The organism is Phocicoccus schoeneichii (genome assembly GCF_014635565.1).
Taxonomy (GTDB): domain Bacteria; phylum Bacillota; class Bacilli; order Staphylococcales; family Salinicoccaceae; genus Phocicoccus; species Phocicoccus schoeneichii.
The window spans coordinates 921,972-971,532 of record NZ_BMDB01000001.1 but is presented as its reverse complement, the minus strand read 5'-3'; the positions used below and the strand labels follow the sequence as shown (position 1 = coordinate 971,532).

The following is a 49,561-nucleotide window of genomic DNA, read 5'->3' as shown; positions in this document are numbered from 1 at the left end:
CATTCCATGTCTAGTGGCGATGGCGGAGAGGCCACACCTGTTCCCATGCCGAACACAGAAGTTAAGCTCTCCAGCGCCGATGGTAGTTGGGGTTTCCCTGCGAGAGTAGGACGCTGCTAGGCATATACTTATTATTCCACAGTAGCTCAGTGGTAGAGCTATCGGCTGTTAACCGATCGGTCGTAGGTTCGAATCCTACCTGTGGAGCTTTATATATAAGGCCCCTTGGTCAAGCGGTTAAGACACCGCCCTTTCACGGCGGTAACACGGGTTCGAATCCCGTAGGGGTCACCATTTTCAATTTAAAAAACTTAGTATAATGGAGAATTAGCTCAGCTGGGAGAGCATCTGCCTTACAAGCAGAGGGTCGGCGGTTCGATCCCGTCATTCTCCATTTTTTTGTACGGAAGGGTAGCGAAGTGGCTAAACGCGGCGGACTGTAAATCCGCTCCTTCGGGTTCGGCAGTTCGAATCTGCCCCCTTCCACCATTGTTGGCCTGTAGCCAAGCGGTAAGGCAATGGATTTTGGCTCCATCACGCGAAGGTTCGAATCCTTCCAGGCCAGCCACGAGCCATTAGCTCAGTCGGTAGAGCATCTGACTTTTAATCAGAGGGTCACAGGTTCGAATCCTGTATGGCTCATATTTAACACTAGTATAACTAGTGTTTTTTTTGTGTCTTTTTAATGTTTATTATGCATGAAAACGGTTTTATTTACATGTTGTTACTTGGTTGTTTGTCTTATAAAATTGTATATATAGACTTAAACAAAGGGTGACATATTAATGGCAAAGCAAATTGATTTAATCGGAGCAGCAACGAACTTTGGCCAGCCAAAACCTGGTGTAGTTCTTGGACCAGATGCATTACGTATTGCAGGAATTATACAAGCTCTAGAAGCTAGAGGGCATAATGTAAATGATCTGGGTAATGTTCATGGTAAATATCAAACACAGTTTGTTAAAGAGAATATTGAAGTTAAGAACGGTTTAAAGAATTATAATGAAGTTAAAGATTATAGTGAAGCACTTGCTAAAGTGACAGATGCTTCCGTTAAAAATGGTCGTTTCCCACTGACTATTGGTGGTGACCATTCATTAGCTCTTGGTAGTATCACAGGTATTGCAAAACACTATGAAAACCTAGGTGTGATTTGGTTTGATGCTCATGGTGATTTAAATACAAGTGAAACTTCTCCGTCTGGTAATATTCACGGTATGATTTTAGCTGAGCTTCTAGGTATTGGAGATAAAGGTCTCATCGATACTTATAATGAAGGGCCAAGTTTAAAAACAGAGAACATTGTATTAATCGGTCTCAGAGATTTAGACGATGGAGAGAAAGAACTTATTAAAGAACGTAACATCTTAGCATTTACAATGAGCGATGTACGTGCACTCGGTCTTATTGAAATTTTAGATCGTACACTTAAACATCTTGATGATTGTGATGGCCTACATCTTTCATTTGATGTTGATTCATTAGACCCAAGTGAAATGGTTGGAACAGGTACAAAAGTGCCTGGAGGAATGTTTATCGCAGAAGTAATCATGTTCATGGAACGTTTATCAGAAACAGATCTACTTACTTCTATGGATTTAGTAGAAGTAAACCCACTCATCGATATAAATAATCAAACTGCAGAGAACGCAGTACTCATCACAGAGTATATTTTTGGGAAACGAAAATTATAAATGAGTATTATTTTAAAGCTAGCTTATGCTAGCTTTTTTTGTTAACTTTTAATTGAAAATGTTGCACTTTGTTAAGTTTTTCTTCATAATATAGAAGATATAAGAACGAGGTGACACGTGTGATTGGTCAAAGAATAAAAGAGATTAGAAATCAAAATAATCTCACACAAGAAGCACTAAGTGAAGGTATTATTTCTCGTACATATTTAAGTCTGATAGAAAAGGGAAGTGTAGAACCATCAAATAACGTACTCATTCGACTAAGTGAAAGACTTGGCGTATCTGTATCTGATTTGATGGAGGAGTCATCTTCGTCGTTTCATGATCCATTAAATATTAGGCGTGAGATACTGTTTAACGAAAGTAAAATTAGTCGTGGAGATACGACTAATATCATGCGTTTTATTGATGATTCTGAACAATATGTTAATGATCTTGATTTCCTCGATTGTGGACGTACGTATCTCATTTATGCACGATATTTTTATCTTAAAAATGAGTATAAAGAGGCGCTTAAATATGTAGAGTTAAGTTATTCGAAGTTAAAAGAAGTGACCCTCAGCACATATTTTATTGATGCGAGCCTTTTATATGCACAATTACAGATCCGTGATAGTGCGTATGATGAAGCGCTAGATTTACTCGAACCGCTGCTATTTGATATTTACATGGACCGCACTTTTGTTGTTCAGACGAGAGAGGTGCTTGAAGAGATTCTGAACGTGTACTTTAGAATGGAAGAATATTTCACTGTATCACGTATGATGAAATTACTGAAAGAACATTCGAGTAAGTATAATCTCTTAATAGATGATAGTGTAGAGGAAAAAGCGCTTATTACACTGTATGAACTGCGTAATTTTGATACACTTAAGGTAGAATTAAAACGAGTGAGAATGGCAGTTGCACCTCTTTTAGAATCATATATTGATTTAGATGAAGGTGACGTGAAATCTGCGAATGAATTATTTAAATCACTTCATTCAGAAGACTATAAAGAAAGTCATCTTGAAAAAATCTACAAAGAATTAAAAGACAGACTCGGTTCACTATAAAATAGGAAAGGAAGATAATATGCTGTTAGGAAAACTTTTTCAAGATATGAATACACTTTATATCATAGCAAGTATAGTGGACCTATTAATTGTATGGTACGTGTTTTATAAGCTCATTACAATTATTAAAGGGACAAAAGCAGTCCAACTTATTAAAGGTATATTCTTTATTTTAATTGGACGCGCACTCAGTGATTTCTTTGATTTGACAACAACAACTCAGCTGTTTGATATGGTCTTACAGTGGGGTTTCCTAGCAATAATTGTAATCTTCCAACCTGAACTGAGACGTGCATTAGAACAACTTGGACGCGGTGGTTTTTTCAGAAAATCTACACACACAGTGCAGGAAGAATTTGAAAAAAACCGTGCTGATATGATTAAAGCAGTGCAATATATGGCGAAGCGTCGTATCGGCGCACTGATTGTTTTTGAACGTGAGACAGGTTTGAAAGATTATATTGAGACAGGTATTCCAATCAATGCTGAAATTTCTTCAGAACTGCTTATCAACATATTTATTCCGAACACACCTCTTCATGATGGGGCGATGATTATTCAAGGTGATCAAATTGCGACAGCAGCAAGTTATCTGCCTCTATCTGATAGTAATCGAATTGCGAAAGACCTTGGTACGAGACACAGAGCAGCAGTTGGTATTTCTGAAGTGACAGATGCATTTACGATTGTTGTTTCAGAAGAAACAGGAAATGTATCAGTAACTATTGATTCAAAATTAACTAAAGATATTTCATTAGAAGAATTAGACGAGTTATTACAACAAAACTGGATTTCAACAACGTCTCAAAAAGAAGGAGGCGGTATCTTTGCTAGAAAGTAAACCAGGGATATTAATAGTCTCGCTCATACTTGCGCTGTTCATGTTTTTATCAGCAAATAAGGTGTTTCAAAACACGAATTTATTTGAATCCAATAATAATTCAGATGAAGTGACGATTGAAAACGTGCCAGTGACAGCGAAGTATGATTCAGAAAGTTATTATGTGAATGGCGTACAAAATTATGTGCAAGTCCAACTGAATGGAACGCCTGCAGCTGTTAAACGTATTGAAACGACAAAGGATTTTGAAGTTGTCGTAGACTTAAGCACATATTCACCGGGTGAATATGAGGTCAGTTACACGGTTCGAGGTCTCCCAGATGGGGTAGAAGCATCTATATTGCCAGAAAAAGCAAATATAACGATACAAAACTTAGTTGAACGGACATTTGAAGTTCAAGCCGAGGTCAATGACAGTCGCGTTGGTTCAAACTATACGTTGGAAAGTATACAAGTAGAGCCAAGCACAGTCAAAGTACGCGGTGGAGAAATGGATATGGAACGCATCCAATTTGTAAGAGCAATGTTGACAGATTCATCTAAAATTACTGAAGAAACAACTGAAAATGTTCAGGTCAATGTCTTCGATGCACAGTATAATAAACTAGACGTTCAGGTGGAACCAGAGAACGTTTCAGTTAAAATAGAAGTGCAAGAATCGTCTAAAGAAGTACCTGTATCCTTACAGATGGTTGGAGAGTTGCCTAAGGGGTATCAAATTGATAGTATAAGTTTATCGAAAGACATCGTAAAGCTATATGGAGCTGAAGAAGTCTTAAATCAAATCTATCAAGTTGATGCTGAACTTGATTTAAGTGGCATCAAAGAATCAGGTGACAAAGACGTGCGCATTCAGGTGCCTGACTCAATAACGAGAACGGAACCTGCAGTCTTAATCGCAAAAGTAAAAGTATCTAAACAATAATTAAAAATAGGAGTTTAACATGGGAAAATATTTTGGAACAGATGGTGTACGTGGCGTAGCTAACGAAGGGTTAACACCAGAACTCGCTTATAAATTAGGACGTATGGGAGGATATGTATTACTTCACGCTGATGACAACGAACGCCCACGCGTACTTGTTGGTAGAGATACTAGAATTTCAGGAGAAATGCTAGAGTCTGCACTTGTAGCAGGACTACTTTCTATTGGAGCAGAAGTCATTCGTCTTGGGGTTATTTCAACTCCAGGTGTATCTTATTTAACAAAAGACATGGGAGCTGACGCGGGTGTCATGATTTCAGCGTCACACAACCCAGTTGAAGATAATGGAATTAAATTCTTTGGTCCAGACGGATTCAAGCTCAGTGACGAAACTGAGGATAAAATTGAATCACTTCTTGAAAGTGATGATGAACTACCACGTCCGACAGGCGTAGATGTTGGTTTCATCACAGAATACTTCGAAGGTGGTCAAAAGTATCTAAGCTACCTAAAATCAACAATTGATAATGATCTTGATGGTTTAGTGATTGCGTTAGATGGCGCTCATGGTGCGACTTATTCACTTGCTCCATATCTTTTTGGAGATTTAGAAGCGACTACTGTAACAATCGGTACTAATCCAGACGGAACAAACATTAATAAAGGCGTTGGTTCGACTCATCCAGAAGCACTTTCTAAGAAAGTAATCGACTCTGATGCGGACTTCGGACTTGCGTTCGATGGTGACGGAGATAGAATTATTGCTGTTGATGAAAAAGGGAACATTGTTGATGGAGATAAAATCATGTTCATCCTAGCGCAGTCAATGAAAGAAAAAGGCACGCTAAAAGATGATATGGTTGTTTCAACAGTAATGAGTAATTTAGGATTCTACAAAGCGCTTGAAGCGCATGGAATCAAGAGTGATAAAACTCAAGTTGGTGATCGCTATGTTGTAAAAGAAATGCGTGAGCATGGATATAACTTGGGTGGAGAACAAAGTGGACACATCGTACTTCTTGACCTAAACACAACAGGAGATGGTTTACTGACAGGTGTTCAACTGGCTTCAATTATCAAAGAGTCTGGTAAAAAATTATCAGAGCTTGCAGCTCAAATGGAAACTTTCCCACAAGAGCTTGTTAACGTACGTGTAACAGATAAACACAGCGTTACTGATAATCCAAAAGTAAAAGAAAAAATCAATGCAATAGAAGAAGAGATGGCAGGAAACGGACGCGTATTAGTACGTGCGTCTGGAACTGAACCTCTCGTTCGTGTAATGGTTGAAGCGGAAACTGAAGATCTTGCGAGACGTTATTCTGAAGAAATTGCGGAAGTTGTGAAGAGCGAGATGGGTCTTTAGGTTTTTATCTGATATATTACAACTCAATGACTAAACAAAGTGCATGAATTCAATGAATAAAGTATGTTTTCTGACTTGTACTGTAACTATATTACCCTTTGATGACAAAACTGTTATCAAAGGGTTATTTATTTTTACGATACGATAACAATGCCTAAAAACATGTTTAAACGTGTTATAGTATTGAATAGCTAGAGGAAAGAGTACTCAAAGCTCGTATTTATTACGAATTATTTGGAGGATTATTTTTCATGAAGAAAAGTTTAGTAACTTTAGGATCTGTAGCAATTTTATCAGGTGCCTATGCAACTCATACACAAGCAGCAGAACACACGGTGCAATCTGGAGACACGCTCTGGGCAATCGCATCAAAAGCAAATACAACAGTAGATCAACTTAAAAAAATAAATAATTTAGATTCAAACCTTATCTTCCCTGGTGACGTTTTAGAAACTGAAGGCGAAGTAAAAGCTACACCTGCTAAGAAAGTGAGCACTGATACATACACTGTACAATCAGGCGATACACTTTTCAAAATCGGTCAAAAATTTGGTGTTTCTTACCAAGACATTATGACTTGGAACAACTTAACATCTGACTTAATTTTCCCAGGACAAAAGTTCAAAGTAGACGGTCCTAAAGTGGAAGCTGCACAAGTTCAAAATAATCAAGCAGCACAACAAACAACTAAATCAGAAGATGTTTCATACAACGTAAACACTCAAAATCAATCACAAACTCAAACAGCACAACAATCACAGCCACAACAACAAGTTCAAACTCAACAAGCGGCTCAACCCCAACAACAAGTTCAAACTCAAAATGTTTCTTATGAAGAAAAAACACAAACACCTGCAGCAACTCCAGCTAACGGAAATGCATACAATATCGCTGTGAATTTAGCTGCTGGTAAATCTTACGTTTACGGTGGAAACTCTTCATATGCAGTAGACTGCTCAGCATTTGCACAGCAGTTCATGAAGGCTTATAAAGGTAAGAATATTGCACGTTCAACTTATGGACAAGCTTCACAAGGTACACCAGTCTCTCACCCACAACCAGGAGATCTTGTTTTCTTTAACAACTTCTCACACGTAGGTGTATACGTAGGTAATGGAATGATGGTAGATGCACTTAACCCATCTGAAGGTGTTGGACTAAGAGCAGTATCATACGTACATGGTCATGTGGACGGATACTACAGATACTAATAAAGAGTAATTTTATATATGTTAAGTAAAATGTAAGGGGTGTAACCCCTTACATTTTTATTTTTATCTAAAATTACTTCGGTTTTCGTCGCAATAAGTATTGTTTATTGTTTGCATATTGAGTACAATTAGGATTAACTATTAGTAATTTTCTGAAATTTGGAAGCGCTAATAGTTGAAAATAAGTTCAATCAAGCAAGGGAGGAATTGCACAATGAACAACACCTTAAAACGTGTGTTTATCATGCTAACAGTACTACTGGTTGTGATTGGCTCATTATCACCAATGGTTTCTGCATCAGAGTTTGATTCGTTAGATAGCAAATCTAAACTCGATCTAAAACATGAAGTGAAATTGAGCGAGAAAGATATCGAAAAACAACTGATAGTAGAAGATCAGCTTGAGGTTTTAAATGGCCCGGCGACTCTATCTGAAGAATTAGAAGATAGAACGGGTAAAGTGAACGTCATTGTTCATTATAGAGAACCATCAGTTGGTCTATCAAAAGGTATCTCAGAATCACAAGGTAAAAAATGGTCTAACCTAGACGCAGACAAAGTGCGTCAAAAGATTGAAAAGCAACAATTGCAAGCCGAAAAAAGTATGCGTTTAAAAAATATTAACGCAAATAAAATTCGTAAATTTAACTTAGTCATCAACGCAGAAGCGATGACAGTTGATGCAAAAGATTTACATAAGTTAATCGAACTTCCAGAGGTTGCTCTTGTAGAAGAAGATCAGCTTGTGACACTAGATCCTGAGATTACAGAAAATTTTGTAGGAGATATGAGTGATAGTGTTGCAGAAGAAGCAATCTCAAATCCATATATCCCTAGTATTTCTCACTTAGGTATTGATAAAGTTTGGGAAATCGGTAATAAAGGTGAAGGCATTAAAGTCGGAGTCCTCGATACAGGTATCGACTATAATCACCCTGATCTTAAAGACATTTACAAAGGTGGACGTAACTATGCAAATGGTGCGGACTATCTAAATGCTCGTGCAGCAGATGATCCATATGAAACTGCACCATCAGAGCGTCCGTCACACTTACCAGAAGTTAATGCGAATGGTAGTGAGTATTACACAACTCATGGTACACACGTAGCAGGTACAATCGCAGCTCAAAATAAAGGGAACTTCGGCGTAATAGGTATCTCCCCTAATGTAGAGCTTTATGCGTACAGAGTTCTGGGTGCGTACGGAAGCGGACGCACTAACTGGATCGTAGGCGGAATTGAAGATGCTGTGAAAGATGGCATGGATGTCATCAACCTTTCATTAGGCAACACATCACCTGACGAAGCACAAGCGAACTCATTCGCAGTAAACAACGCAATGTTACTTGGAACTGTAGCAGTTTCAGCTACAGGTAACTCTGGTCCAAATCGTTCAACAGTTGGTGGCCCAGCCTCTGGTGCGATTGGTATCAGTGTAGGTAACACAACATTACCTGAAGAACATTGGTACGGAGATGTCACACTTAAAGCAGGGGACTATGAGAAAGAATTAAATGATGTATTATTCATGACATTCACTCTTGGTGAAAAACCTGAAGATCAACTTAACGACACTGAAGATGTTGTCGTTGTTCCAGGCGTGGGTGATGTCAAAGATTTTGAAGGCGTGGATGTTAAAGAAAAAATTGCACTTATTCAACGTGGAGATATTGCATTCGTTGAAAAAGTTTGGAATGCAAGAGACGCAGGAGCAAAAGGTGCAATCATCTATAACTCTGAATCAGGTTCTGGTTCACCAGGTCCTTACGGTGCATTCTTAGGGCAAGCATTTGACTATCTACCGACTCTAGATTTAAGCTTCACTGACGGTAAAGCATTCAAAGAAGCAATCGAGAAAAATGATGGTACCGGTACGATAGATTACCGTGCATTCAACTCAGAAGTTGTTGCAGGTGACAATGTCAATGATTCATCATCAAGAGGTCCATCAAAACCTAACTTTGATATCAAACCTGACGTATCAGCTCCAGGAACAAACATTCTTTCAACCGTTCCTGTATTCGAAGAGTTTGATCCAGAAATGGATTACACTTACGCATATGCACAGTACACAGGAACATCAATGGCGACACCACACATCACTGCGATCAGTGCTTTAATCTTAGAATTAAACCCTGATTACGATGCATTCGATGTTAAATCAGCATTATCAAACACAGCAAAACTTTTAGATACGAGCAAATTTGATGTATTCGCGCAAGGTGCGGGTCTCGTAGATCCATACCGTGCAGCAACTACAGATACACTACTTAAAGTTGAGCATGAAACAACTATGGACGGCGTTTCTAATCTTCATACTCGTGGAACAATGTCATTTGGCGTAATTTCACTTGGCAAAGATACAACTAAAGAATTACTAATTGAAAACCGTTCAGGCGCTAGCACAACTTATAACTTTGAGGTGATGCCACTTGTTGGGGCTGATGGCGTGACGATTACACCAAGCGTGAGCAGTGTAACAACTGACGGCACAGCAACAGTAGACTTTACGATTTCTGTTCCTGAAGGTATTACACCAGGAACTGAAGTTCAAGGTTACATCAATGTGACAAGTGACCAAGGCAATTACCAAATTCCTTATGCAGCATTACTTGGCAAAGAAGTGGTAAAAGGAATTGAGTCTATCGGACTTAATGACTACCATATCTCACCGAACGGTGATGGTGTACTCGATCAAACATTACTTACAACAGTATTCGGCGGCAAACAAGATATGACAATCTTCGATTACTACGATCTATTAAATCCTGACGCTGGGTCTAATGGTGACGGATATGTAGGTACAATCGCATTTGAAATGGGACTTGAAGGTAATCACGAACTTAAAGTAGATGGCACAATGTACAACATCGAAGATGGGGTGCGTGTACCAGGCGAAGTTGCTGACGGTGTTTATACAGTAGATGCATTCAGCGTATACTCTGGTTCAGAGAACAGCAGTGACTACGATGGCCCAATCTTTATTAAACGTGAAGCAACTAAGATTGAAGACATCAGCGTAACTGACACGACTGTAAACCTTACTATCGATGACCTATACTTCAACGTTCGCGAGCAACTAGCAACGATGTACAACTTAGATTACGATCCGAATATCTTCGTTAAAGGTAAGTACACATTATCAGATGAAGAAACACTGTCTGAAGGATTCGTGAGTATCGCGAATGATGGTTCAACTAATGTGGACTTCAAAGACGTAACTGGCGTTAAACACTTCGTGCTTGAATTCCAAGATGCAGCTGGAAACGGCGCAACTTATGAATACACAGTTAACTTCGATGAAGGTACGATTGTAGAAGGTCTTGAAGAATTACCAGAAGATCCTGAAGAGCCGGAAGAACCAGAAGAACCGGAAGAACCAGAAGAACCGGTTTCTGACGCTTACGAACTTAAACTTGCAGACTTACATGCGGCAATCGCAGGAAAAGATAAAACAGTCGTTGCAAAAGTTCCAGCTGAAGCGGTAGTTGACGGATCAGTAGATGTAAAAGCAAACAAAGATGTGATTGATGCACTTGCAGGCATGAAACACAACAAATCATTTGTACTTGATGTTGATGGGTACAGCGTGATTTTATCTCCAAACCACTTTAAAGAATTGCAGGGATTAGACTCTGTAACATTCAACCTTACGCACGTGGCTGACGAGTACGTATCTGATGTATTCACAGTTATAGCAACAGGAGAAGTGAACGGAGAAGTCACTGAAGTTGCACTTTCAAACTTTAGCGTCGGACTTCCAGCAACAGGCAACAAATACAACGTCCTATTCGTGGACAGCGGAAAAGTTGTTAAAGGAAACGGCTTATTCGATAAAAAGAAAGGCCAACTGATTGTTAAAGACGTAAACTTCGGTAGCTACGCAGTCATCTCACAATAATATTTAAGATGAAACCTCACAGACCATGCGGTCGGTGAGGTTTTTTATGTTTGTGGATGCTGTGGCTCGCGAGCGAATGTAGGAAATGCTCGCTGTCGCATCTCACGAAGAGGAGTGGGTGGTAATCTTTTAATAACTACTAGTTATGAACGAGTATCTCAAAGAAAATGGACTTTTCTTCTATATAGGGGGAGGGTTTGGTAGCTATCTCAAAGATAACTGGCTTTTCTTCTATATAGTGGGAGGGCTTGTGTGCTATCTCAAAGAAAACGTGCTTTTCTTCTATATAGGGGGAGGGCTTGTGTGCTATCTCAAAGATAACTGGATTTTCTTCTATATAGGGGGAGGGCTTGTTAGCTATCTCAAAGAAAACGTGCTTTTCTTCTATATAGGGGGAGGGTTTGTGTGCTATCTCAAAGATAACTGGATTTTCTTCTATATAGGGGGAGGGCTTGTGTGCTATCTCAAAGATAACGGACTTATCTTCTATATAGGAGTAGGGCTTGTGTGCTATCTCAAAGATAACTGGATTTTCTTCTATATAGGGGGAGAGTTTGTTAGCTATCTCAAAGAAAACGGACTTTTCTTCTATATAGGAGTAGGGTTTGTGTGCTATCTCAAAGATAACGGACTTATCTTCTATATAGGAACAGGATTTATCTGCTATCTCAAAGATAAAAATAAAATTTCATTAAAATAATTAGTCTATAGGTAAATAGTACTTTCCTTTTGTAGTTCCAACAGGAATATAATATTTATTAAGTACTTTACGTATCATATGACAAGAGACACACTCTCCTGACCATTCAAAGATAGTGTTTACAGTGATTTTTCTTTTCGGGAACAGTAATTGATACTCATTAATACACTTCAAAACAGCAGTTTCGAGATCAACTTTTGATTCGCAAGACAGGCAGTATAGATTTTTTCTACTGTATTTTCTAGTTGTACCTAACCACCCATCACACTCATCACAACGCATACCTTTTTTCATTAATTCAAAGTCGAATTCTAGCTTCTGTTGATAATTCGATTCAATGATATGTCGGGAGATCAGTTTTTCAGAGACGTTGACATGCCAGTCAGAAAGATGGGAATGACGGGAGTTCAATTGGTTAACGAACCGGCGTAATTGTTGTCTCATAATGACATTTTTGCTGTGATCAGATTTGAATAATATAAATTCTTCATTAGTTAAGATTAAAACCTCGTTCACTTTCAAGTTCACCTGCATCTTTTTTAGCAAGTTCTCAAATAATCGTTTCGCACGGTTCAGTTGAACAAGAGGTGTTTCGATTAAAAATCCGTTATGGACGTTTCGCCAGTCATCTCACACAATCTCATATTCACCGCGGAAATGTTTGACTTCAATCACATATATTTCATCTTGGAGAATCAATAAACAGTCGATTTGGAATTCCTTTTGGTTTTCTTCCAAATGCAAGTCGTAAAGTGCAATGTACTCGACGTTCAAATTTTCTACAAAGTGTTGAGATAAAACACATTCACCTTCATAACCAGAGGATTCTCGAATGAGTTGATTGGACTGAGGGGAAGTTAGGGGAGTTCTGAGCTGTGCAGATTCAAGTTGTTTGAGTAAAGAGGATTTAGTAGGGAGTTTTAACATAGTGTCACCTCAATTTATTTAGTTAACAATAATATACACTATAGAACATTAGTTAACAACAAAACTCCTAAGCACTTCAGTATAAGTGATTAGGAGTTAATATTTATAACATTTATTTTCTTGGTCCTACCTGCTCTAAGTTTGCGAAGTCGCTGTTTCTCATTGCTTCTAAGCGTTCTTCAACAATGTCTTGTGGTAGGTTGTATTTCATAATATATCTGTTTCTTGGGTGTTCTGCACATTCCATTGAGCATGCGCCAAGGTGTTTGTCTTGGTTTTCTTCTGAGCACAGAATCTGTGCGTTACATTCTGGGTTTGCGCAGTTAACATAGCGTTCACATGGTGTCCCGTCGTAGTAGTCTTTTCCAACTACTGTTGGGTTTACTTGGTTGATTGGTACTGTAAGTCTTTCGTCGAAGACGTACATTTTACCGTCCCAGAGTTGTCCTTGTGATGCTGGGTTCTTCGCGTAAGTTGCGATCCCTCCGTGGAGTTGCCCGACGTTTTCACCGATGCCTTCACGTTTTAACCAGCCTGAGAATTTTTCGCAACGGATTCCGCCTGTGCAGTAAGTGAGCACACGTTTTCCTTCGAATAATTCTTTGTTTTGTAATACCCATTCTGGTGTATCTCTGAATGTTGTAACGTCTGGTTTGATTGCGCCTCTAAAGTGGCCAACTTCATACTCATAGTCGTTACGCACGTCTAGGACGATTGTGTTTTCGTCTTGTATTGCTTCATACCACTCTTCTGGTGTTAAGTAGTCACCAGTGATTTCGTGTGGATCAATGTCTTCTTCTAGACTTAAGTTAACAAGCTCTGGACGTGGGCGACAGTGCATCTTTTTAAATGCATGATTATTTGCCTCGTCGATTTTAAACGGCATGTCCTTAAATTTCGGATGTGTGTTCATGTATTCGATGTATCGTTCCGTCTGTTCAAAGTCTCCTGAAACAGTACCGTTGATACCTTCATGTGCGACTAAAATTCTTCCTTTTAGCCCGAGGTCCTTACAGAATTTCAAATGCTCCGCAGCAAATGTTTCTGGATCCTCGATTTTTACGTAATGATAATACAGTAATACGCGGTATTTCATATTTAATTTTCTCCTATCTAGAAATAATTGCAGGTTACTTTAGATAGCCTTGCAGTTAACTATTATACTATAAAATTCACGTAAATAATATAAAATGTTTTAAGATAAAGTTACGGTTATAATGAAATAAAGGAGTGATTATGTGAAGTTAGAATCATTGCTCAACGTTAAATATCCAATCATACAAGCCGGGATGGCGAACGTCTCAGGACACGCACTCGCTGCAGCCATTTCTAACGCAGGTGGACTCGGTACGATTGGGGCAGGCTACATGAATAGTGAAACCCTCGAACAAGAAATCCTCGAGACGAATAACCTCACAGACAAGCCTTTCGCTGTGAATCTTTTCGTACCATCTAATCCTACAAAAGATAAAAACAAGATTACCCGCGCGAAAGCACTGCTCGAGCCATACAGAACCGCACTTGGTCTCAAGGACCTAAAAATCGCGGATACCAACGAAACAACAGACTTCAATGAAAAAATCGATACAGTCATCAAATACAACGTTCCGATTGTGTCATTCACATTTGGAATTCCAACAAAAGCTACAATCGAAAAATTAAAATCACATAACATTACGCTCATCGGAACAGCAACAAACTTAGAAGAAGCATTATTAAACGAGCTGCACGGTATGGATGCCGTTGTCCTTCAAGGAAGCGAAGCCGGTGGGCATCGTGGATACTTCACAAACGATAAAGACACAATGATTGGACTGATGGCATTCATCCCTGAAGTTGTGGATGAATTAAACATCCCAGTTATTGCAGCAGGTGGCATCGTCGATTCAAGAGGCATCAAAGCTACACATGCGCTTGGAGCTCAGGGTGTGCAAATCGGAAGTCTTTTCTTAAATACAAACGAAAGTCTCGCACCAACAACTCATAAACAATTGATGACAAAAGAAATAGATCACACAGTACTCACAAAAGTGTTTAGTGGCAAAACAGCGCGTGGCATCAACAACATATTTATAGAAGAAATGAAGTCATATGAAGATGAACTTCCGGATTACCCCCTTCAAAATCAATTGACATCGCCAATCCGAAAGGAAGCGGGATTACAAAAAGAGACTGGGTTTTTATCTTTATGGAAGGGTCAGGGACGCATTAAATTGCAAGACGATTTAAGTGCGGAAGCAGTCTTCAAATCGTTAATTAACTAAAAAATTTGGTACACTATGTGTAACGAATAAAGAGGAAGTGTCTGTTATGGATATTGAAGTTTATTTAGATACATCATGCCCGTTTTGCTATATCGGGAAACGCAATTTAGAAACGGCGTTAAAAGAACTTGGTGAAGAGAATTTCAATGTGAAATATAAAAGTTTTGAATTAGATAATCAGGCGGAGAAATACCCGACGAAGTCCCTATATGAAATGCTTGCTGAAAGATATCAGAGCACTGAAGAAGCGATCAAAGAAAACAACAAGTCGCTGATTTCTAATGCTGAAAAAGTAGGAATTACACTAAATTTAGATGACGTTATTCCGTCAAACACACGCGATGCACATCGCTTAATTAAGTATGCAGCAGAATCTGGACGTGAACAGACGCTTCTAGACGCGCTTTATTATGCACATTTCACTGAAAACAAAAACTTAGCTGACCATGATACGTTAGTAGAAGTAGCGTCAAAGAATGGATTAGAAGCTGAAAAAACACGTGAGATGTTAGAAGACTCTTCATTATATACAGAAGAAGTCATTGCTGATGAAAACTATGCATACGTGCTTGGTATTCAAGGTGTACCTTTCTTTATCTTTAACAATTCTCATGCCTTAAACGGAGCACGTGAACCACAACATTATATCGAAGCAATCCGCCAAGCGGAGGCAGAAGCGAAATAACCGATTTACGATGTAAATCGGTTATTTTTTTATGTTAATCGCTTAAAATCAATTAAAACACAAACATTATTTATATTTTTTCAAACAAAGTTCGTTTATTTGTATGTTTCAAAACAAATTTATGGTATATTAATTATGAATTTAAAAACGAGGTGGAATAAATGGTCGTCAGTATCGTTATGGGCTCGTCATCCGACTGGCCAACGATGAAAAAAGCGAAAGACATTCTAGACAAGTTTGGGGTGGAAGTGCACACAGAAGTTGTGAGTGCACACCGTACACCAATTAAAATGGTGGAATATGCACAAAGCGCTAAAGATAAAGGGATTGACGTAATTATTGCAGGAGCAGGTGGTGCCGCACACTTACCAGGTATGATTGCAAGCATGACTCACGTACCAGTTATCGGAGTGCCGATTCAGTCAAAAGCACTGTCAGGCGTAGACTCACTCTACTCAATCGTACAAATGCCAGGAGGCGTACCTGTCGCAACGATGGCGATTGGTGATGCGGGTGCAACGAACGCTGGGTTATTCGCAGCAAAAATCCTAGCAGTAACAAACAGAGAACTCTTCGAAAAATTAAACGCATATACAAAAGAGCTTGAACAAAAAGTGGAGGATATGCAAGATGACCTTAAATAGAATTTATCCAAATCAAACAATCGGCATCATCGGTGGAGGGCAGCTCGGCAAGATGCTCGCACAAAGTGCTTTACGCATGGGATATCGTGTTGCGATTTTAGATCCATCTGAAGACGCGCCAGCAAGATCGACATGTCACGAATTCATCTGTGCAGACTTCAGTGACAAAGATGCACTCATTAAACTCGCTGAACGATCAGATATTCTGACATACGAGTTCGAAAACATCGATGCTGAATTACTAACAACGCTAGTCGATACATACTACGTACCACAAGGCGCGAAAACTGTACTTACTCTACAAAATAGAGACGATGAAAAACGCACAATAGAAGGGTCAGGCGCACGCATCGTTCCTTACAAAAATATAGAGACTAAAAACGATTTACTCAAATTTATTGAGAAAGAAAACTATCCAGTCATCGTAAAAACTGCAACAGGCGGTTATGACGGGAAAGGCCAATACTTAATCGAAAAAGAATTTGACATTGAAGACGTTCCTTTTGGTGAAACAGAACTTGTGGTTGAGAAATATTTAGACCTAAAGGGAGAGGTGTCACTCACAGTGTCACGTAACGTAGATGGACAAACAATCTTCTTCCCACTACAAGAAAACTTACACAAAAACCAAATTCTCTATCGCACGATCGTACCGTCAAGAATTGAACTTTTTGACGAAGCGAAAGAACAAGTAGCACTCATCATGGACAAACTCCACTTTGTTGGATCGTTCACAGTAGAGTTTTTTGTCGATAAAGATATGACACTCTACGTAAATGAAATTGCACCAAGACCACATAACTCAGCGCACTATTCAATCGAAGGATGCAACATCAGTCAGTTTGATGCGCACATCTTAGCAATATGTAACCATCCGTTACCGGAAGTTCATCTATTAGAAGATTCGATTATGCTGAACTTGCTTGGTAAAGACTTGGACAGATTAGAAAATATGCTGTTCGATCACCCTGATTGGCACGTGCATCTATATGGTAAGACAGATCGCAAGCCTGAACGCAAGATGGGTCACGTAACTATTTTAACTGAAGACATTGACGAGACATTAGACGGTTTGGAAACAACATTCTTTAAAAAGTAATTTAAATAAAAAACCATTTCCTTGGAGGAACATAATGACTAAATTTAATGAACCAACACCAACTGAAGTAAAAGAACAAAAGCTATATTTAAACATGGGACTAAGAGAAGATGAATACAACAAAGTCGTAGAACTTTTAGGCCGTGAACCAAACTACACTGAATCGGGAATCTTTGCGTCAATGTGGAGTGAGCACTGTTCATATAAGACTTCAAAACCATTCTTACGCCAATTTATGACAGAAGGTGAACGTGTATTAATGGGACCTGGTGAAGGTGCTGGGGTAGTAGATATCGGCGATAATCAAGCAGTTGTTTTCAAAGTTGAATCACATAACTCACCATCAGCAGTCGCACCATTCCATGGTGCTGGGACTGGTATTGGTGGTATCGTACGTGACATTGTTTCAATCGGTTCTACACCAATCGCACTCGTTAACTCACTCCGTTTTGGTGAACTCGATAATGACAACAGTAAATGGTTATTAAAAGAAGCTACAGACGGTCTTGCATACTACGGAAACACAATCGACATTCCAGCTGTAACTGGTGAAGTTGAGTTCGATAGTGCGTTCCAAGGACGTCCACTTGTAAATGCGATGGCGGTTGGGTTAATCAACCATGAAGATATCCAAAAAGGTCTTGCTAAAGGTGTTGGCAACAAAGTCATCTACGCAGGTCTTGAAACAGGTAAAGACGGCATCTTAGGTGCATCGTTCTCTTCTGAAGAACTTGGTGAAGATCGTAAAGTAGAAATCCCTGATACACAAGAAGGTTATCCAGAAATCGGTAAGAAGTTAATGGAATCTACTTTAGAAGCAATCAAACATCCAAAACTGGTTGGTATCCAAGATATGGGTGCGGCTGGTCTGACTTCATCTTCAGCTGAAATGGCAGCTAAAGGTGGTCACGGTATCGTGATGCATTTAGACCAAGTACCAGTGGATGACGACACGATTTCTCCATTCGAAATGATGCTTTCTGAAACACAAGAGAGAATGTTGCTCGTTGTTGAAGATGGTTCTGAAGAAGAATTTTTAGAAATCTTTAGAAAGCATGGCCTACCTACCGCTGTAATCGGCGAAGTAATCGAAGGCGATGCGTTAAAACTTTACTACGATGGTGAATTATACGCAGATCTTCCAACTGAACACTTAGAAAACGCGCCTGAATACATCTTAGAATCAGAGCCAATTGAAGAAGATGAACTCAGAACAGATTTCAGCAATGAAGACCTTGAAAAAGTATTCACTGAACTCATGAGTCATCCGACTCTAGGAGATAAGAGTTACATCTACTCTAAATTCAATAGTGGAGATAAAAACACGCTCCAAGGTTCAGGATTTGGTGGAGCAGTCGTACAAATTGGAGACAGCAACAAAGCAATTTCAGTAGCAATCGACGGGAAAGGACGTTACGTTTACTCAGATCCATATAATGGTGGTAAAGAAACAGTACTTAACGCATTCAGAACAACAATCGCAACGGGTGCCGTGCCAATTGGTTTAACAGATGGATTAAATTACGGTAACCCTGAAAATAAAGAAATGTATTTCACAATCAGTGAATCAACTAAAGGTATGGCTGAAGCGGGTAAAGCGCTCGATATCCCTGTAATTTCAGGTAACGTGTCTCTATACAATGAAACAAAAGAAGGTCCAGTACATCCAACACCAATCATTGGTATGGTTGGATTGATTGAAGATTCTTCTTACTTAAGAAACGCGTGGATCGACAACGGAGACAGCATCTATCTTGTAGGTGAATTAACAGAGCAGTTCAACGGAAGTCAAATTGAAAAACTTGTTGATGGTGTTGCACGTCGCGGTGAGCGTGTGGTTGATCTTGAAACAGAGCTAGAGCGTGGGAACACATTACGCAAAATGCTTGTTGACGGAGACTTAAAGAAAATTGCACCTATCGCACGTGGTGGGTTTATCGTAAAACTTGCTCAACTCGCAAGCACGTATGACCTAGGTGTAGACGTCGAGTTAGATGTTCGTGCAGACTTATTATTTGCAGAAACTCCAGGCACTTACATTGTGATTGGTAAAAAAGGATTAGATATTAAAGATGCTGTTGAAATCGGAACAGTAGGCGGAGATGACTTTAAAGTATCTGCACAAAACTTTAATTTAGATATGAAACAAGAGAAAGTTAAAGGACTATGGGGAGGCGCTATCCCAGAATGTATGAAATAAAAGGACTGAATGAAGAGTGTGGAATCTTTGGTATTTGGGGTCACGAAAAAGCAAGTGAACTCACGTACATTGCACTGCACAGCCTGCAGCACCGTGGTCAAAATGGTGCAGGAATCGTTGCTTCGAACGGAGAATTTCTATTCGGTGCCCGCGGTTTAGGCTTATTAAACGAAGCATTATCGACAGAACAAGTAAAATCACTGAAGCCTTTTAAAAATGCGATTGGACACGTGAGATATGCGACGAAAACGTCAAGTGAACTTGCGAACGTTCAACCATTCTTGTTCAAGAGCTACAGTGGAGATCTTGGTCTCGCTCATAATGGTAACTTTACGAATGCAATTAATCTTCGTAAAGCATTAGAATCAGAGGGTTCGATATTCCAAACGTCATCAGATATCGAAGTATTTGCACATCTCATGAAACGTTCTAAATCCAATAGTAAAAAAGGCAAAATTAAGAGTGCGCTCAGACAAATTAAGGGTGCGTATGCATTTGCAATTTTACATGAAGACTCACTTACAGTTGCTTTAGACGATCATGGTGTTCGTCCACTTATGCTCGGTAAAATTGATGGATGCTGGTGTGTGGCAAGTGAGACGTGTGCATTTACTGCTATTGGCGCGGAGTATATCAGAGACATTGAACCAGGAGAGCTCATTACGATTTCAGATGATGGTATCGATTATGACCGCCATTCATTCGTTGAGAATCCAAGCATGTGTTCAATGGAATATATCTATTTCGCAAGAGCAGACTCAGAGTTCAGACATCATTCCACTTATCGCATCAGAAAAGCACTAGGCGAAGCGTTAGCAGAAGAGATGAACATCGAAGCAGATATCGTGATTGGTGTGCCAGACTCATCGCTCGCTGCAGCTCGTGGGTTTGCGAATAAATCAGGCCTTCCACATGAAGCAGGGCTACTTAAAAACCGCTATGTTGGCCGTACTTTTATCACACCTGGTCAAGAAGCGAGAGAACGTGCCGTACGTATGAAGCTTTCGCCAGTGAGAGATATCGTTGAAGGCAAGCGAATTATCGTGATTGACGATTCAATCGTGCGAGGCACAACATCGAAATATATTGTTAAGGCACTTAGAAAAGCCGGCGCGAAAGAAGTGCATATGGGCGTATCGTCACCACCGTTAAAGCATCCATGTTTCTATGGCATTGACGTATCGACACATGCCGAAATTATCGCATCAAAAAAATCAACAGAAGAAATTAGAGATGAAATCAGTGCGGATTCATTGACGTATCTGTCAGTTGAAAAAATGCATGAAGTCTATCATAGCTTCGGTTCACGTGGACAATGTGATGCATGCTTTACTGGAAATTATCCAATCGAAGTGGTAGATAACGTACTTCCGCAAGTGAAAGAGCAAAAATCTAAAGGAGTTTAATTATGTCAGAGCAATATAAAAAAGCAGGCGTAGATATTGAAGCAGGATACGAAGCTGTAAAACAAATGAAGGTTCACGTTCAAAAGACAATGAGAAAAGAAGTCCTCGGCGGACTTGGCGGATTTGGAGCAGCATTCGACTTATCTGAACTCAATATGAAACATCCGATTTTAGTTTCAGGAACAGATGGCGTAGGTACGAAACTTACACTTGCGATTGAAAGTGATAAGCACGACACAATCGGAATTGACGCAGTCGCAATGTGCGTAAACGACATTTTAACAGTTGGTGCAGAGCCACTTTATTTCTTAGATTACATCGCAGTAAATAAAGTGATTCCAGAGCACGTTGCAGACATCGTTAAAGGTGTGTCTGAAGGTTGTGTACAGTCAAACTGTGCATTAATCGGCGGAGAAACAGCTGAGATGGGTGACATGTACAAGCCAGGCGACTATGATATCGCTGGATTCGCGGTTGGTGCTGTTGAAAAAGAGGAGTACGTTGATTTCAGAAATGTTAAAGCTGGCGATAAAATTATTGGTCTACCATCAAGTGGTGTACACTCGAATGGTTTCTCACTCGTGCGTAAAGTGTTATCAGACAATAATGTTGACTTCAATATGGATTTAGAAGGTAAGCCATTAATCGAAAGATTATTAGAACCAACTAAAATCTATGTGAAACCAGTATTAGAACTTAAAAAACACGTCGCAATCAAATCAATGAGTCACATCACAGGTGGCGGATTCTATGAAAATATTCCACGTGCACTACCTGAAGGGTTAAGCGCAAAGATTGATCTTTCAACGATTGATATCCCTGTTGTGATTGACTGGTTAATTGAGACGTCAAACCTCAGCCAAGAAGAAGCATATAACGTATTCAACATGGGAATTGGATATATGATTGTCGTATCAGAAGACGAAGCAGAAAAAGCAATCGATATCTTAAAAGAAAACGGTGAAGAGGCTGTTTTAATCGGTAAGGTTGTTGAAGGCGAAGGACTTGAGCTTTATGGCAACTAATGTCGCTATACTTGCTTCAGGTTCTGGATCGAATTTCCAGAATATAGCAGAATCAGACCTTGATATTACTATCAAGGTCTTGATTGTAGATAACCCGAATGCATACGCGATTGAACGCGCAAAAAAACTCGATATTCCCTACCGAGTTGTAGATAGAAAGCACTATACAAAAGAGACTTTTGAAAAAGAAATTCTCGACATACTTAAAGAGTGTGACGTAGAACTCGTTGTCTTAGCAGGATTCATGAAAATCTTGTCTCCTAATTTTATCAGCAAATATGAAGACAAAATCATCAATCTGCACCCCTCATTACTTCCATCGTTTAAAGGTCCAGAAGGCATCAAAGACGCATTTGAATATGGCGTGAAAGTGACAGGTGTGACAGTGCATTACGTGGATTCAGGAATTGACACAGGTAAGATTATTGCTCAAGAAGCAGTGGGTGTAGAAGATACAGACACACTCGAAACACTCGAAGAAAAAATACATGAGATAGAATATCGATTATATATTGAAGCCTTAAAAATGGTACTGGAGGAACTATAATGAAAGCTTTGTTAAGCGTATCTGACAAGAGTGGACTGGATACTTTTGCCAGTGATTTAGTAAAAAACGGTTATGAATTATACTCAACGGGTGGAACGTTAAAGTTCTTAGAAGACCACAATATCCCAGTTAAAAGTGTATATGAATTAACACAGTTTGAAGAAATTATGGATGGTCGTGTAAAAACATTGCACCCTAGCGTTCATGGTGGAATCTTAGCAGACAGAAGTAAAGATAGTCACTTAGAAGACCTAAGCCGTAATGGAATTGAGTTAATCGACATGGTTGTTGTAAATCTGTATCCGTTCGAAGAAACTGTAAAAAATCCTGACGTAACAATCGATGAGGCGATTGAAAATATCGACATCGGTGGTCCTACGATGCTCCGTGCAGCTGCGAAGAACTACAAGCATGTGATTGCGGTTGTAGACCCTAACGATTACAAGGGGTTAATCTCTAGAATCGAAACGGACGATGTGACTGAAGATTACAGAAAAGAACTCATGATCAAAGTGTTCAGCCATACGAATAACTATGACCAAGCGATTGTGAACTTCTTCAGTCAAAATGAGAAGACACTTCGCTACGGTGAAAACCCACAACAAACTGCCAAATACGTGAAGACTTCAAATGAGAAGAACACGATTTTAAACGCGAAAATTCTTAATGGTAAAGAATTGTCATATAACAACTTACGTGACGCAGACAGTGCGTATCTTTTAGCACGTAAATTCACGAAACCTGCAGCAGTTGCTGTAAAACACATGAACCCTTGTGGTGTAGGTGTTGGTGAGACGATTCATGACGCATACATTAATGCGTATGAAGCGGATACGCAATCAATCTTTGGCGGGATTGTTGCACTGAACAAAGAAGTGGATTTGGAAACAGCTCAAGAACTTTCTAAGATATTCCTTGAAGTGATTATTGCGCCGAAGTATACGGCAGCTGCCCTTGAACTTTTACAAGAGAAGAAAAACTTACGCGTCTTAGAAGTAGATTTCACTGAGAACTTCAACGACGACGAAATCGTGAGTGTTTCCGGTGGCTACCTTGTTCAGTCGAGAGACGCAGAGCACCTGAATTTAGACGATATTAAAGTTGTGACAAAAGCAGAGCCAACAGACGAGCAACTTAAAGCAATGACACTTGCTTGGGAAGTGGTAAAACACGTTAAATCTAATGCGATTGTTCTAGCAAACGATAAACAAACGGTCGGCATTGGTGCTGGACAAATGAACCGTGTTGGTGCACTGAAGATTGCGATTGAACGCGCAATCGAAATGGGCGATAACGTTGTTATGGCAAGTGATGGATTTTTCCCAATGCCAGACTCAGTAGAAACAGCAGACAAAGCAGGTATCAAGGCGATTATTCAGCCAGGTGGATCTAAGCGTGACCAAGAATCAATTGATTACTGTGACGCACACGGTATGACAATGGTATTTACTGGAAAACGCCATTTCAAACATTAAGGAGACATTATGAATACTTTAGTTATTGGAAGCGGTGGACGCGAAGCTGCAATTGTAAAAGCGTTAGCGAAGTCAAAACATAGTGAAAAGATCTACATTCTAAACGGTAACGACGGCGTGACTGAAGCGGAGTGTGTAACGGATATCGATGTGAGTGATCACCAAAAAATTGGTGAGTTCGCTCGTGACAACAAAATCGACTGGGTCTTTATCGGTCCAGAAGCCCCACTTTCTGAAGGGTTAACGGATACACTGGAAGACGACTTCGGACTGAAAGTGTTCGGTCCGCGTAAATATGAAGCGCAGATGGAGTCATCGAAAGCATTCACGAAAGCACTGATGGAGAAGTACGATATACCGACGGCGACGCACAAGACATTCACAAGCGTAGAAGACTCGAAAACGTATCTTAAAACTTCAGACTTTCCGATTGTTTTAAAGAAAGACGGACTTGCTGCAGGTAAAGGTGTGATCATCGCGCACACGCTTGAAGAAGCGTTAGACGGTGTAGATGCGTTACAGACGGAAGGCGAAGAACTCGTAATCGAAGAATTTTTAGACGGCGACGAATTCAGTCTGATGGTATTCGTAAATGGCGATACGTTTATACCGTTCAACATTATCGCACAAGACCACAAGCGTGCATATGATGGAGATAAAGGCCCGAACACTGGTGGGATGGGTGTGTATGCTCCGGTGGATTACATCGATCAGAAGTATGTCGATGAAGCGATAGAAAAAATTGTAAAGCCGACAGTCGATGCGATGGTGTCTGAAGGCATGAATTATTTCGGAGTTCTTTATCTTGGAGCGATTGTAACAAAAGACGGCGTGAAAACAATTGAGTATAACGCACGTCTAGGCGACCCGGAAGCACAAGTATTGCTTGATTTAATGGAGAGCGATTTATTGGAAGTGTTGATGGATCTAGATAAAAAACAAGCAACCGAACTGAAATTCAGAGATGAATATGTGGTTGGGGTGATGCTGGCATCTAAGAATTATCCAGGAACACCAGTACTCGGAAGTGAAGTTGTGATACCCGAAAGTATTCAAGACGACTGCATCATCAGTGCATTGAAGAGAACAGGCGACACGACGTTTCAGACGAGCGGCGGGCGTACAGTACTTGTGCTTGGTCGCGGACAAACGATTGAAGATGCGAAGACAGATGCCTATAATAAAGTCAGTCAAATAGAATTTGAAAACGATGCAGTGTTTTATCGTAAAGATATTGGGCATCGTGCATTTTAGGAGGGATTTTAATTTGACTGACGGTATGAAAGATTTAACTTTACTTGGAAATCAAGACGTGAAGTATAGCGATACGTATAACAAAGAAGTGTTAGAGGCGTTTGAGAACGATCACCAAGGCAGAGATTACTTTGTGAAATTTAATTGTCCAGAATTTACGACGCTATGTCCAATGACAGGACAACCAGACTTTGCTACGATTTATATTTCATATGTGCCAGACGTTAAAATGGTGGAGAGCAAAGCGTTAAAGTTGTATCTCTTCAGCTATAGAAACCACGGCGGTTTCCACGAAGCGAGCGTCAACATGATTATGGACGATCTGATTGAACTCATGGATCCGAAATATATTGAAGTGTGGGGCAAGTTCACGCCAAGAGGCGGAATCTCGATTGACCCATACGTAAACTACGGAAAACCAGGCACGAAGTACGAAGAATGGGCAGAACATCGCATGATGAACCACGACATGTACCCAGAAAAAGTAGACAATAGATAAACACACTACTCCCCTTGAGTGCCCGTGTGGTGCTTGAGAGGAGTTTTTTTGATTTTGGAGAGTGTGGCTGGGTTTATCTTCTATATAGGAATTGTTTTTAGTTTCTATCTCAAAGATAAGTGGTTTATCTTCTATATAGGAATTGTTTTTAGTTCCTATCTGAAAGATAAGTGGTTTATCTTCTATATAGGATTTGTTTTTAGTTCCTATCTCAAAGATAAGTGCTTTATCTTCTATATAGGAATTGTTTTTAGTTCCCATCTGAAAGATAAGTGGTTTATCTTCTATATAGGACAATTTTTTAGTTCCTATCTCAAAGATAAAATGAAAATTATCAACGGACTGACAAAAACCCATGATTTCGTGTTTTTATCGGACATATTAATGCAATTTTCTTGGCACACTGGTCCGCACGCTTTTCTTATTCGGCGAAGCTCTCATGAGCATGACGCTACTTTCCCTGATCGACCTCTCGGGTCTTGTTGGTGCACACTTCAAAGTGTCATCTGATTTCAAAAATATAAAATACAAATCGCTCATAGTCATGCTCGCAGGAAGCATACTATGATCTGCTCGATTTCAAAAACACAATCCAAGGGCACTTCAAAGTCACGTCCATGTTTTTTGTCATTGGGCAAGTGCCGGTAATATTTGGACGGCACATATGATTCCTATATTTATTATGTCCGTACCACACCTAGTCATTGCCACGTTTCTCAGGAAATGCCTCACTGATAAAACCCCAATCGCCACTTTGAAGTATGGGTCTTTTTAATGATTGGATTGCTCGGACTCTTACTACTTTTTGCAAGATAAAAACAAAACGCCCTATTCATGAGAATCACGTCTCACGGATAGGGCGTTTATGTATATCTTATTTAACATGTGCTCTAGTTTCTGGGTTTAAGTATCTTTTGAGGTGATAAATAATGCCCAAGATTAGTGCGAGTGGTATGATGATTAGGATTAAGAAGAATAATGATCCACCTAATTCTCTAAGTCCAAAGTTACTGAAAAACCCTTCGTCTACTGCGTCTAATAACGGTGGTAAGAAACCGAAATAGTAAATTGCACCGATTACTACTAGGGTAAAGAGGTAAAATACTAAATTTGTTAAATGATATGGTTTTGTATCTCTATCAAATTTGAACATTTGTCAAACTCCTTACTATATTAATCTATTAAAACGCTTTACATATATGTATAATACCATGTATAGAGTATAATTTAAAACACTTATTTGAAAAAGGAAGTATGATCTATGGGAATCAGACAAGGTAAAGAGTCAGATATTCACACCATAATGGACATTAAAAATCGTGTCGTAAAAGTAATGCAAAAGTCAGGGAACAAGCAGTGGAATGAGCACTATCCAAATGAGGAAATTTTCTTACAAGATATTAAAAACCGTTCTCTATACGTATATGAGGAAGATGGGGAAGTGCTTGGCTTTATTGTTGCAGATGACAATCATGCCTTTGAATACGATGATATCCCATGGGAACTCACGAGACTTGATAGTATTGCATTCCATAGAGCAGCAGTAAATCCAGATGTACATTCAAAAGGTATCGCATCTAGACTAATGGAAAATGCAGAAGAGATGTTCAAAGAAAAAGGATATCTTGGGGTACATTCTGATACATCACTAGAAAACATACCAATGCAACGTTTGTTTGAAAAGCGTGGGTATGAATATCGCGGTAAGTTGAATTTACATGGCCGATTAGACCGCTGGTATGTCGCTTATGAAAAAGTGTTTTAATACATACCGATAAAAAAGGAGGAATAATATGAAGCTATTAGGTAAATTAATTGCAGGGATTGTTCTTGGTATTGTAGTAGGTGGAGGTTATTATTTAACTTCTGATGGCACAACGGCTCAATCAATCATGGAGGTTGTTGCACGTCTATTCGTGACGATGCAGTCAGTGCTCGGTTCATTTATTTTCTTCTTGATTCCACTCATCATCTTTTTCTTTATTGCGGATGGTATTTCATCTATTGGAACGGGATCAGGAAAAGTTGTGGGAGCAACAATCGGGGTTGCATACATATCAACAGTCTGTGCAGGACTACTTGCATATTTCGTCGCACGCTTCATCATGCCAGTTGTTACAAGTGGCGGGTCAGTGCCAGAGGAATCTGAAGGAATTAAAACATTCCTAGAATTCGATATTCCACCACCAATGGATATTTTAACTGCATTAGTGCTCGCGTTCTCATTCGGTATTGTTATGAACATATTAAAAGCAGAAACGATGAAAACATGGGTACACCAAGGGAAAGAAATCGTAGAGTTCTTAATCGAACGCGTAGTTATTCCAATCCTTCCATTTTATATTGCAGGTGTATTCGCCGGAATGTCATCTACAGGTACTGTATTTAAAACACTATCTGTATTCGGAGTTGTATTACTTGTAGCAGTAATTCTTCACTGGATATGGCTTGTTATTCAGTATACAATCGCGGGAAGCTTGCTTGGGAAAAATCCATTCAAAATGCTTGCGACAATGATACCGGCATACGTTACAGCACTAGGCACAATGAGTAGTGCAGCGACAATCACGGTAACATTACCAAAAGCAAAAGAAGCAGGTATTCGTGAAAAGATTGCCGACTTTGTTATTCCACTTGGTGCTACAATTCACTTATCAGGATCCACAATCACAATCACTGCATGTTCAGTTGCAGTAATGAGCGTTATGCCAGGATTTGAGATTGCCGGTATTGGTAAGATGATTGGGTTTATCTTCTTACTTGGTGTTGTAATGGTTGCAGCGCCTGGTGTTCCAGGTGGGGCGATTATGGCAGCGAGCGGTATCTTAGTATCGCAACTTGGCTTCAGTGAAGCGGCGGTCGCATTCATGATTGCACTGTACATTGCTCAAGACAGTTTCGGTACTGCAACAAATATTACTGGTGATGCGGCAATCGCTGGTATTATTGACAAATATGAAAGTACATTAAACAAAAAAGATAGCGTTTAAACAAGCGGTCCCAGTGATTACTGGGGTCTTTTTTGTTATAATCTAATAATGGTAATTAAAAGTTGTATATATAATATAAGGACGTTGAGGATGAGAGGATTAATTTATTTTATAATTGTTATTTGCTTCCTAGACTTGTTTGTCCAACTTCCAGTTGTGACACCGTACGCAATGTCGTTAGGTGCAGATGAATTCACGGCAAGCATTGTGGTTGCTACATATTCAGTTACAAATTTACTCGGTAATATTATCGGGGGGTATTTCTCAGACAGAGTGGGTCGTAAAAAGACACTACTTATCGGGATGCTGTTACAAGTCATTATCATCAGTGTGTACGTGTCGACACCATCCATCCCTGTGTTGATCGTTATTCGTGCGTTACACGGATTTACGAGTGGAACATTGACACCAGCAGCATTTAGCTTAGTGCAAGATATTTCAAGACGACAAGCCATTGGTAAATCAATGGCATTCACTGGAATTGCGATTGGTTCAGCGGCAGTTGTTGGACCTGCTATGGGTGGAATCATTTCATTTAAAGCAAGTTACGAAACACTTTACATGATACTTGCGGGGATTTATGTACTTGGATTCTTATTAACAGCGGTTGGTACGAAAGAAAGTTCGACGATTGAATCGAGAAAACAATCCAATGAAACATCGTGGACAGAATTACTAAAAAGACGTTCATTAAATGTATCGTATCTGTCATCACTCGCGCTCATGACTTCGATGGGCGCATTGTCATTCGCACTCCCATTAAAAACGATGGAACTCGGACTTGCAGACCACGTTACGGGAGCGTTACTCAGTGTATTTGGAATCACAGCAGTCATCATATTTAGTACACCACTAAATAGAATGTATACAGAAGTGTCTTCAATCAGACTGATTGAGCTCGGTATTTTAATCATCACAATTTCAATGATTTGTATACACTTTGCAACATCACTCACATTTATGTACGTCACACTCGCGATTTACGGATGTGGATATGCATTCATATTCCCATCTATGAACAAGATTATCGGACAATTCGCCAACATGAGTGAACGTGGGAAAGCAAACGGGATATTCTACAGTTATTTTTCACTCGGATCAGTTGTTGGTTCGACACTTGCTGGGTACTTCACAACACTGTTTGGACTACCGTTTCTCAGCATGGCAATCGTCATGATTGCATTATTCTTTATTCTTCTAATTCTAGGCAGAAACATCAACTTTAATGGAGTGTAGGTGAGGTAATGGCAAACATACTCTTGATGGGTGTATATGGAGAGGTCGGTCAGTCTCTGTATCACGCGTTAAAAGACGACAATGATATTTATGCGTTTATTAATCCAGATAAACCCAATCACTATGGTGAAATCAACGGACTAGACCTTGATTTTTATAAGCTCGATGATATGAGAAAAGCAGTTGCAAGCATGGATATTGTTATTTTTCACGAAGACCCCATCATGCGATTTGCACGATTAAACCAGGGACGATTCGACACGTTTTTACAACTTATTGCAGATAACTTAGGACGTGCAGCCGAAGATTCAACAGTAAAACAAATCGTGTATGTATCAGAAGAAATCATCCACGAAGAAGTGAAAGATATTTTAACTGCATACAAAACGCCAGTCGTAAGGACAGATACGAAACTACTTCGTTATGGAAAGAGTTTAAAATATAAAAATCCATCGAATCGTACAATGCGCAGTGCACAACGTGCCCAAATTCCGGAAGGTTGGACGCTAGAAAATGTTGCGAAATATTACTTCAAATGGGTCGACACGATTGTATTCGGTATTGTCGAAATTGAATCTAACGATGATACGGTTGAAATTACATTTCCAGCTTTAGATAAAGCCATGCTCATCATGGAAAGAGATAGAGAAAATGAAGAAGAACGCATGATTCTTCTGAAAGTTGTCGGTGGATCACTCCTTGAAAAAGGAGCAGAAGCAACTTTTGAATTTAGAGGATTACCTGATAACAAATCATTTATAATGATGCTTCATGACTTTAAATCAAGACTTCCATGGCAAGTCTACAAGATGACACAGGCACCAATACACGGACTTGTATCGAGAATTTATCAGGTAGAAATGGTTATTAACAACACATTATTAGAAGAGAATCAAAAAAATAAACCAGAATAGCGCATATACTGTTATAATAAAAAAGTTAAATTTGTAAGTAAGGAAGATGAAAATGGGAAGAAAATGGAACAACATTAAAGAAAAGAAAGCACAAAAAGACCAAAATACGAGTAGAATTTACGCTAAGTTTGGCCGTGAAATTTATGTCGCTGCCAAAAAAGGAGAGCCAAATCCTGAGAGTAATATAGCACTCAAAATGGTATTAGAACGTGCCAAAACATTTTCAATTCCTAAGCACATCATCGATAAAGCAATAGACAAAGCAAAAGGAACAGACGATGAAAACTTCGACGAATTAAGATATGAAGGATTTGGACCAAACGGTTCAATGATTATTGTAGATGCACTGACAAACAACCACAACAGAACTGCAAGTGACGTGCGTGCAGCATTCGGTAAAAATGGTGGTAACATGGGTGTCAGTGGTGCAGTAAGCTACATGTTCGATGCAGTTTCAGTATTTGTGTTTGGTGGATTTGACGCAGACACAATTATGATGGAACTCTTAGAAAGAGATGTGGACGTTAAAGACGTAACAGAAGAAAACGATTATACAGTTGTATACGGTGAAACGACAGACTACAACGAAATCAAAACTGCATTAGACGAAATTGGCATTGAAGACTATGAAGTGGCAGAACTATCAATGGTTGCACAAAACGAAGTAGAGTTAAACGATGAAGACCTCGCACAATTTGAGAAACTCATCGACGCATTAGAAGACTTAGAAGACGTACAATCAGTACACCACAATGTGAACTTAGGCGAATAAATGATAGAGACATGTTTCCGAAAGAGAAACATGTCTTTTTTTATACATTCACAGATATTTTTTAATTGACTTTGACCCATTCTAACTGTATTATACTAATTAATACAGATGATATAGGAGGTGTGTCTATGTTTGATCTAGATTTGAAAAGCCGTATACCCATTTACGAACAATTGGTTGAGCACATTAAAGAGATGATTTTCCAAGGCGTCATACAGGCAGATGAGAAAATGCCATCTGTACGTCAACTGGCTAGTGAACTCACAATCAATCCGAATACTATTCAAAAAGCATATAGAGAACTCGAGCAACTTGGATATATATATTCTCTCCCAGGTAAGGGAAGTTATGTGAAAGAGGTAAGTGAGATGAAAACAGAAGTACATGTCAGTGCATTAAAAGAAGATCTAATTTCAATTTTGAAAGAACTATTATTCTTAAATGTGTCGAAGGACGAAATTGTAGGAATCATAGACGCTGTGGAAGACGAGATAGAAGAGGTGAATGTAGATGAAAATCGTAGCGAATAATGTAGATAAACATTTCGGTAAATTTAAAGCCGTTGATAAAACAGACATCGTCGTTGAATCCGGGACGATTCACGGACTTTTAGGATCAAACGGAGCAGGTAAAACAACGTTAATGAAAGTGTTAGCAGGTATTTACAAAGCAGATAACGGAACTGTTCTGTACGATGACGCACCGATTTTCGAGAACGTATCGACAAAAAGAGACGTGCTCTTCATCAACGACATCCCGTTCTACTTCCCCGGAGCAACAATCAATAAGATGGCAGAGTACTACCGGGCGATGTATCCGAACTTCAGTAACACGAGATTTAAGACACTATGTGAGCTCTTTAAACTGAATCCTAAAAAGCCACTCAGCCAGATGTCTAAGGGTATGAAACGTCAAGCATCATTTATTCTTGCTTTTTCATCAAAGCCGAAGGTCATGTTACTTGACGAACCATTCGATGGGCTAGATCCAATCGTTAGACGCCAGATAAAAAACATCATGATGCAAGATATTGCAAATCATGGGCTAACAGTCCTAGCATCGAGTCATAACTTGCGTGAAATGGAAGACTTATGTGATGCTGTTTCAATTATGCATGAAGGTCACGTATTAATTAGCCAAGACTTAAATGAGGTTAAAGGCTCACACTGTAAATTGCAGATTGCATTTAAAGAACTTCCAAGTGAAGACTTCTATAAAGACTTAAATGTTGTCCACAAGTCTATAAAAGGGCGCATTATCACATGTATCTTACGTGGAGATATCAGTAATGTAGAGGAAAAAGTATCAAAATACAATCCACTCATGTACGATATCTTACCATTAACGTTAGAAGAAATATTTGCGTATGAAATGGGGGAAATTGGTTATGAAATCGAAAATATTATCATCGAATAGTGTACTCACAAAGTACTTTACTGGAACAATATTCTGGGCTACTTTTGCATACACGCTTTTAATGATTATTCTCGTTCCAGTTTCTCTGTACATCATGAGTAAAGCAAGTCAGTTTAACATTTATAATCCTGAAATTTACTCAGTAGGAAATACACTCATCAATTACGGCATACTGCAGATGATGGTATCCATGATCTTTGCAGTGACACTTGCAGTCATGCTTTTTGGATTCAAGAACAAAGAAGCATCGTCAGACTACATTCATAGTTTACCAATCAAACGTGGCAACATTTTCATAAATGCGAATATCGTTGGATTCGTAGCAATGATTATCCCGTTAGTAATTGTTTCGATCATTGCCCTTATCATGAGTCCAATCTTAAAAGGACTTATTTCACCGATGGAAATACTCGTATGGGCATTGTTCACACTCGTAGTGCAGTTCATCATCTATGCAATCAGTCTCTTCGTAGGATTCTTAGTGAACTCTTTAAACCTACACCTTGAAATGATTGTCATTGCGATGTTCTTACCGCTCGTCCTATTTACTTCCGTGATTATGAACGGTTCATACTTCTTTAATGGAGTACCAAAAACGATACTCATGAATTCAGAGTTTCTTACGAAATTATCATTCCCAGTTTCAACGTTTGTAGAAATGGAATCAGGTGACTTGAATAAAATGCTCTTCATCATCTGGATTCTGATTGCGATTGTCCTATTCGTAGGAAGTTATCTCCTATATAAGAATAGAAAAAACGAAAACGTAAACTCAGTTTTCAACTATACAGTGTTATATCACATCATCGTAGTTATACTCACAATTTTAGGTATGCTGATGATTGGTCTTGGTTTAACAGTACTCATTCCAGCCGGCATTATTGTTACAATATTTATGTTTGCCATTGGTGCACTCATTTCATATATTTTAGCGTTAATGTTCATGCAAGATAACGTGCGCATCACGTTTAACTTAAAAAATATATTTATCACGATTGGTGCAATCGCGATGTTCTGGGTCATCTTTATTACAGGATGGAAGATGTATGTCTCTACCGTTCCTGAAGTTTCAGAAGTTGAGGCAGTAAAAATTTCAGACTGGTCATCTACACAATACTACTCTTCAGGTGAAGTAGATGAATATTTCAGGTCAGATTATGAATACTCAAGAGCGGCTGATGATGTTAAAAATGTCATCAACTTGCATGAAACTCTAAAAGATCAAGAGCTTAAAGTCTATAATACAGATGAACTTTTGAATACAATTAACATCAACTATCTGTTAAAAGATGGTACTAAAATTCACCGTGAGTACCAAGTGTTAGAAGATCCTGATGAGAAAATTATGAGCGTACTTAAACAAATTGATAGTTCAGCACTCACAGTGAAGAACGACTTCTTCTATAACCTAAAAGAAGATAATAAGTATGAGAACGGATCTCTAGATATCTTAAACTTCTATGGTGGCGATGAAATTAATAGTACAGACAAAGTCGTAGAACAACTCCAAAAGAACTATAAAAAAGAGTATGGATCACTTAAAAATATGAGTCAAGCAGCAGTCAAATATACAGGTAAAGCATCATTTGGCCTTGGAGTGAAGTCAGGTTATGCTCATCTATACGGCGAGAGTTCAATCTATAATAAGGCAGTGACGGATTTCTTAAAAGAATATGACTACAGCATGACAACACTGCTTGATTTAGAAGAGCCATACACGTCAATGTACAAAATCGATTTATCAAAAGTAAAAGATAAAGACCAAGTCTACGAAGACTTAAACTACATGAGTTATGAAAACTTTAAAGAAAAATATGACATTGAATTACTTGAAGGTGAAAACCTAACAGAAGCAACTAAACAATTAGATAGTTACAAGTTCAATACAGAAGGAGACACGCTACTTCTTGTGACTCCAATGATGAATGAGGAAGATATTATAGCTGAAGAACCTCTTGGAACATACTTCAGCGTCGTAGTAGACGAATAAAAAAGACGGGAAACCGTCTTTTTTTATTTTATTTTTACTAGATAGTGATAAGCTATTCTTATAGCTATACTTTTTATTTCGATATTTTGTATAATTAGTTAAGGAGTTGAGTACAGTGAAAACAAAATACTTAGATAAGCGTAAATGGCGCCGTTTGAAACGCAGCTTTTACAAAGAAGTATTAACGTCGTATCAAGGGACGAGTGTACTCATTGGCGCGCTACAAATTAAAGAAGTAAAAGCGCCCTTAACTGTTAAAATCATCGATCAAGATGTATTAGTCGCGGATAATCATTTCACATGGTTACAAATCATGCCTGAAGACACAAATTATAGCATGACTGTAATGTACAACGACAAAAACAATGTAGTACAGTACTACTTTGATATTAATAAATCCCACACATTAGAACTTGGTAAAGCACGACGTGAAGACATGTACTTAGACGTACTTGCTCTACCTGATGGTCGATGTGAAATTGTGGATGAAGAAGATGTTGTCCGTGCAGTTAAGTACAAAAAGATGACACAGGAAGAAAAAGAATTTGCGTATAAAATCGCACATCAATTGGTTGATGATATTAGGAAAGATTTTGGCAAATTCAAAGAGTTAGCGCAGTTTGCGTATCAGAAAGTGATGGAGAGATAAAATGAGATTTGATGATTACGAGTTACTCGTTACGTTAAATGAGACTAAAACATTAAGACAAGCAGCAGAGGTGTTATACATTTCGCAACCTGCAGTGAGTCAAAGATTAAAATCGATAGAAGAACAGTGGGGCACACAGATCTTTATCCGTACCAAAAAAGAACTAATCGTAACGAGTGCTGGTGAAAAAATCATCGAACACGCAAAACATGTGGTCGACAAAGAAACCCATTTAATGGATTCCATTAATAGAAATCGTTCAAATATCGATGGGAAGGTAACGATTGGTGTTGCTTCACTAATTGGTTATACGATTATTCCGTCTGTATTAGAGAAGTTCTTAAAAGAATATCCAATGGTGAACGTACAAGTTCAAGTTGGGTCTACGTCAAAGATTGTTACAAATGCAGATAAGTATCACGTGTCAATCACACGTGGAAATAAGGTGTTAAACAAGGAGAACGTCCTATTATTTAGTGATGAACACTATCTAGTTGCGCCTAAAAACAAACCAATTGAAGAACAACCGCTCATTGAATTCCAAGCCGACGCTTGGTACAGCAATCAATTAAAACAATTCTTCGAAGCACGCTTTAATAGACCTTACTTACCACAGATTCATGTCGATCAAATTACAACTTGCCGTGAATTACTCTTAAATGATGTAGGTATGACTGTTTTGCCTTCATTGATTACAAATACAATGGATCTTTCAAATTTCCATGTTGAGAAGGTAGAAATAGACGGAGTGGCACTATTACGTGACACATTTATTTCATATGATAGTAGGGTGTTAGAGTTACCACAGGTTAAATCATTTATTGATCTGATTACTGAAGAATACAAATAGGTGATTTATGTTTATAGAACTATTGCGTTTAAATAATTACAAAATATATATATTAAACATGGTCTTTCTCGGTGTTGCGATTGCGATTACCGCACCATATATGGTCATTTATATGACTGAAAACCACGGAATGACAGTCACAGGATTTGGTCTTTTTATGGGAGCAGGGGCTATAGGCTCGTTTATTGTAAACACTATCGTTGGTCGTGTGAGTGACCGTTTGCCATTTGACAGAAAGTATTTGATACTTGCAGCGTTACTCATGGAAGTAATCACGTATTCTTTATTTTTAATTTTAAATGAAACGTGGATACTCGTTGCAGGATTCATTCTATTTTATAGTTTGGGTGCACCAGCCATGCCACAATTGTACGCATCGGCACGTGAGAGTGTGAATGATGCGAAGAACAATAGTTCTAACTTTAAGACGTTCGCAAATACATTGCTGCGTTCTATGTTTAGTTTTGGATTCCTCTTTGGACCTTTAATCGGTTCTGTTTTACTAATTAGATATGACTTTATTGGTCTATTTATTGGTGCAATTTTTATGTTCTTTATGGTATTTGTATCGACATTATTTATTCGCAATAAAAAAGTGCCTAGAGAACAAGAAGTGATACCGGCACAAATGTTAGGGGAAGCGGAAGCACCGAAATTGTTTAAAACACCAGCGTTACTCATTCCCTTTATCGCATTTACATTCTTGCAAATGGGGCAGTGGAGTTATCTTTTGAACATGCCGATTTACGTGACGCAGTTTCTTGGCGAGGGGAATGAAAAAGTCGGTTTACTTTCCAGTATATGCGCGGGTTTAGAAGTTCCGTTCATGATTGGAATAGGGCTAGTTGCATCTCGTTTTGCAACGAAACATCTATTGATGGTTGCAGGTGTTATTGGTTCAATGTTCTTTATCACTGTAGGATTCTTCAATAGTTTTACGGTTATACTTGTTGGACAAGTATTCTTGGCTATGTTCTTAGCAGTGATTTTAGGTCTTGGAATTAGTTACTTCCAAGATGTACTACCGAAATTTCCAGGTTACGCATCGACATTGTATGCGAACGGAATGATTGTTGGACAACTGCTAGGTAACTTAATGGGTGGACTGATTTCAGACTATATTTCAGTGCAGTACTCATTTATAGCAAGCGGAATTATGCTTATTATTGCGGTAGTTATGTTTGGATTTGCAAAAAATGAAGTTAAGGAAGGTTTTCAATAATGGAAGCACTTTGGTGGGTACTCATCATAGTATCCTTTGGACTTGGATATTTAGGTCTTATATTCCCAGCGATACCTTCAATTTTAATGTTTTGGGTATCTGCATTTATATATCACTTTTTAGTGGGCGATGAGCTCTCTATAATGTTTTGGCTTGTATTAATCGTCTTAACAATTCTCATATTTGTGAGTGACATGGCGATTACACAATACTATGTGAAAAAACTAGGTGGAACGAAACCGGGGCAGATTGCGGCAATCATCGGTACGATTTTAGGTATGTTTATTTACCCGCCACTTGGTGTAATCTTTGTTCCGATATTCCTTGTGTTTATAGTAGAACTTATCATGTTTAAGAAAGTACAGCCCGCATTCTATGCATCGCTCGGATCATTACTCGCGTTCGTTACAACGTCATTATTCAAAGTTGTGGTATACACACTCATCGTTGTGTGGTTCCTACTCGATGTATTTGTGTTTTAGAATAGTAGGATGTTTCCTGGAACAATCCGGAAGCATATTTTTTGTAAGATAAACACCGAGTGATTATTTTAGAAAGAATCATATGAGAAAGGAAGCCTACTGCTAATCATTAGAATTCAGAGATTAAGGTCATGATACACACAAAAAATCCCAGCTATAATGTAATAGCTGGGATTTTTATTTTATGCTTCTATTACTTCATCTTCGTCGTCTAGTACTTCTCGTGCGTTATGCATTTCGTATTGTGCTTTATGGATGCCACGCTCAATGTCTAGCGCATAGTGACATGCGACTTCGTGGTTTTCATCGATTTCTTTGTCTTTACGTTCAAGAGTTGGTTCCGTTGTTCTACAGAGGTCTGTCGCAAACGGACATCTCGTATGGAATCTACAACCCGTTGGTGGATCGATTGGTGAAGGCACGTCTCCTCTTAAGAAAATACGATTTGATTTCTTCTTCGGATCTGGCACTGGTATTGCTGAAAGCAATGCTTTCGTATACGGGTGCTGTGGCTTTTCGAAGATACTCTTCGTATCTCCCATCTCCACGATTTTTCCTAGATACATGACAATAATTCGGTCTGAAATATGTCGTACTACACCTAGGTCGTGTGAGATAAACATGTATGTCAGTTTCATCTCACGTTGTAACTTTTTCATTAAGTTAAGTACTTGTGCTTGAATAGACACGTCAAGTGCAGATACTGCTTCGTCCGCAATAATCAATTTAGGGTCTACTGATAAAGCGCGTGCGATACCGATACGTTGGCGTTGACCACCTGAGAATTCATGTGGATATCGGTTCATTTGATGGCGTTGTAATCCAACAGTTTCCATTAACTCGATGACGCGTTCAGTGCGCTCTTTTTTACTCTTACCAATCTTCTGGATTTCCATTGCTTCCATCAAGATTGTTTTTACTGTTTGTCTTGGATTCAGTGATGCATAAGGGTCTTGGAAGATGATTTGCATTTCGCTTCTAATATTACGAAGCTCACTTTTTGATAACGCCGTAATTTCTTGTCCATCAAAAATTACAGATCCTTCCGTTGGTTCATCTAGTCTTAAAACAGCACGTCCTGTTGTAGACTTACCACAGCCAGATTCACCTACGATTGCGACAGTCTCACCTTCATTGATGTGAAATGAAATATCGTCCACTGCTTTAACGTGGTTAACCGTGCGGCCAAAGAATCCTCCTTTGATGGGGAAGTACTGTTTAAGACCATTTACGTCTAATAATTTATTTGTCATAAACGCTGACCTCCTCTTTGTCCCAGTCTGGTGTGTAAATCCAACATCTTACGTCGTTACCATCTTTTGTTTCTGTTAATTCTGGATGTGTCTTACAAATCTCACTCGCATGAGGGCAACGAGGTGCGAATCTGCATCCTGTTGGCATCTCATCAGGTGCAGGTACGTTTCCTTTGATTGGAATGAGTTCATCTTGTTCAATATCGTGTCTAGGTAATGAATTTAAAAGTCCAACTGTGTATGGATGCTTCGGATCCTCGAACAATGTTTCAACATCTGCATATTCAACGATGTTACCTGCGTACATGACTGCAACGTAATCACAAGTTTCGGCAACAACACCTAAGTCGTGGGTAATCATAATTACACTCATACCGATTTCTTCTTGGAGCTCTTTAATGAGTTCTAAAATTTGTGCTTGTATCGTCACGTCTAGAGCAGTTGTGGGTTCATCTGCAATTAATAATTCTGGTTTACATGCGAGTGCCATTGCAATCATGACACGTTGACGCATACCACCTGAAAGTTCGAATGGATACTGATTCACACGCTTATCAGGTGAAGGAATCCCAACGAGTTCGAGCATTTCAATCGCACGTTTAGTTCCTTCTTTCTTCCCTAAACCTTGGTGAATCTTAAATGCTTCACGCAGCTGCTGTCCAATCGTATATACAGGGTTTAAGCTTGTCATGGGTTCTTGGAAGATCATAGAAATTTCATTTCCTCGAATTTGTCTCATACGACTCATCGATACTTTTGTTAAGTCTTCACCTTTAAAGTTGATGCTTCCGCCGACGATTTTACCTGGTTCGTCAATTAGTCTTAAAATAGAAAGGGATGTGATACTTTTACCAGATCCACTCTCACCAACGATTCCAAGCGTCTTTCCTTTAGGTACTTGGAACGTAACACCGTCAACCGCTTTGACTTCGTTTTTACCTACGAAGAATGACGTGCGGAGATCATTGATTTCAAGAATATTTTCTTGATTAATTTCTGTTTTCAAAGTAATCACTCCTTTAGTTTAAGTCTACACGCTTATTCAGCATGCGATATGAAATATCTACGATTAAGTTCACGAGTACGAACGATACTGAGATGACGAGAATCGCACCTTGTACAACAGGGAAGTCCCTCTGTAGAATCGAATCAATAATTAATCGTCCGAGTCCGTTGATTGCGAATACACTTTCAGTAAGTACTGCTCCAGCGAGCAACCCACCAAACTGAATACCAACTATAGTAACGACTGGAATTAGAGCATTCTTCAGTGCGTGTCTAAAGATAACAACACGTTCTTTTACACCCTTCGCTCTTGCAGTTCTTATATAATCCTGGTCGATAACATCGAGCATACTACTACGCGTCATACGTGCAATAATTGCGGCACTCGCGGTTCCTAGTGTAATAATCGGTAATACGTTTTGTTCTAACGAACCCCAACCAGTTGGTTTAAAGATTCTAAGTTCTAAAGCAAAGTACTGAATTAACATCAGACCAAGCCAGAAGTTTGGCATAGAAAGTCCAAATAATGCAACGACCATCAGTGAAACGTCGAGTAGTGAGTAGCGACGTACTGCAGAGATAATACCGATGAGTAATCCGAAGAATACACCAAAGATAATCGCCCATACTGAAAGTTCAAGTGTCGTAAAGAATCGTGCTTTAATATGATCGAACACTGGAATGTTATCTCGAATTGAGTTACCAAAATCGAGTTGTACAGCGTTAGAGATAAAGTTAAAGTACTGTATGTGAATTGGCTTATCTAAACCAAGTCTTGCTTCAATTGCTTTTACTGTTGCTTCAGGTGCACTTTCACCAGCCATGATTACGGCAGGGTTACCAGGAGTAAGGTGCATTAAGCTAAATACTAGAATTGTTACTCCTATGAGCACTGGGATCAGTTGAATTAACCTTCTAATAATAAACTGTGTCATATGATGTAGCCCTCCTTTATTTTCTCTGGCGTGGATCTAACGCGTCGCGCAGTCCGTCTCCGAATAAGTTAAATGCAAGAACAACAATAACGATCATCATACCTGGGAAAGAACGTAATGTGTCCGGCTTGATACATGTAGTTACGTCCGTCGTTTAACATAGCTCCCCATTCAGGTGTCGGTGGTTGAACCCCAAGACCTAGGAATGAAAGACCAGCTGCTGAGAGAATCGCAGTTGCAATGAAAAGTGTTGTGTTAACAATAATTGGTGACATGATGTTCGGTAAAATATGTTGGAAAATAATCTTTCCGTCTCTCGCACCAAGTGCTTTTATTGCATCTATGTATTCTAAATTTTTTGTTGTTAAAGTTGACCCACGTACGATACGAGCGAATTGTGGTAATGCACCGATTGCTATCGCAATTGTTACGTTGAATGTGCTACCGCCAAGTACCGAAACGATCGCAAGAGCAAGTAAGATACCAGGGAACGCTAGTAATACGTCCATAATACGCATGATAATCGTATCGATAATACCACCGTAGTAGCCTGAGATAATACCAAGTGGAACACCGACAATAGCAGCCAAGAAAGTTGCGGTGAAACCTACACCTAAAGTGATGTACATCCCGTGTAATACTCTATAGAAAATGTCACGGCCAAGATGGTCCGTACCAAACCAATGCTCAGCAGATGGTTTTTGTAGTTTTTCAGCTAAGTTCGTTGCGTTAGAGTTCACTCCAGTAAAACCAAAGATCGTGTCTAAGTATCCGAAGATAGAGATGAAAAACAAAATGATGAGCACATATAAGCCGACTAAAGCCGCTTTATTTTTTCTTAACCTGCCATAAAAATCTTTAAAGTTTTTAAGGCGAGGGTTTACAGGTGCAATTGAGACTGGATCTACCTGAACCTCGAATTTGCTTTCCTCGATATTACTCATATCGTATCCTCCTTACCATTCATAATAAGTTTTATGAATATTCAATAATATGATTTATCATATCAATAACTATTCATTATTACCATAAAAAATTGTATGATTATCATTAATATTCAAAAAATACGCAATTTTATAAATATAAATTGCATAATTTTAAAAATTACATTATAATTTTACCTAATTTCAAATATATGAGGAGGTTTTAACATGAAGAAATGGCTTTACATAGTTTTAACCTTAGCGCTATTCGTAGTTGCAGGATGTTCAAATTCAAAAGAAAAAAATGACAATGCAGGAGTACAAGAAGGTGGAGAGGTCACATTCGCGATGCCGAGTGATGTGGTTTCTCTAGATCCGCAAGGGACGAATGATGTTCCTTCTGAAAAGGTTAGGGATTTAATCTACGAAGGGCTTATCACACAAGATGAAAACTTTGAGATCGTTCCACAACTCGCAACAGAGTGGGAACAACAAGATGATACAACATATGTATTTAAATTGAGAGACGATGTTAAATTCCACAGTGGCAAAGACTTTAAAGCTGAAGACGTTAAAGCTTCTCTTGAAAGAGCAACAGATATTGCCGTAGCATCCCCTCGTTCTTACATCTTAGATATGATTGAAGAAGTTAACATCATCGATGACTATACAGTAGAAATTAAAACGGCATATCCATTCGTTCCGATTTTAAATAACTTAACGCATGGTGCAGCGAAAATTATGTCTAAAGATATGTTAGATAGAGACTATCAAGCTGCAATTGATGCTTCAGGTGCTGACATTACTTTAGAAGAATACTATGAACTCCGCGATAAAGGTGGAGATGAGTACGAAAAGGTTGCTGCACAAATTGCAGGGGACTTAAAAACAGTGGTTGAAACAGAACCAGATGGTACGGGCTATGCAAAGTTTGATTCTCGTAATCCAGGTGAGAGCACAATTGTTGTGAAAAACTCAGATTACTACGACGACCAAATGAACTTAGACAAAGTTACTTTTAAGGTAGTTACTGAAACAGGATCACGTCTTGCAGAACTTGAAAGTGGTCAATCACAATTGATTTCAAGTGTACAGTCTGCAAATATCGATCGTGTGGAAAGTAACCCAGATGTGACACTGTTACGCTCAGAGACAGTATCATTTGACTACATTGGATTTAATACAACAAAAGAACCGCTTAATGACAAACGTGTACGTCAAGCGATCACACATGCGTTCAACAAGCAAAATGTCGTTGATGGTGTTTACAACGGTGCAGGGACTCCAGCAAGTGGACCAATTTCACCAGGTGTTATGGGATACTCTGAAGAATTAAAAGGATTAGAGTATGACGTTGAAAAAGCCAAAGCTTTGCTAAAAGAAGCAGGTCTTGAAGATGGCTTTAGTTTAACAATGGTTGTAAACGACGATAACCCAGAACGTATGGACACAGCACTATACTTACAAGAAGCACTGAAAGAGATTAACATCGACTTAAAAATTAACCAAGTTGAGTGGGGTGCGTACCTTGAGATGACTTCAGCAGGTGAGCACGAAATGTTAATGCTTGGTTGGAGTAACTCAACAGCAGACCCTGACAATATCATCACACCACTATTCACAACAAAGAGTCATGGGGCAAGTGGTAACCGTGCATTCTACACTAATGAACGTGTTGATGAATTAGCAGAAGAAGCAAGAAGAGAAAACGATGAAGACAAACGTAGAGAAATGTACGAAGAAATTCAACAACTCATCATTGAAGACGCACCTGTGATTTCTGTACGCTACACAGAGAACTTAAATGCACGAGTAAACGCATTACAAGACATAGAGATCGACAGATATGACCTGTTTGAACTTAAAAATGCAGGACTCGAACAATAGCATCATGATTTTGCTTAAGATTGAACCTCTTATTTGAGGTTCAAATTTTTAATTTATTATGAAAACGGTTCAAGGGAGAGTTTTTATGAAAAGAATTTTAAGTATATTAACGATTATGGTCGCACTAGTACTTGCAGCATGTTCTGGTGGAGACAGTGAAGAACCGACGAACAATGATTTAACGCTCGCAATGCCTGCAGACGTCGTATCATTAGATCCACACGGTACAAACGACACACCTTCAGAACAAGTTCGACATTTAATTTATGAAGGCCTCGTAAAACAAGATGAGAACCTAGACTTACAACCATCTCTTGCAACAGAATGGGAGCAAGTGGATGATCTTACATGGAACTTTAAATTAAAAGAAGGTGTTAAATTCCATGATGGTAGTGACATGACAGCAGAAGATGTAAAAGCAAGCTTTGACCGTATCTTAGACCCAGCAGTTGCTTCTCCTCGTGCATACTTACTCGAAATGATCGACGAAATCAAAATCGTAAGTGACTATGAAGTTGAAATTACAACGAAATATCCGTTTTCACCATTCGCGAATAACTTAACACACGGTGCAGGTCGGATCATCAGCAAGGATTTAATTGATAAAGACTATCAAAACGCGATTGATAAAACAGGTACAGATGTGACGCTTGAAGACTATTACAAAGAAAGAGAAGCGGGCAGTAAAGCGTTTGAAGAACTTGCATCAAAAATTGGTGGAGAAGTTGGAACGCTTTTAGAAACAGAGCCATCAGGTACAAACTATTATCAGTTTGACTCTAGAAATCCAGGTGAGATGACGAAACTTGTAAGAAATGAATCTTACCACGGAGACAAAGTATCTATTGATTCAGTTACATTCAAAGTTGTATCTGAGACGGGTGCGCGTATTGCTGAACTCGAAAGTGGACAGTCACAATTTGCAGGTTCACTACAATCATCAGACCGTGATAGAATTAATGGAAACGAAGAACTTGTAATGAGTGAGACGACAAGTGCATCACTTGCATATCTTGGATTCAACACAGAAGTTGAGCCATTAAATGATAAGCGTGTTAGACAAGCACTTGCATATGCGTTCGATAAAGAAAAAATTTTCAATGATGTGTTAAACGGTTCAGGTACAATCACAAACAACTACATCAAAGAAGGTATGATTGGTGAAACAGATGATCTAAAGAAATATGCTTATAATTTAGATAAAGCGAGAGAATTGCTTGCTGAAGCGGGTTACGAAGACGGTTTCACGATTGAGTTTTTATCTGACGACGATTCTGAAGTCAAAGACGTTGGATTATATTACCAAGAAACGTTAAAAGAATTAAACATCGACCTCACGATTAAACAAGTAGAGTGGGGTACGTTCTTAGAGATGGCATCAAACGGAGAACAGGACATGTATTATCTTGGTTGGAGTAACGCGACAGCAGACCCAGATAACACGTTCACGCCACTATTCCACACGGATAGCCAAGGTGCTGGAGGAAACCGTATGTTCTACTCAGACGAAAAAGTAGATGCACTCATCTTAGATGGACGAAAAGAAAAAGATCCAGAAAAACGTCAGCAAATCTATGAAGACATTCAAGACATTATCATCGAAGACATGCCGATGATTCCAGTCAGATTCTCAGATAAATTAAATGCATATACTTCGAATCTGAAAGACGCAAGAATTGACGTAAACGATTTATTACATTTAGATAAGGCGACACTTGAGTAAATACATTTTAAAGGAATGACTGGGTCATTCCTTTTTTTCATCCCTATCACTTAAAATTATTTATATAATAATGGTATACTGTTTTATAAGTAGAAATTAGGTGAGATAGCATGAAACGAGTCTTTCTTTTGCTGATGGTTACGGTGTTTTTATCGGCATGTTCGAACGAGAAATCTCAGGTCGACAAGGACATAGAAAACTTAGATAAAGAAATTGTCAATCTAGAGCGACGCATCAGCGAATTAAATAACGAGAATGAATTATTAACTGAAAAGAAAAAACAAAAGCAAGAACAATTAACTGAATTAGAGAAAAAAGCTGCAGAGGATAAATAGGAGGATTCTGGTATGTATGAAAAAGAATTTATTTTAGTAGAAGGCAAGACATTGACTTTAAAAGAGCTTGGTTCTGAAATTGAATCGATTATCGGAAGACCTGTTGTAGATCTAAATGGTAAACCAGACCGTGTCGTTGTAAAAAAACCAGCTCCTGAACATGAGTTTGAAGCGTTTAACGTCACATATCAGGTCGAAGGATCTAATGATTTCATCAGCAGTGTTGTAACAACAAAAAGTAAAAAGAAACTAGAGAAATATGATTTTATAAATGAAACATTTAAAGTGCGTCTCCTCAGTTATAATAGAAGAGATGCAGAATGAGATATATTAAAACAAAACGATTAAATTTACGAAGTTGGAAACCGGAGGATGTAAACCCGTTCATTAAAGCAACTCAGGACCGGGATGTAAACCAGTTCACGCCAACGAAGATGACAATTAAAGAAGCACGTGAGTTTGCACGTCTATCTAGTGCGAGTGTGAACGACCGAGGTTTTGGTCTCTTTGCAGTCGAAAGACGCGATACGAAAGAGTTTATTGGTATCGCGGGTATTCGTGTAAAACAATTTGATGATAAAAAACACGCACACGATATGCATACCATGTTTCCGTGTATCGAACTCTATGTTATGCTCATTAAAAAACATTGGAATCAAGGGTTTGCGACCGAAGCACTTCGTGGTGTTGTTAAGTTTACAGAGAAGAAAACAGACATCCATTCGGTATATGCATTTGTATCGAACAGAAATATGCCAGGGTTAAACGTATTAGACAAGCTTGGAATGCAGAAAATTGATACATTTAAGCATCAACAATACGTTGATGGGCACAGCAAACAAGCATTTTTCATATACAAACTAGACACATAAAAAGGACATCCCAATTAATTACGGGAATGTCCTTTTTCTATATCTTCTCTTGTACGTCCTTTAACGGGAGTAAAGTGTTCAAGTTTTTCAACAACATCTTCAATACGATTAACTTTACGTATGAGTTCTAAGAATCGTTCTTCTAAAAAATCATGTTGAATGAAAGTATTAAATAATTCAAATAAAGAATCGTAGTATCCAGCAGTATTCACAAATGCAATTGGTTTTTGATAAATACCAATTTGGCCAGCAACAAATACTTGGAAGAACTCTTCCATCGTGCCCGCACCACCAGGTAAAATCACAATCGCATCTGCTTCATCAATTAATTGCTCTTTACGAATACTCATGTTTTTAACAATGCGCATATCTTGTACGCCAGTATGAGCCATCTCACGGTCGACAAGTACCTCTGGAATAATTCCAGTGACTTCACCGCCGTGATCTAAGGCACCCGTTGCTACAGCGCCCATCAGACCAAGACCGCCGCCACCATATACGAGACGAATGCCTTGTTCTGCTAGGATTTTACCTAAGTTATACGCAGATTCTTCAAAAATACGATCATTACCAGATCGTGCTCCGCAAAAGACTGAAATGCTCTTAATATTCATAAACGTATCCTATTCTAAACTATTTTTTCGTGAAGCTTGATTTGTAGTCATCAAACGCAAGATGTGCATCTGACTTTACGTAATTTGTACCTGTTCCTGTTGTACGACCATTTGATTCAAAGTGTGCATCATTTCTTAAGCGATGCTTTAAGAATAATGAGTCATCCACCTCAGCGACACGAGAACCAGGGCGTTCACGCTTTTCTTTCCAAAGTACTGCACTTTTAGGATCTAATTTCGTTTTATGTTTTAAGAATAACTCTCCATGTGAGTAGTCATCTTTATATTCAGTACCTATCACTTTTTCTTCATTTAATTCTTGGACATTTGTTGTTGTTGGTCTATCAATATCTAACTTTTTGTTTTTGTCTTGTACACCCATTTTGTTTTGTTTCTCCTCACTCGTTGGTAAATCTGTATCCAACTCTTTAATTTTAGATTTTAATCGCTTATCACGTGCTTTTTCAACATCAGCCTCGTATTTTTTAAGCAATTTTTCTTCTTTTTTCAGTTTTTTCTCATAGTCTGAGAACTCTTTTTTATACTGATGCTTCTTGCGGTTATCCGTATATTTTCCACTGATAAACTCAGCAGAATCCTTCGTTTTATCAGCAACAACACTACCCGCATGTTTCACTTTTGTCGTAGCTGCACCGACTGAACCTTTAGCTTTGCCGTACAATAATTTCGAATTATCGTTTAGCTTTACGACATCCGGGTGGTCTTTTATCTTGCTACGCTCCTTGATGAGCGGCACTAAAATAAGTGGCGCTACTGAAGCAATCATTCTCAATTTTTTGTTCATAAACTCGTCCTCCGCTTATCAGAAGTTATCCTTATTATATCGTACCCCTATGTGACTTGCATTAAACGAGCAGTAAAATAGGTTTGAAAATCATGAAAATAGGAAAAATAAAGTATAACGAGTTGGAGGAGGCTATAGTTATGGTAGATAAAAACACGAAACTAACAGAAGTTTTAGTAGAATATCCCGATTTATTGAAAATTTTTAAGCCGTATACATTTGATTATTTAACAAATGATGAGTTAACTGTCGGAGATGTTGCAGAAAACAACACACTCGACGTTGAAGGATTCGTAAAAGAAACAAATGAACTGATAGACGTAGAGTTGCGCCGTGACCTCGGAGAAAAGAATGGTAGCGAGTTGCTCGATATAATAAATGAAACGTATTTCGAAGATATCATCGATGAGATGCCTGTGCTTCGACTATATGTAGAAAGGTTTATCAGCAACAAAGACGTGGCAGGTAGCGAGATAATTGAAACATTCGAGTCGCTCGTTGAACAAGTGACAGGGTATATCGATTATGCAAAAGAGACACTACATCCATTAGTAAAAGCAGTCATTGACGGACAAGATAAAAACACAATCACCGGAAATCTAACTAAACGCGATGAATTGAAGCGTAGCATTTTAGAGTTATTACGCAAGTTACGTGAAAAAACAAATCATTTTGTGCCAAGTGATGGTGAAGCAGAAACACAGTTTCTGTATGGGCGTATGAATGCGATTGAAGATACAATTTTAGACATGCTTCTTCTAGAAGATGAGACGTATAAAGATTAAATATAAAAACGTGTTTCCTATAGAATTTTAGGGAACACGTTTTTTTATCGTTCTGCAGGAAGATCTACAGTAAATTCTGTGTACTCGTTCTCGACTGAATCGACAGTAATGGTACCGCCGTGAAGGTCGACTAAGTGTTTGACGATCGCAAGACCAAGGCCCGTACCGCCTTCGTTTCTAGCGCG

At 38.8% G+C, this 49,561-nt stretch carries 47 protein-coding genes, 6 tRNA genes, 1 rRNA gene and 1 pseudogene (1 of these 55 running past the window's edge); 44 read left to right on the top strand and 11 right to left on the bottom strand.

The genetic code is table 11. The features are described from left to right. The first annotated feature begins 9 nt into the window (after window positions 1–9). The 15 genes from rrf to IEU51_RS04940 all read left to right on the top strand — a co-directional run bounded on the left by rrf (window position 10) and on the right by IEU51_RS04940 (window position 11,693). Window positions 10–122, top strand: a 5S ribosomal RNA gene (gene rrf / locus IEU51_RS05010). A 13-nt stretch (window positions 123–135) separates the two neighbouring features. After that, window positions 136–207, top strand: a tRNA-Asn gene (locus IEU51_RS05005). Window positions 208–219: 12 nt separating this feature from the next. Beyond that, a tRNA-Glu gene (locus IEU51_RS05000) sits at window positions 220–294 on the top strand. A gap of 27 nt (window positions 295–321) precedes the next feature. After that, a tRNA-Val gene (locus IEU51_RS04995) sits at window positions 322–394 on the top strand. Window positions 395–405: 11 nt separating this feature from the next. Next, a tRNA-Tyr gene (locus IEU51_RS04990) sits at window positions 406–489 on the top strand. Between the two features lie 4 nt (window positions 490–493). Beyond that, a tRNA-Gln gene (locus IEU51_RS04985) sits at window positions 494–568 on the top strand. A 1-nt stretch (window position 569) separates the two neighbouring features. Continuing rightward, window positions 570–642, top strand: a tRNA-Lys gene (locus IEU51_RS04980). A gap of 143 nt (window positions 643–785) precedes the next feature. Beyond that, window positions 786–1,694 carry an arginase gene (gene rocF, locus IEU51_RS04975; RefSeq protein WP_186084837.1) on the top strand — a complete coding sequence of 303 codons (909 nt, stop codon included), beginning with the start codon at window positions 786–788 and terminating at the stop codon, window positions 1,692–1,694. A gap of 119 nt (window positions 1,695–1,813) precedes the next feature. After that, window positions 1,814–2,749, top strand: coding sequence for a helix-turn-helix domain-containing protein (locus IEU51_RS04970; protein WP_186084840.1), 936 nt, complete (start codon window positions 1,814–1,816; stop codon window positions 2,747–2,749). 19 nt (window positions 2,750–2,768) lie between these two features. After that, complete coding sequence (cdaA, locus tag IEU51_RS04965; RefSeq protein ID WP_186084843.1) at window positions 2,769–3,590, top strand: diadenylate cyclase CdaA; 822 nt, start codon at window positions 2,769–2,771, stop codon at window positions 3,588–3,590. After that, entirely contained in the window at window positions 3,577–4,515 is a 939-nt protein-coding gene (locus tag IEU51_RS04960; RefSeq protein WP_186084846.1) for a CdaR family protein, read from the top strand. Before cdaA ends, IEU51_RS04960 begins: the two co-directional genes overlap by 14 nt. A gap of 19 nt (window positions 4,516–4,534) precedes the next feature. After that, window positions 4,535–5,881, top strand: coding sequence for a phosphoglucosamine mutase (glmM, locus tag IEU51_RS04955; protein WP_186084849.1), 1,347 nt, complete (start codon window positions 4,535–4,537; stop codon window positions 5,879–5,881). A 251-nt stretch (window positions 5,882–6,132) separates the two neighbouring features. Beyond that, window positions 6,133–7,092 carry a LysM peptidoglycan-binding domain-containing protein gene (locus tag IEU51_RS04950; RefSeq protein WP_186084852.1) on the top strand — a complete coding sequence of 320 codons (960 nt, stop codon included), beginning with the start codon at window positions 6,133–6,135 and terminating at the stop codon, window positions 7,090–7,092. 214 nt (window positions 7,093–7,306) lie between these two features. After that, window positions 7,307–10,993 (top strand): S8 family serine peptidase, encoded by a 3,687-nt coding sequence (locus IEU51_RS04945; protein WP_186084855.1) that lies wholly within the window; start codon window positions 7,307–7,309, stop codon window positions 10,991–10,993. A gap of 145 nt (window positions 10,994–11,138) precedes the next feature. Then, entirely contained in the window at window positions 11,139–11,693 is a 555-nt protein-coding gene (locus tag IEU51_RS04940; protein WP_188349275.1) for a hypothetical protein, read from the top strand. Here the strand turns inward: IEU51_RS04940 and IEU51_RS04935 are convergent, their stop codons facing one another. The 3 genes from IEU51_RS04935 to trhO form a co-directional block, all read right to left on the bottom strand. Next, the gene (locus IEU51_RS04935) at window positions 11,694–12,209 is read right to left on the bottom strand and encodes a hypothetical protein (protein ID WP_186084858.1); all 516 of its coding nucleotides are present in this window, start codon (window positions 12,207–12,209) and stop codon (window positions 11,694–11,696) included. Between the two features lie 114 nt (window positions 12,210–12,323). Continuing rightward, entirely contained in the window at window positions 12,324–12,620 is a 297-nt protein-coding gene (locus IEU51_RS04930) for a nuclease-related domain-containing protein (RefSeq protein WP_186084861.1), read from the bottom strand. Window positions 12,621–12,732: 112 nt separating this feature from the next. Then, window positions 12,733–13,716 carry an oxygen-dependent tRNA uridine(34) hydroxylase TrhO gene (trhO, locus tag IEU51_RS04925; RefSeq protein ID WP_186084864.1) on the bottom strand — a complete coding sequence of 328 codons (984 nt, stop codon included), beginning with the start codon at window positions 13,714–13,716 and terminating at the stop codon, window positions 12,733–12,735. 142 nt (window positions 13,717–13,858) lie between these two features. On the opposite strand from trhO, the gene IEU51_RS04920 reads away from it, so the two are divergent. From IEU51_RS04920 to queF, 11 genes are all read left to right on the top strand, one after another. Continuing rightward, window positions 13,859–14,884 (top strand): NAD(P)H-dependent flavin oxidoreductase, encoded by a 1,026-nt coding sequence (locus IEU51_RS04920; protein ID WP_229713840.1) that lies wholly within the window; start codon window positions 13,859–13,861, stop codon window positions 14,882–14,884. Window positions 14,885–14,930: 46 nt separating this feature from the next. Further along, window positions 14,931–15,569, top strand: a complete 639-nt coding sequence (locus tag IEU51_RS04915; RefSeq protein WP_186084867.1) for a DsbA family oxidoreductase — start codon at window positions 14,931–14,933, stop codon at window positions 15,567–15,569. A 161-nt stretch (window positions 15,570–15,730) separates the two neighbouring features. Continuing rightward, complete coding sequence (purE, locus tag IEU51_RS04910) at window positions 15,731–16,213, top strand: 5-(carboxyamino)imidazole ribonucleotide mutase (RefSeq protein WP_186084870.1); 483 nt, start codon at window positions 15,731–15,733, stop codon at window positions 16,211–16,213. Further along, a complete protein-coding gene (purK, locus tag IEU51_RS04905; RefSeq protein ID WP_186084873.1) occupies window positions 16,200–17,312 on the top strand; it encodes a 5-(carboxyamino)imidazole ribonucleotide synthase in 1,113 nt (370 codons plus the stop codon). The genes purE and purK overlap by 14 nt, the downstream gene beginning before the upstream one ends. 34 nt (window positions 17,313–17,346) lie before the next feature. Next, the gene (gene purL / locus IEU51_RS04900; RefSeq protein ID WP_186084876.1) at window positions 17,347–19,512 is read left to right on the top strand and encodes a phosphoribosylformylglycinamidine synthase subunit PurL; all 2,166 of its coding nucleotides are present in this window, start codon (window positions 17,347–17,349) and stop codon (window positions 19,510–19,512) included. Then, on the top strand, window positions 19,500–20,918 hold the full coding sequence (gene purF, locus IEU51_RS04895) for an amidophosphoribosyltransferase (protein WP_186084879.1): 1,419 nt from the start codon (window positions 19,500–19,502) through the stop codon (window positions 20,916–20,918). Before purL ends, purF begins: the two co-directional genes overlap by 13 nt. A 2-nt stretch (window positions 20,919–20,920) precedes the next feature. Continuing rightward, window positions 20,921–21,943, top strand: coding sequence for a phosphoribosylformylglycinamidine cyclo-ligase (gene purM, locus IEU51_RS04890; protein WP_186084882.1), 1,023 nt, complete (start codon window positions 20,921–20,923; stop codon window positions 21,941–21,943). Next, on the top strand, window positions 21,933–22,490 hold the full coding sequence (purN, locus tag IEU51_RS04885; RefSeq protein ID WP_186084885.1) for a phosphoribosylglycinamide formyltransferase: 558 nt from the start codon (window positions 21,933–21,935) through the stop codon (window positions 22,488–22,490). Before purM ends, purN begins: the two co-directional genes overlap by 11 nt. Then, complete coding sequence (gene purH, locus IEU51_RS04880; RefSeq protein WP_186085640.1) at window positions 22,487–23,965, top strand: bifunctional phosphoribosylaminoimidazolecarboxamide formyltransferase/IMP cyclohydrolase; 1,479 nt, start codon at window positions 22,487–22,489, stop codon at window positions 23,963–23,965. The genes purN and purH overlap by 4 nt, the downstream gene beginning before the upstream one ends. Before the next feature lie 9 nt (window positions 23,966–23,974). Further along, on the top strand, window positions 23,975–25,219 hold the full coding sequence (gene purD / locus IEU51_RS04875; protein WP_186084887.1) for a phosphoribosylamine--glycine ligase: 1,245 nt from the start codon (window positions 23,975–23,977) through the stop codon (window positions 25,217–25,219). A gap of 25 nt (window positions 25,220–25,244) precedes the next feature. Further along, complete coding sequence (gene queF, locus IEU51_RS04870) at window positions 25,245–25,718, top strand: preQ(1) synthase (RefSeq protein ID WP_229713864.1); 474 nt, start codon at window positions 25,245–25,247, stop codon at window positions 25,716–25,718. 874 nt (window positions 25,719–26,592) lie between these two features. Here queF and IEU51_RS04865 read toward each other — a convergent pair. Beyond that, complete coding sequence (locus IEU51_RS04865; protein ID WP_186084893.1) at window positions 26,593–26,871, bottom strand: hypothetical protein; 279 nt, start codon at window positions 26,869–26,871, stop codon at window positions 26,593–26,595. 108 nt (window positions 26,872–26,979) lie between these two features. On the opposite strand from IEU51_RS04865, the gene IEU51_RS04860 reads away from it, so the two are divergent. From IEU51_RS04860 to IEU51_RS04805, 12 genes are all read left to right on the top strand, one after another. Next, on the top strand, window positions 26,980–27,483 hold the full coding sequence (locus tag IEU51_RS04860; protein WP_186084896.1) for a GNAT family N-acetyltransferase: 504 nt from the start codon (window positions 26,980–26,982) through the stop codon (window positions 27,481–27,483). 28 nt (window positions 27,484–27,511) lie between these two features. Then, a complete protein-coding gene (locus IEU51_RS04855) occupies window positions 27,512–28,708 on the top strand; it encodes a dicarboxylate/amino acid:cation symporter (RefSeq protein ID WP_186084899.1) in 1,197 nt (398 codons plus the stop codon). A gap of 90 nt (window positions 28,709–28,798) precedes the next feature. Then, window positions 28,799–29,944 (top strand): MFS transporter, encoded by a 1,146-nt coding sequence (locus IEU51_RS04850; protein WP_186084902.1) that lies wholly within the window; start codon window positions 28,799–28,801, stop codon window positions 29,942–29,944. Window positions 29,945–29,952: 8 nt separating this feature from the next. Further along, the gene (locus IEU51_RS04845) at window positions 29,953–30,858 is read left to right on the top strand and encodes a Rossmann-fold NAD(P)-binding domain-containing protein (RefSeq protein ID WP_186084905.1); all 906 of its coding nucleotides are present in this window, start codon (window positions 29,953–29,955) and stop codon (window positions 30,856–30,858) included. Window positions 30,859–30,910: 52 nt separating this feature from the next. Further along, on the top strand, window positions 30,911–31,630 hold the full coding sequence (locus tag IEU51_RS04840) for a YebC/PmpR family DNA-binding transcriptional regulator (RefSeq protein WP_186084908.1): 720 nt from the start codon (window positions 30,911–30,913) through the stop codon (window positions 31,628–31,630). Window positions 31,631–31,758: 128 nt separating this feature from the next. Further along, the gene (locus tag IEU51_RS04835; protein WP_186084911.1) at window positions 31,759–32,160 is read left to right on the top strand and encodes a GntR family transcriptional regulator; all 402 of its coding nucleotides are present in this window, start codon (window positions 31,759–31,761) and stop codon (window positions 32,158–32,160) included. After that, a complete protein-coding gene (locus IEU51_RS04830; protein ID WP_186084914.1) occupies window positions 32,141–33,046 on the top strand; it encodes an ABC transporter ATP-binding protein in 906 nt (301 codons plus the stop codon). Before IEU51_RS04835 ends, IEU51_RS04830 begins: the two co-directional genes overlap by 20 nt. Further along, window positions 33,018–35,036 carry an ABC-2 family transporter permease gene (locus IEU51_RS04825; RefSeq protein WP_186084917.1) on the top strand — a complete coding sequence of 673 codons (2,019 nt, stop codon included), beginning with the start codon at window positions 33,018–33,020 and terminating at the stop codon, window positions 35,034–35,036. The genes IEU51_RS04830 and IEU51_RS04825 overlap by 29 nt, the downstream gene beginning before the upstream one ends. A 115-nt stretch (window positions 35,037–35,151) precedes the next feature. Then, the gene (locus IEU51_RS04820) at window positions 35,152–35,685 is read left to right on the top strand and encodes a DUF402 domain-containing protein (protein ID WP_186084920.1); all 534 of its coding nucleotides are present in this window, start codon (window positions 35,152–35,154) and stop codon (window positions 35,683–35,685) included. Window position 35,686: 1 nt separating this feature from the next. Beyond that, window positions 35,687–36,535 carry a LysR family transcriptional regulator gene (locus IEU51_RS04815; protein ID WP_186084923.1) on the top strand — a complete coding sequence of 283 codons (849 nt, stop codon included), beginning with the start codon at window positions 35,687–35,689 and terminating at the stop codon, window positions 36,533–36,535. 58 nt (window positions 36,536–36,593) lie between these two features. Next, on the top strand, window positions 36,594–37,757 hold the full coding sequence (locus tag IEU51_RS04810) for an MFS transporter (RefSeq protein ID WP_229713839.1): 1,164 nt from the start codon (window positions 36,594–36,596) through the stop codon (window positions 37,755–37,757). Further along, entirely contained in the window at window positions 37,757–38,239 is a 483-nt protein-coding gene (locus IEU51_RS04805; RefSeq protein WP_186084930.1) for a DUF456 domain-containing protein, read from the top strand. Before IEU51_RS04810 ends, IEU51_RS04805 begins: the two co-directional genes overlap by 1 nt. Before the next feature lie 182 nt (window positions 38,240–38,421). On the opposite strand, the gene IEU51_RS04800 is transcribed toward IEU51_RS04805, so the two are convergent. The 4 genes and pseudogenes from IEU51_RS04800 to IEU51_RS04785 form a co-directional block, all read right to left on the bottom strand. Beyond that, window positions 38,422–39,492 carry an ABC transporter ATP-binding protein gene (locus IEU51_RS04800; RefSeq protein ID WP_186084933.1) on the bottom strand — a complete coding sequence of 357 codons (1,071 nt, stop codon included), beginning with the start codon at window positions 39,490–39,492 and terminating at the stop codon, window positions 38,422–38,424. Continuing rightward, the gene (locus IEU51_RS04795) at window positions 39,482–40,504 is read right to left on the bottom strand and encodes an ABC transporter ATP-binding protein (protein ID WP_229713863.1); all 1,023 of its coding nucleotides are present in this window, start codon (window positions 40,502–40,504) and stop codon (window positions 39,482–39,484) included. Before IEU51_RS04795 ends, IEU51_RS04800 begins: the two co-directional genes overlap by 11 nt. Window positions 40,505–40,511: 7 nt before the next feature. Beyond that, a complete protein-coding gene (locus IEU51_RS04790) occupies window positions 40,512–41,432 on the bottom strand; it encodes an ABC transporter permease (RefSeq protein ID WP_186084936.1) in 921 nt (306 codons plus the stop codon). A 16-nt stretch (window positions 41,433–41,448) separates the two neighbouring features. After that, window positions 41,449–42,376, bottom strand: a pseudogene (locus IEU51_RS04785) (ABC transporter permease). Between the two features lie 207 nt (window positions 42,377–42,583). Here IEU51_RS04785 and IEU51_RS04780 point away from each other — a divergent pair. The 5 genes from IEU51_RS04780 (at window position 42,584) to IEU51_RS04760 (ending at window position 47,172) form a co-directional block, all read left to right on the top strand. After that, window positions 42,584–44,242: a glutathione ABC transporter substrate-binding protein gene (locus tag IEU51_RS04780; RefSeq protein ID WP_186084939.1), complete on the top strand. Its 1,659-nt coding sequence runs from the start codon at window positions 42,584–42,586 to the stop codon at window positions 44,240–44,242. An 85-nt stretch (window positions 44,243–44,327) separates the two neighbouring features. Next, complete coding sequence (locus IEU51_RS04775; protein WP_186084941.1) at window positions 44,328–45,965, top strand: glutathione ABC transporter substrate-binding protein; 1,638 nt, start codon at window positions 44,328–44,330, stop codon at window positions 45,963–45,965. A gap of 110 nt (window positions 45,966–46,075) precedes the next feature. Then, window positions 46,076–46,300, top strand: a complete 225-nt coding sequence (locus IEU51_RS04770) for a hypothetical protein (protein ID WP_186084944.1) — start codon at window positions 46,076–46,078, stop codon at window positions 46,298–46,300. Between the two features lie 12 nt (window positions 46,301–46,312). Beyond that, window positions 46,313–46,624: a hypothetical protein gene (locus IEU51_RS04765; RefSeq protein WP_186084947.1), complete on the top strand. Its 312-nt coding sequence runs from the start codon at window positions 46,313–46,315 to the stop codon at window positions 46,622–46,624. Then, window positions 46,621–47,172: a GNAT family N-acetyltransferase gene (locus IEU51_RS04760; RefSeq protein WP_186084950.1), complete on the top strand. Its 552-nt coding sequence runs from the start codon at window positions 46,621–46,623 to the stop codon at window positions 47,170–47,172. The genes IEU51_RS04765 and IEU51_RS04760 overlap by 4 nt, the downstream gene beginning before the upstream one ends. A 14-nt stretch (window positions 47,173–47,186) precedes the next feature. On the opposite strand, the gene IEU51_RS04755 is transcribed toward IEU51_RS04760, so the two are convergent. After that, entirely contained in the window at window positions 47,187–47,786 is a 600-nt protein-coding gene (locus IEU51_RS04755; protein WP_186084953.1) for an LOG family protein, read from the bottom strand. Window positions 47,787–47,805: 19 nt separating this feature from the next. Then, the gene (locus IEU51_RS04750) at window positions 47,806–48,591 is read right to left on the bottom strand and encodes a hypothetical protein (protein WP_186084956.1); all 786 of its coding nucleotides are present in this window, start codon (window positions 48,589–48,591) and stop codon (window positions 47,806–47,808) included. 140 nt (window positions 48,592–48,731) lie between these two features. Here IEU51_RS04750 and IEU51_RS04745 point away from each other — a divergent pair, with 140 nt between their 5' ends. Beyond that, window positions 48,732–49,376 (top strand): hypothetical protein, encoded by a 645-nt coding sequence (locus IEU51_RS04745; RefSeq protein ID WP_186084959.1) that lies wholly within the window; start codon window positions 48,732–48,734, stop codon window positions 49,374–49,376. A 44-nt stretch (window positions 49,377–49,420) separates the two neighbouring features. Here IEU51_RS04745 and pnpS read toward each other — a convergent pair whose 3' ends face one another. Beyond that, a protein-coding gene (gene pnpS, locus IEU51_RS04740) for a two-component system histidine kinase PnpS (protein WP_186084962.1) crosses the window boundary here: on the bottom strand, window positions 49,421–49,561 show its 3' portion. It continues 1,629 nt past the right edge of the window; 141 of the gene's 1,770 nt are visible here — the last part of the coding sequence; its start codon lies off the right edge, out of view — the gene reads right to left on this strand; the stop codon is at window positions 49,421–49,423.

Bases quoted from the DNA above. Each gene is read 5' to 3' on its own strand.
- IEU51_RS04915 (WP_186084867.1), top strand. From the start codon at position 14,931: ATGGATATTGAAGTTTATTTAGATACATCATGCCCGTTTTGCTATATC.
- IEU51_RS04825 (WP_186084917.1), top strand. From the start codon at position 33,018: ATGAAATCGAAAATATTATCATCGAATAGTGTACTCACAAAGTACTTT.
- IEU51_RS04765 (WP_186084947.1), top strand. From the start codon at position 46,313: ATGTATGAAAAAGAATTTATTTTAGTAGAAGGCAAGACATTGACTTTA.
- IEU51_RS04850 (WP_186084902.1), top strand. From the start codon at position 28,799: ATGAGAGGATTAATTTATTTTATAATTGTTATTTGCTTCCTAGACTTG.
- purK (WP_186084873.1), top strand. From the start codon at position 16,200: ATGACCTTAAATAGAATTTATCCAAATCAAACAATCGGCATCATCGGT.
- IEU51_RS04745 (WP_186084959.1), top strand. From the start codon at position 48,732: ATGGTAGATAAAAACACGAAACTAACAGAAGTTTTAGTAGAATATCCC.
- IEU51_RS04950 (WP_186084852.1), top strand. From the start codon at position 6,133: ATGAAGAAAAGTTTAGTAACTTTAGGATCTGTAGCAATTTTATCAGGT.
- IEU51_RS04945 (WP_186084855.1), top strand. From the start codon at position 7,307: ATGAACAACACCTTAAAACGTGTGTTTATCATGCTAACAGTACTACTG.
- IEU51_RS04775 (WP_186084941.1), top strand. From the start codon at position 44,328: ATGAAAAGAATTTTAAGTATATTAACGATTATGGTCGCACTAGTACTT.
- IEU51_RS04815 (WP_186084923.1), top strand. From the start codon at position 35,687: ATGAGATTTGATGATTACGAGTTACTCGTTACGTTAAATGAGACTAAA.
- IEU51_RS04805 (WP_186084930.1), top strand. From the start codon at position 37,757: ATGGAAGCACTTTGGTGGGTACTCATCATAGTATCCTTTGGACTTGGA.
- IEU51_RS04835 (WP_186084911.1), top strand. From the start codon at position 31,759: ATGTTTGATCTAGATTTGAAAAGCCGTATACCCATTTACGAACAATTG.
- purM (WP_186084882.1), top strand. From the start codon at position 20,921: ATGTCAGAGCAATATAAAAAAGCAGGCGTAGATATTGAAGCAGGATAC.
- IEU51_RS04760 (WP_186084950.1), top strand. From the start codon at position 46,621: ATGAGATATATTAAAACAAAACGATTAAATTTACGAAGTTGGAAACCG.
- IEU51_RS04800 (WP_186084933.1), bottom strand. From the start codon at position 39,492: ATGACAAATAAATTATTAGACGTAAATGGTCTTAAACAGTACTTCCCC.
- IEU51_RS04830 (WP_186084914.1), top strand. From the start codon at position 32,141: ATGAAAATCGTAGCGAATAATGTAGATAAACATTTCGGTAAATTTAAA.
- purL (WP_186084876.1), top strand. From the start codon at position 17,347: ATGACTAAATTTAATGAACCAACACCAACTGAAGTAAAAGAACAAAAG.
- trhO (WP_186084864.1), bottom strand. From the start codon at position 13,716: ATGAAATACCGCGTATTACTGTATTATCATTACGTAAAAATCGAGGAT.
- IEU51_RS04770 (WP_186084944.1), top strand. From the start codon at position 46,076: ATGAAACGAGTCTTTCTTTTGCTGATGGTTACGGTGTTTTTATCGGCA.
- IEU51_RS04810 (WP_229713839.1), top strand. From the start codon at position 36,594: ATGGTCTTTCTCGGTGTTGCGATTGCGATTACCGCACCATATATGGTC.
- IEU51_RS04865 (WP_186084893.1), bottom strand. From the start codon at position 26,871: ATGTTCAAATTTGATAGAGATACAAAACCATATCATTTAACAAATTTA.
- purD (WP_186084887.1), top strand. From the start codon at position 23,975: ATGAATACTTTAGTTATTGGAAGCGGTGGACGCGAAGCTGCAATTGTA.
- glmM (WP_186084849.1), top strand. From the start codon at position 4,535: ATGGGAAAATATTTTGGAACAGATGGTGTACGTGGCGTAGCTAACGAA.
- IEU51_RS04845 (WP_186084905.1), top strand. From the start codon at position 29,953: ATGGCAAACATACTCTTGATGGGTGTATATGGAGAGGTCGGTCAGTCT.
- IEU51_RS04780 (WP_186084939.1), top strand. From the start codon at position 42,584: ATGAAGAAATGGCTTTACATAGTTTTAACCTTAGCGCTATTCGTAGTT.
- cdaA (WP_186084843.1), top strand. From the start codon at position 2,769: ATGCTGTTAGGAAAACTTTTTCAAGATATGAATACACTTTATATCATA.
- IEU51_RS04940 (WP_188349275.1), top strand. From the start codon at position 11,139: ATGAACGAGTATCTCAAAGAAAATGGACTTTTCTTCTATATAGGGGGA.
- IEU51_RS04860 (WP_186084896.1), top strand. From the start codon at position 26,980: ATGGGAATCAGACAAGGTAAAGAGTCAGATATTCACACCATAATGGAC.
- rocF (WP_186084837.1), top strand. From the start codon at position 786: ATGGCAAAGCAAATTGATTTAATCGGAGCAGCAACGAACTTTGGCCAG.
- IEU51_RS04790 (WP_186084936.1), bottom strand. From the start codon at position 41,432: ATGACACAGTTTATTATTAGAAGGTTAATTCAACTGATCCCAGTGCTC.
- queF (WP_229713864.1), top strand. From the start codon at position 25,245: ATGAAAGATTTAACTTTACTTGGAAATCAAGACGTGAAGTATAGCGAT.
- purE (WP_186084870.1), top strand. From the start codon at position 15,731: ATGGTCGTCAGTATCGTTATGGGCTCGTCATCCGACTGGCCAACGATG.
- purF (WP_186084879.1), top strand. From the start codon at position 19,500: ATGTATGAAATAAAAGGACTGAATGAAGAGTGTGGAATCTTTGGTATT.
- IEU51_RS04755 (WP_186084953.1), bottom strand. From the start codon at position 47,786: ATGAATATTAAGAGCATTTCAGTCTTTTGCGGAGCACGATCTGGTAAT.
- IEU51_RS04855 (WP_186084899.1), top strand. From the start codon at position 27,512: ATGAAGCTATTAGGTAAATTAATTGCAGGGATTGTTCTTGGTATTGTA.
- IEU51_RS04840 (WP_186084908.1), top strand. From the start codon at position 30,911: ATGGGAAGAAAATGGAACAACATTAAAGAAAAGAAAGCACAAAAAGAC.
- IEU51_RS04750 (WP_186084956.1), bottom strand. From the start codon at position 48,591: ATGAACAAAAAATTGAGAATGATTGCTTCAGTAGCGCCACTTATTTTA.
- IEU51_RS04930 (WP_186084861.1), bottom strand. From the start codon at position 12,620: ATGTTAAAACTCCCTACTAAATCCTCTTTACTCAAACAACTTGAATCT.
- purN (WP_186084885.1), top strand. From the start codon at position 21,933: ATGGCAACTAATGTCGCTATACTTGCTTCAGGTTCTGGATCGAATTTC.